The following is a 44,089-nucleotide window of genomic DNA, read 5'->3' as shown; positions in this document are numbered from 1 at the left end:
CGCGCCGCGCCGTCGCAAAGCAACTTGACCACGGCCTCAGTCTCGTGCCGCACCTCGCGGTTCGCCAATCATTCTGCTAGAAAACACGCTCTGGAGTTCTGCCGCGCAGACTCCTAGCCCAGCGTCGCGGTCGCGAGCTTGGCGCCGAAGCCGATGAAGACCCCGCCCACCCCCGCGGTCGCCCCCGCAGCCATGCGGCGGTGGCGGCGGAACTGCGCAGCCAGGCGCGCGCCGGCGAAGATCAGCGTGGACAGGTAGAGCACGCTGCACACCTGCACGATCACACCCAGGATCACGAAGGACAGCGCCGGGTGTTCGTAGGCCGGATCGACGAACTGGATGAAGAAGGACACGAAGAACAGGATCGCCTTGGGGTTCATCAGGCTGATCAGCAGCGCGGTGCGGAAGGGGTGCGGCGTGCTGCGCAGCGGCGGATAGTCGGGCTTGCCGTCGCCGACCGCGTCCGCCGTCTCGTCCCCGCGCCGCCAAGTCGCCAGCGCGCCGCGCAGCAGGGCCAGCCCCACCCAGGCCAGGTAGGCCGCACCCGCGTACTTGATCACCATGAACAGCTCGGGCGTGGCCCGCAGCACCGAGGCCATGCCGGTCACCGCGAGCAGCATCAGGACGGTGTCGCCGACGAAGATCCCCGCCGCGCCCTGGTAGCCGGCGCGCACCCCCCAGCGCGAGGCCGCCGCCATCACGTAGAGCGAGTTGGGGCCGGGCAGCAGGACGATGAAGATGGTGCCGAGGACGAAGGTGAAGAGGTCGGTGATGCCGTACATGTTGGCGCGCGCGGGGTCGGGTTGGGAGTCGGAGCCGGCCCTTACTTTGCCACGCCCGGCCGGTCACGGCCAGCAAGCAGCGCATTCGCACCGACCGACATCCAGCCGCGCCGCTCGATCGCGACTCGCGTCGCTCCTACAGCACGCCTCCGGACGCGCGGCGCCTGGCGTGAGAGCGACGCAAGTCGCGATCGGCTGCGGCCCCGCAGGCGCGGTGCTTGCCGTGGGAGCGACGCAAGTCGCGATCGGATGCGGCCCCGAACGCGCGGTGCTTGGCGTGGGAGCGATGCAAGTCGCGATCGGCTGCAGCCCCGAACGCGCGGTGCTTGGCGTGGGAGCGACGCGAGTCGCGATCGCGTGCGGCTCCGGACGCGCGGTGCTTGCCGTGGGAGCGACGCGAGTCGCGATCGGATGCGGCTCCGGAAGCGCGGTGCTTGCCGTGGGAGCGACGCGAGTCGCGATCGGGCCGTGCAGCCCAGTGCTGAGCCGGCCTCATTGGCGCTGCGCGGTGAACTCCAGTGCTGCATCGACCGAATGGCTGCGGCGGATCTGCAGGCGCACGCGCAGCGTCTCGCCCTCGCGCCAGACCTCGTAGAGCTGGCCCATCTCGCGCGGCGGCTCGTTGCCGGACACGGTCTCGCTGCGGGTGAGGAAGCGCAGCCGCCCGTCCCCCCACGCCACCGCCTCCAGCGCGCGCGGCACGCCGAGGAAGCTCGCGCTGCCGCCGATGCGGCCGTCCTCCAGCGTGAACACGTAATGCTCGCGCAGCGTCAGGTTCCACGGATAGGCGACCTCGGCGCTCCATGCGCCGACGATCGCCTGCAGCCCGCCGTCGCCATCCCGCAGCCACCACCAGCCGCCGCCGAGTGCGAGGACCAGCGCCGCGATCGCGGCCGCGAGCGCCCGCCGTCCACGCACCGGTGCGGGCGACACGGGCGGCGCCACCCACTGCACAAGCGCCGCCTCCAGGCGGGCGAGATCCGCAACCCAGCCGGCATCGCCGAGCGCGAGCGCGTTGCGGTTGGCCAGCCCGCGCAGGGTCGCCGGCAGCGCCTCGGCCGCGGGCATCGTCGCCCCGCCGACCAGCACCGGAATCAAGGGTTTCCCCGAGGCGAGCGCGAGCTCGACCTCGCGGCGCACGTAGTCGCCGGGATCGTCGAGCCGACGCCCGCGCCCGTCGCGCGCGTCGAGCCAGCGCGTACCGATCACCACCAGCACCGCCTGCACCTGCCGCAGGGCCTGCTCGATGACCACACCGAAATCGGCCCCTGCGGCGATGTCGTCGACATCGCGGAACACGCTGTCGGCGCCGAAGCGGCGTTCGAGCGCGTCGGCGAGCCGCCCGGCGAAGCCGGCGCTGTCGTCGCGGCGGTAGGAGATGAAGACCTTGGACATGGGGCGGCAAAGCGCGGAGAGATCCTGCATTCAAGCACCCCCCCCGCCCCCCCGCCAGCACCGCCACCGAACCACACGACCGCGACTCGCGTCGCTCCCACAGAAACCAGCGTACCCGCAGCCGCACCGTAGGAGCGACGCAAGTCGCGATCGCGGCCTTCGAGCCACCACCGCCCACCGCCGCCGAACCGCCCGATCGCGACTCGCGTCGCTCCCACAGAAACCAGCGCGCACCCGCAGCCGCACCGTAGGAGCGACGCAAGTCGCGATCGCTGCGTGCGGGACGGCGAGGACGCGCGGCGGGGGGTCGCCGTCCCGCGTCGCTCCTGCGGAAACGTCGCACCGCGGGGCGGGGGCTCAGCTGGCGCGGGTGTATTGCTCGATGGCGGGGCCGATGGCCTGGAGCGCGAGGATGCGGGTGGCCGCACCGAGGCGGATGGCTTCCTTGGGCATGCCGAAGACCACGGAGCTGGCCTCGTCCTGGGCGATGGTCTGGGCGCCGGCGTCGAACATCTCGCGCAGGCCGCGGGCGCCGTCGTCGCCCATGCCGGTCATGATCACGCCAAGCGCGTTGCGCCCGGCGCAGCGGGCGACCGAGCGGAAGAGCACGTCGACCGAGGGGCGGTGGCGGTTCACCGGCGGGCCGTCGCGCACCTCGACGAGGTATTGCGCGCCGCTGCGCCGCACCGTCATGTGGCGCCCGCCGGGTGCGATGAGCACCCGTCCGGGGAGGACGCGCTGTCCGTCCCGGGCCTCGAGCACCTCGAGGGCGCACACCTGGTCGAGGCGCTGGGCGAACATCGCGGTGAACTTCTCCGGCATGTGCTGCACCACGACGATGCCGGGCACGGTGCGCGGCAGGCCGCGCAGCACCGCCTCGAGGGCCTGGGTGCCGCCGGTGGAGGTGCCGAGCGCGATGATGCGGTCGGTGGTCTCGGCCATGGCCTCGGCGCGCGCGGGCGCCACGGCGGCGGGCACGATCGCGGTCGCCGCGGCCGGGCGCGCGAGCGCGCCGCCGGGCGCGCCGTTCGATCCGCCGCGCGCGCCCGACCCGGCCGGTCCGGCGCCCGCTGCACCGCGCGCGGCCGCCACGCCGACGCCCGGAGCGGCAGCCACGCCCGCTCCGCCAGGCCCCGTTGCGGAGCCGATTTCCGCTCCGGACCCTGCTCGACCACCAACGCCGGGACCACCCCCGCCGACGCCCGCCCCCGCCCGTAGCGCGCGCAGGTTCGCACGCGCCGCGGCGCGCACGGCGGCGACGAGTTCCTGGGCGGAGTCGGTGAGGAAGCCCTTCAGGCCGAGCGTGGGCTTGGCGATGATGGAGACGGCGCCGGCGGCGAGCGCCTGCATGGTGGTCTCGGCGCCGCGCGAGGTGAGCGTGGAGCACACGATGACCGGGGTCGGGCGCTCGGCCATGAGCTGGCGCAGGAAGCTGATGCCGTCCATGCGCGGCATCTCCACGTCCAGGGTGATCACGTCGGGCCAGTCGCGGCGCATCTTGGCCATGGCGAAGAGCGGATCGGAGGCGGTGCCGACGACCTCGATGCCGGGTGCGGCGGAGAGGATCTCGCTCACCACCTGGCGCACCACGGCGGAGTCGTCGACGACGAGGACACGGATGGGGGCGTTCATGCGGCCTCGCTCGCGGATTCCGGGTGAACTCCGGGGTGGGCTTGGGAGGGGACTTCGGTGTGGATCACCGCGGCGCTCGCCGCCGCCGGAGCGACGTGGCGCAGCCAGACCTCGCCGCTGCCGATGTCGAAGATCAGATTGCGGTGGCCCTCGCCCTCGACGTGGGCGGCGCGCACGCGAAAGCCGTGCGTGCGCAGCAGCATGCGCGCGGCCTCGACGTTGCGCGTGCCGACGTCGAGCGCGGCGGGAGCGCCCGCGGCGTGGCGGCTGCGGAACATGCGTCCGCCGCCGAAGAGCTTGACCTGGTAATCCTGCGGCCGAGTGTGGGCGGCGCGCAGCTCGCGCAGGAAGAGCGCGATCGCGTCCCCGGCATAGCGCCCGTCCAGGCCATCGGCGCACGCACGCACGCCGCGCTCGGGGAGCATGAAGTGGCACATGCCGCCGATGCGCAGGCGCGGATGCCACATCGTGATCGACACGCAGGAGCCGAGCAGGGTGCGGATGCGCGTGTCGCGGTCGCCGAACCAGAACTCGCCGGGCTGCAGGAAGATCTCGATCGTGTTGCGCGAAGCCGGCCGCATGCTCACATTCGCCGGTAGATGGTGGGCCGCTCCTGGCGCAGGCCGAGGTCGAGGCCGTTGAGGCTCTCCGAGTGGCCGATGAACAGCCAGCCACCCGGCCGCATCTGGCGCACGATGCGTTCGACGATGCGGCGCTTGGTCGGCAGGTCGAAGTAGATCAGCACATTGCGCAGGAAGACGACGTCGAAGTCGCCGACACCGGCGAGGTTGCCGTTGAGATTGACCTGGGCGAAGCGCACCCGTCGGCGCAGCGCCGCGTCGACCTGCAGCGTACCGTCGCGGCTGCCTACGCCGCGCAGGCAGTAGCGCCGCAGGTAGTCGGGCGGGATGCCGTCGATGCGGTTCATCGCATAGACGCCGCCGCGCGCCTTCTCCACCACCTCGCGGCTGATGTCCGAGCCGAACACCTCCCAGGGCGCGTCGCCGCCGAGACGGTCGGCGAGCACCATCGCCAGGCTGTAGGCCTCCTCGCCGGACGAGCTCGCCGCGCTCCAGAAGCGCGGCGTGCGCGTGCGCCCGAGCGCGGGCAGCACGCTTTCGGCGAGGAAGTCGAAGTGCTTGGGTTCGCGGAAGAAATAGGTCTCGTGGGTGGTGAGCAGGTCGACCATGCGCTCGAACTCGTCGTGCGCGCCGGCGCTCGACACCAGGCGATGGTAGTCGCCGAAGCTGGCGAGCCCGAGCGCGCGCAGCCGCCGCGCCAGGCGGCCGCTGACCAGGCTGATCTTCTGCGGCGGCAGGTCGACGCCGGCGGCCCGATGCATGAGCGCGCGGAACTGCTCGAACTCGGCCTGGGTGATGCTGATCTCGGACATGCGTGGCCTCCCGGAGGACCGGCTCAGTGCTCGGCGGCGCCGGCGAGCGCGCCGATGCCGGCGAGTTCGTCGATCGAGAACACCCGCCCGACCTCGAGCAGGATCACGAAGCGCCCTTCGCGGCGCGCCATGCCGGCGATGAAGTCGGTGCGGATGCGGGCCCCGAAGGACGGCGCCGGCTCGATGTCGGCGGCGGCGATGTCGATGACCTCGCTGACGCCGTCGACCATCACGCCCAGCGTCTGCGTGCCGGCCTCGCCATCCACCTCGACGATGACGATGCAGCTGCGCCGCCCGCTGCGAATGCGCTCGCGGCCGAAGCGCGCAGCAAGATCGATCACCGGCACCACCGCGCCACGCAGGTTGATCACTCCGCGCACGGTGGGCGGCGTCATCGGCACCTCGGTGAGCTCGCCGAATTCGATGATCTCACGGATCTGCAGGATGTCGATGGCGAAGACCTCGCCGCCGAGCGTGAACACCAGGTACTGGCCGCCCGCGGCCGCGGCGGCACGCAGGCTGGCAGTGGCGGGGACGACCGGCTGAAGACTGGATTGCGACATGGCGCTCCCCGCTCAGAAGCGCACGTATTCCGGGTCCGCGGCGGCGGACGCGAAAGCCGGCTGCGCGTTGCCGAGGCCGATGCGGCGCGGCTCGCGCGTGCTGCGCGCAGGCGCCGGCTGGCCGCGGGTGGTGCGCGCGGCGCCGCCATCGCCGCCGGCGAGCTGCGCCTGCGGGTCGAGGCGGAACTGCGCCACCAGGCGCTGCAGCTGCTCGGCCTGGCTGTTCATCTCCTCGGCGGTCGCCGACAGCTCCTCCGAAGCCGAGGCGTTCTGCTGCGTGGTCTGGCTGATCTGGCTCATGGCGATGTTGATCTGCCCCGCGCCGGCCGACTGCTCCTCGGACGAGGCGGTGATCTCCTGCACCAGCTCGGCGGTCTTGCGGATCGAGGGCACGATCTGCTCGAGCAGCGCACCCGCGCGCTCGGCGGTCTTCACGCTGGAGCCGGCCAGTTCGCCGATCTCCTGCGCCGCGACCTGGCTGCGCTCGGCGAGCTTGCGCACCTCGGCCGCCACCACCGCGAAACCCTTGCCGTGCTCGCCGGCACGCGCCGCCTCGATCGCGGCGTTGAGCGCGAGCAGGTTGGTCTGGTAGGCGATGTCGTCGACGATGCCGATCTTGTCGGCGATCGAACGCATCGCTTCCACCGTCGCGCGCACCGCATCGCCGCCCTCGTCGGCGTCGGCGGCGGACTTGCTCGCCATGCCGTCGGTGACGCGGGCGTTCTCGGTGTTCTGGCCGATCGAGGCCGACATCTGCTCGATCGAGGCCGAGGTCTCCTCCAGACTGGCGGCCTGCTCGGACGAGCCCTGCGCCAGCGACTGCGAGGTCGCGCTCACCTGCTCGGAGGCCGCCGACAGGGCGTCGGCCGCGCCGCGCACCTCGCCCAGGGTGTGCGACAGGCTGCCCACCATGCGTTGCATGGCCGCCAGCACGCTGGCGCTGTCGCCGGCGCGCAACTGCACGTCCACCGTGAGGTCGCCGGCGGCGACCTTGCGCGCGATCTCCGCGGCGTAGTCGGGCTCGCCGCCGAGCTGGCGCAGCAGGCCGCGGGTGATCAGGATCGCCACCGCCACGCCCACCAGCAGGGCGATGCCGCCCAGCACCGACATGGTCAGCGTGGCCGCGGCGACGGTCGCGGCGGTCGCGCTGCCGGTACCGGAGAGCAGTTCGCCCTGGTAGGCGGTGAGCGCGTTCACGCGCTGGCGGTACTGCACCGCGATGGCGTCGTAGTCGCCGCGCAGGAAGGCGCGCGCCTCGTCGGCACGGCCCTGCTCGACGAGCTCGATGAGGCGGTTCTGCGCCGGGATGAAGCGCTGGCGGCTGTCGAGCACCTCGGCGAAGAGCTCCTTGCCGCGCGGCTGCACCAGCATCGGCGCGAGCGCGTCCCAGGCCTTGCCGATGCGCTCGCGCCCGCCGAGCATGCGGTCCTTGGCACGGCCGATCTGCTCGCCGTTCTCGGCGATGACCAGCTCGCGCCCGCCGAGGGCGATCTCGTTGACCCCGACCAGTCCGTCCTGCAGCAGCTGCGTCTTGGGCCACAGCTCGTCCACCACCACGTCGACATCGTGCTTGATGTCGGTCAGGCGCAGGATGCCCACCGCGAGCAGCGTCCCCAGCAGCACCAGCACGAGGCCGAAGCCCAGCCCCAGCTTCATACCCACCTTCATGTTCCTGAACATTCGCTTTCCCCTGTTTCCGGTTTCTTCTGCAGCATTCATGCAGCAAGGAAGCGCGCCCGCGGCGCACCCCCGGTGTCGCGGCCCTCGTGCGCGATCGCACGCTGGACCAGTTGTGGCACGTCCAGGATCAGCGCCACCTCGCCGCTGCCCAGGATGGTGGAGCCGGCGATGCCGGCGACGCGCTCGAAGAGCGGCCCGAGCGGCTTGATCACCGCCTGGCATTCGCCGAGCAGATGGTCCACCGCGATCCCCGCCTGGCGCCCGCCGAAGCGCACCACGACCACGTTCTGCCGCGGCGGCGGTGCGCCCTCGAGCGCGAACAGGGCGCGCAGGCGCAGGAAGGGCAGGACCTGGCCGCGCAGGTCGAGGTAGCCGGCGGCGCCGGCGTCGGCCGGCAGCTCGATGCACTCGACCACCGCGTCGAGCGGCAGGATGAAGGTGGCGCCGGCGACACCGACCTGGAAGCCGTCGATGATCGCCAGCGTGAGCGGCAGGCACAGCCGCATCGTGGTGCCGCAGCCCGGCGCGCTGTGGATGTCGAGGGTGCCGCGCAGCGCATCGACGCTGCTCTTGACCACGTCCATGCCGACGCCGCGGCCGGACAGGCTGGTGAGTTCGGCCGCGGTGGAGAAGCCCGGCGCCAGGACGAGGCGGTGGATCTCGGCCTCGGAGAGCACGGCGTCCGCCGCGACCAGGCCGCGCTCGACGGCCTTGGCGAGGATGCGCCGCGCGTCCAGCCCGCCGCCGTCGTCGGCGACCTCGATGACGATGCTGCCCGACTCGTGGAAGGCGCGCAGCTCGACCCGGCCGCGCGCCGGCTTGCCCGCCGCGGCGCGGCGTTCGGGCGATTCGATGCCGTGGTCGAGGGCGTTGCGCACGAGGTGCATGAGCGGGTCGCCGATCTTCTCGACCATGGACTTGTCGAGCTCGGCCTCGGCGCCGCGGATCACCAGCTCGATGTCCTTGCCGAGCTCGCGCGCGAGGTCGCGCACCACGCGCGGGAAGCGGTTGAAGACCTCGCCGATCGGGGTCATGCGCAGGCGCAGCGCGGCGTCGCGCACGTCCTCGACCAGGCGCAGCAGGTTGGCGGCGGTCTCCTGCAGCGCGCGGCTGCCGGCCTGCTGCGCCTGCAGCTGGGTGGCGGCGCCGGCGATGACGAGCTCGCCGACCTGGTCGATGAGCGCGTCGAGCCGGTCGGCGGGCACCTTGACGCTGCGCGTCTCGCTGGCGCGGCGCTCCTCGGCGGCCTTCTGCTTGCCGAGCGCGGCCTGCACCACCTGGGCGGGCACACCGGCGTGCTCGACCAGTAGCTCGCCCACGCGCGGCGCCTCGGCCTGCACGTGCTGGGCGGCGAGCGCGGCCTCGAGCTCGCGCGCGGTGACCGAGCCGCAGGTCACGAGGATCTCGCCGAGTCGGCGCGGGTCCTCGTCGAGCGCCTCGATGAGGGCGAGGTACTCCTCGACGCGCGCCGCCGGCGGCACCAGCACGATGCGCGCGCTGTCCTGCACGAACTCGAACACCGCCTCGATCTCGGCGCGGGGGGCCGTGCTGCGCAGCGCGATCTCGAAGCCGAGGTAGCAGTTTTCCGGGTCGCCGGCGGCGAGCTCGGGCAGGGTGTCGGCGATGGTCTCGACGTGCACGAGCTCGCCGAGGGTGCGCAGGTAGTGGATGAAGGCGAGCGGGTCCATGCCGTTGCGGAGCACCTCGGGCGCGAAGCGCAGCGACAGGTGCCAGTGCTCGGCGCCCAGCGCCACGCTGCCGCCGACTTCGAGCGCGGGCGCGGCCTCGGTCGCGGAGCAGACGACCGGGTCCCCCTCCGCCACGGTCGCCGGCAGTGCGGCGGGGGTGGCGGGCGTCGTGGCGCAGAAGGCTTCGAGGCGGGCGCGCAGCGGCGCGCCCTCGAACTCGGGCGGAGGAAGTTCGGCGGCGACCGCGGCGACGAGGCTGGCGATGTGGTCCTGCGACTCGAGCAGCAGGTTGATCAGGGCGTCGGAGAGTTCGAGCTCGCCGTTGCGCATGCGGTCGAGCACGCTCTCGACGGCGTGGGTGAAGTGCACCACCGCGTCCAGCCCGAACAGGCCGGCCGAGCCCTTGATGGTGTGGGCACAACGGAACAGCGCGTGCAGCTCGTCGGTCGGCAGCGCGGCGGTCTCGGCGCGCAGGAGGATCTCCTCCATCTGCGCGAGCAGCTCGCGGCTCTCGTCGAGGAAGGTGGCCTGGGCCTGGGAGAGGTCCATCAGCGTGCCTCCTGCGTGGCCGGCGCGGCGTCCTCGAGCAGCGGGTCGCCGAGCGCGCCGCCGAGGCGGGCGAGGTCGAGCAGGCGCAGCACCGCGGCGGAGTGGTTGACGAAGCGCACGCTGCGCCCGACGCTGCGCTTGGCCATCAGCATGAGCTGCAGGCCGGCGGTGTCGATCTCGTCGATGCGGCCGAGGTCGATCTCTAGCGCTTCGTGGGTGGCGAGCGCCTGCAGCCAGGCCTCGCGCAGCGCGGCCACGGTGTAGATGCCGAGTTCGCCCTCGGGGGCGAGGCGGGCGACGCCGGCCGCGGGGGTGTCGAGTGCAGGGGTGTCCATGGTCGGCGCGCTCACATCACCAGCTTGGACACCGCCGCCAGCATCTGCTGCGGCTGGAAGGGCTTGACCACCCAGGCGCGCGCGCCGGCTTCCTGGCCGAGGCGCTTCTTCTCCTCGGCGGCCTCGGTGGTGAGCATGATCACCGGGGTGAACTTGTAGCTCGGGTTCTTCTTGACCTCGCGCACGAAGGCGATGCCGTCCATGTTGGGCATGTTCACGTCGGAGATGATGAGATGAACCTTCTGGCCGCCGAGCTTGCCGAGGGCGTCGCGGCCGTCGCAGGCCTCGATCACCTGGTAGCCGGCGCCCTTGAGCGACAGGCTCACCACCTGGCGCAGCGAGGCGGAGTCGTCGACGATCAGCACGGTCTTGGACATGGGGGAGTACTCCTGCTCAAAAGAAGGTGATGTCGCCGCCAGCCGGGGCGGGGTTCGCGTCGGCGCGGCGGGCGTGTTGTTCGAGGGTGGTGTAGGTGCGCTCGAGCGCGGCGATCCAGGCGGCGACGTCGATCGGCGCCGGCACCCGCCCGCCGGCGAGGCGGGCCTCGTCTTCGGCGACCTGGGCGGCGAGGCGCGCCATGTCGGCGCGCACCGCCTCGAGGATCTGGCTGACGCGGTCCTGGAACTGGAGCTGCACCAGCACGCCCTCGATGCGGGACTGCACCGCGGTGCTGTCTTCCTCGAGCGCGCGCGCGGCCTGCGCCATGGCGTTGCCGACCTGGTCGAAGCGGCCGACCACGCTGCCGATCGCCGCCTCGGAGTCGCGCACCAGGACGGCGTCGCCGCGGGCCATGTGCTCGGCCGCTGCGAGCGCCTCGGCCATCGCGGCGTGGGCGCTCTCGACCTTGGCGCGGATACGCTCGCCGGTGGCGCCGGAGAGGTCGGAGAGCTTGCGCACCTCGTCGGCGACCACCGCGAAGCCGCGCCCCAACTCGCCGGCGCGGGCGGCCTCGATCGCCGCGTTGAGCGCGAGCAGGTTGGTCTGCTTGGCGATCTCGCCGACCTCGCTCGCCATGCGCATCAGCTCCTCGGTGACCTGGGCGAGGCGGGCGACCGCCTGCGACAGGCTCTGCTTCTCGGCGAGCGCGGCGTTGAGCCCGGCGAGCACGCGGTCGAGCTCGCCGCGGGCATGGCCGATCACCCCGACCACGCTGTCCTCGCCGCGGTCGGCGGTGGACTGGCGCGAGCGCAGCAGCGCGTCCTGCAGGCGCTCGAGGATGTGCGCGAACTCGCCGGCGAGCGCGCCCACGGCGGTCTCGGTCTGGCTGCGCGAGATGCCCACGTGGTCGTGCCAGCGCGCCAGCGCGGCCTGCGCCAACTGCTGCAGGCTGGCGAGGTAGGCCTCGCGCTCGGCCAGGCGCGCACGCTCCGCCGTGGCCACGCGCGCCGCGACGTCAGCCTGGCGGGCGCGCTCGCGACGCAGTATCCACCATGGCAGGGCGAGGCCGGCGACGCCGACGACGCCCGCCGCGACGACGCCCGCCGCGCCCGGCACGAGCGCGCCGAGCAGCAGCGCCCCCGCCAACCCGGGCGCGGCGAGCGCAGCCAGGGGCAGGAGCTGCGAATCCTTCGAGGCGGGAGCCTGGGGGGCTTGGGACACTTGAGGCTTCTCCACTTGTGCCGCACCCGCCTTGTGGCGCTGCGACGATTCCTGTTCCGTGCGGACTTCGCTCACGGAGCGCTCCGCGCGAAGATGGAACCCATCCGGGGAGTGCCGTTAAACTCCGCATCCGCCCGGGGTTTGCCGGCGGCATGCATTTCCGTCGCCTGCATGTTCCCGCTCCGGGGCGTCTAGGGACAATCGGTAAAATTCCGTGCATGCCCCTAGGGGATTGGACTAGTCGGAAAGCAGGAGCAGGCTCATCGAGACGGAGGGATTCGCGTGCTGATCCGCAGGCAGCAATGGGCGATCGCGATCGCGTCGCTGATCACCGTCGTGGTCGCCACGGGGCTGTGGATCGCGAACAACCTGGCCTTGCGCGCCGAACTGGAGCGCGGCCGCATGTCGGCGCAGATCGGGCCGGTGGGCGCCGCGCAGATGCGCTCGCGCATCTTCGAGTTCCTCGCCGAGCCCTCGCCGGCCGCGCGCGCGCGCTGGTACGAGAGCCACCAGGCGCTCGGCGCGCTGCTCGCGCCCGCGCTGATGGACGGCACCCCCGGCGAGCCGATCATCGCGGGCCTGCGCGCACGCCACGCGGAACTGCCGGCGCTGTTCGAGGCGCTCGCCGCCGATCGCCTGCGCGAGGCCGCGGGCAGCACGCCGACGCCCGAGTTGCTCGACGCGCAGCGCATGGCCTCGGTGCACTTCATGGAGGCGACGCAGCAGGTGGCCAGCGACACCTTGCGCCTGCTCGATCTCGGCCAGGCCCGGCTGGAACGGCTGCATGCCGATCAGGAGCGCCTGATCGCGGGCCTCATCCTCGCACTGGGCCTCGTGATCGGCCTGGAGCTCTTCCTGGTGCATCGCCGCATCCTCGATCCGCTGCAGGAACTGCACAAGGGCGCGCGGGCGATCGAGAAGGGTCACTACGAGCACCGCCTCGGCATGTCCGGCAAGGACGAGATCGCCCAGGTCGGTGCGCAGTTCGACCACATGGCCGACGCGCTCGGCGAGACCCTGCAGGCCCTGCACCAGCAGCGCAGCCAGCTCGAACTCGCCAACCGCGAGCTGGAGAGCTTCAGCTACTCGGTGTCGCACGACCTGCGCGCACCGCTGCGCGGCATCGGCGGCTGGGCGCAGGCGCTCGAGGAGGATCACGGCGCCGCCCTGCCCGTGGAAGCGCAGGAATACCTCGCACGCATCCGCGGCGAATGCGCGCGCATGAACCTGCTCATCGAGGACCTGCTGCAGCTGGCCCGCGTCACCCGCAGCGAGCCGTCCTTCGAGTGGCTGGAGCTCGACCTGCTCGCCCGCGAGGTGGCCGAGCGCGTGCGCGAGAGCTGGCCGGGGCGCGACATCGAGTTCGTGATCGCCCCCGGGCTGACGGTCTGGGGCGACCGCCGCCTGCTCGGGATCGCGCTCGCCAACCTGTGCGACAACGCCTGCAAGTTCACCGCGCGCGTGCCGCGGGCGCGCGTCGAACTCGGCTGCCGGGAAATCGTCGATCCCCTCGGCACGCGCGTGCTGCGGCAGTATTTCGTGCGCGACAACGGCGCGGGCTTCGACATGAAGCACGCCGCCCGGCTGTTCGTGCCCTTCCAGCGCATGCACTCGCAGCGCGAGTTTCCCGGCACGGGCATCGGGCTGGCGATCGTGCAGCGTATCATCCAGCGTCACGGTGGCACCCTGGAGGCCGAGGCGAGCCCTGGCGAGGGCGCCTGCTTCCGCTTCACCCTGCCGCTGCTGCCCGGGCCGCCGGCCCCTGCACGCAACGGAACGCCTGCCTGAGGCGAGCGCCTTGACCCCTCTCCCGAACTCCGCCTCCGCCCCCTCCCCGAGCTCGCCTGCGGAGTCTCGCACCGCTCCCGCGCCGCGCGCGCTCGCCGTGCTGATGGTGGAAGACTCCGAGAGCGATGCGCTGCTGGTGTTGCGCGCGCTGCGCCGAGCGGGCTTCGCGCCGCGCCATCGCCGCATCGAGGACGGCGCCGGAATGCGTGCGGCGCTCGTCGAGGAGACCTGGGACGTGGTGCTCTCCGACTTCAACCTGCCGGGGTTCGACGCGCGCAGCGCGCTCGCCGAGCTGCACGCGAGCGGGCTCGACCTGCCCTTCATCGTGGTCTCGGGCACCATCGGCGACGAGACCGCGATCGAACTGATGCGCCGCGGCGCCCACGACTACCTGATGAAGGACAACCTCGCCCGCCTCGCCCCCGCGATCGAGCGCGAGCTCGGCGAGGCGCGCGTCCGCGCCGAGCGCCGACGCGCGCTCGCCGCCCTGCACGACAGCGAGGCGGTGCTGCGCGAGGCGCAGCGCATCGGCGGGGTCGGGCAGTGGCGCAGGGACCTGCCGGGCGGCGCGCCATGGTGCTCGGACACCTTGTTCGCGCTCTTCGGCATGGCCCCGGTGGCGGGCGAGGATGCGCTCGACGCCCTGCTCACCCGCGTGCACCCGGACGACCTCGGCCGCCTGCTGCAGGCGCATCGCGAGCTCGCGGCCGGCAGCGAGCGCGTGGAACTGGAGTACCGCATCGTCCATGCCGACGGCAGCCTGCGCTACGTGCTCGAGTGCGCCGCCCGCAGCCGCGGCGTCGAGGCTGCGACGCCGCGCCTGATCGGCACGGTGCACGATGTCACCGCGCAGCGCGCCGCGGCCGAGGCCTTGCGCACCGCCAACGCGCGCCTGCGCCAGATGTCGCTGCGCGTGCTCGACGCCCAGGAGGCCGAGCGCCGTGCGGTGGCCTACGAGCTGCACGACCAGATCGGCCAGGCGCTGACCGCGGTCAAGCTCGACCTGCAGGCGATGACCCCGCATCTGGACGCCGGCCCGGCGGTGGCGCGCCTGGCCGCGGCCATCCACACCACCGAGGAGGCGCTCGCGCAGGTGCGCGGCCTGTCCCTGAACCTGCGCCCGCCGCAGCTCGACTACATGGGCCTGGAAGCCTCGCTGCGCTGGCACGCCGAGCGCGAATGCGCGCGCGCCGGGCTGGCGCTCGACTTCGCCGGCAGCGTGGGCGAGTTCAAGGCGGAAGAGCGCTGCGCGATCGTGTGCTTCCGCCTGCTGCAGGAGGCGCTCACCAACGTCGTCCGCCATGCGGCGGCGAAGCGGGTGCGCATCGCCCTGTCGGCCGCGGACGGCCGCCTGGACCTGGAGATCGCCGACGACGGCCGCGGCTTCGACCTCGCGCGCGCGCGCCGGCGCATGCTGGAGGGCGCCAGCGTGGGCCTGCTCGGCATGGAGGAGCGCGCCGCGCTCATCGGCGGCGAGGTCCACATCGACGCGGCGCCCGGCGCGGGCACCCGCATCCGGGTCAGCCTGCCCTGTACCGCACACGCCGCCGCGGCGTAGGATTCGGCCATGGAAGGAATGCGAGTTCTGCTGGTGGACGATCACAGCCTGGTGCGCGCGGGCATCCGCGCGCTGCTCGGCTCCATCGCGGGCGTGGCCGGCATCGAGGAGGCGAGCAGCGGCCGTCAGGCGGTCGAGCTGGCGGCGACGATGCAGCCCGACCTGGTGCTGATGGACATCGCGATGGACGACATGGACGGCCTCGCCGCCACACGCACGATCGCCGCGGCGCATCCGCACATCAAGGTGGTGATCCTGTCGATGCACGACACCGGCGACTTCTTCGAGCAGGCGCTGCGCTGCGGCGCGCGCGGCTACCTGCTCAAGGACGCCGCGGTGGCCGAGCTCGAGATGGCGATCGCGGCGGTGATGCGCGGCGACGTCTATCTGAGCCCGGCGGTGTCGCGCCACCTGGTGGGCAACATGCTCGCCCGTCCGCCCGAGGACGAACGCGCGGCGAGCGTGCTGACCCCGCGCCAGACCGAGATCCTCGAGCTCATCGGCAGCGGCCTCGGCACCAAGGAGATCGCCCGCCGGCTCGACCTCAGCGTCAAGACCGTGGAGGCGCACCGCGCGCAGATCATGGAGCGCCTGGGCGTGCGCGACATCGCCAACCTGCTGCTCGAGGCCGCGCGCCGCGGCCTCATCACGCTCGGCAAGCGCTCCACAACCCTAGACGCGCCTCGGTAATCCAAGGGATTGCCGCCACGGCCCGCCGGCTTATCATCGCCGCATGGACCGGAGTGCCGGAGTGCGCTTGCGGCCGCACCCCGCAATGGAAGGGCAAGCATGGGCGAGACCGTCAACCTGCTGATCGTCGAGGACAACGAATCCGATGCCGCGCTGGTCGTGCGCCAGCTCGAGCGCGCCGGCTACACGGTGGCGACGGCGCGCCGCGTCGATCGCGCCGCGGAACTCGGCGCCGCGCTCGAGGCCTGCGCGTGGTCCGCGGTGCTGTGCGACTACGCCCTGCCCGGGTTCAGCCCCGAGGAGGCCCTCGCCCAGGTGCAGGCGAGCGGCCTCGACCTGCCCTTCGTGGTCGTCTCGGCCTCGCTCGCCGACGAGGAGGCCGGCCGCCTGATGGCGCTCGGCGCACACGACTACGTGCACAAGCACGATCTCGCGCGCCTCGCCCCGGCGCTGGCGCGCGGCCTGGCCGAGGCGCGCGGGCGCCGGGCCCGCCGCCACGCCGAGGACGGCCTGCGTGCCCGCGAGGCCCACCTGCGCATCTGGGGCGAGGTCGTCGAGGGCCTGCACGAAGGCATCGTGGTGACCAACCTCGCCGGCGACATCCTCGACTGCAACCCGGCCTTCGAGCGCATCACCGGCCATGCGCGCGCCGAGGTGCTCGGGCTCAATCCGCGCGTGCTCAAATCCGGCCGCCACGACGCCGCCTTCTACGCCGGCATGTGGGACGCGCTGGTCACGCGCGGCTCGTGGGTCGGCGAGGTGTGGAACCGGCGCAAGAGCGGCGAGATCTACCCCGAGCGCCTGGCATTGCGTGCGGTGCGCGGCGCCGACGGCCTGCCCACGCACTACGTGGGCATGTTCAGCGACATCAGCCGCGAGAAGCGGGACCAGGCCCGGCTCGACTACCTGACCCACCACGATCCCCTCACCGGCTTCGCCAACCGCCAGCTCTTCATGGAGCGGCTGCAGCAGGCGGTGGAGCGCGCCTCCGCCGGCGAGGGCAAGGCCGCGGTGCTGCTGCTCGACCTCGACCGCTTCCGGCGGGTGAACGAGAGCCTCGGTCAGGACGCCGGCGACCGCCTGCTGCAAGTGATGGCCGAGCGCATCGCGGGCTGCCTGAAGCGGCGCAGCAGCCTCGCCCGCCTGGGCAGTGACGAGTTCCTCGTGCTGATCACCGAGTTCACCGATGCCGACGCGCTGGCCGCGCTCGCGCGACGCATCCTCGACGAGATCGCCCGCCCGGTGACGGTCAACGGCCAGCTCCTGCACATGAGCGCGAGCCTGGGCATCAGCGTCCATCCTCAGGACGGCGCCGACGCCGAGCACCTGCTGCAGGCGGCCGAGGCCGCGCGTGCGCAGATCCGCCACGGCCTGGGCAACCGCCTGCACTTCTTCACCGCCGGCATGGACACCCGGGCACGGCGCTGGATCGAGGTCGAGAGCGAGCTGCGCCATGCGCTCGCGCGCGGCGAGCTGCAGCTCTACTACCAGCCGATCGTGTGCGTGCGCGATGGCCGCGTACGCACCGTGGAGGCGCTGCTGCGCTGGAACAGCCCCGCGCTGGGCTGGGTGTCGCCGGCGGAGTTCATCCCGGTGGCCGAGGAGAGCGAGCTGATCGTCGCGATCGGCGACTGGGCGCTCGAGACCGCCTGCCGCCAGGTCCGCCATTGGCAGGACACCGGCCTGCCGGCGGTGCGCGTGGCGGTGAACGTCTCCGCGCACCAGCTCGCGGGCGGGCGCCTGCCCGAGCGCGTGCGCGAGGTGCTCGAGCGCACCGGCATCGACCCCGGCCAGCTCGAGCTCGAGCTCACCGAGAGCGCGATGATGAGCGACAGCGAGCACGGCGCGCGCCAGGTCGAGGCGATCAGCCGCATGGGGGTGAGCGTCGCGCTCGACGACTTCGGCACCGGCTACTCCTCGCTCGCCTACCTGAGCCGCTTCGCCCTCACCAAGCTGAAGATCGACCGCAGCTTCGTCGATGGCCTGAGCCGCGACCCGAAGAGCTCGATCATCGTGGATGCAACCCTGGGCCTGGCGCGCGGCCTGGGCCTGCGCGTGGTCGCCGAAGGCGTGGAAACGGAGGAGCAGCGCGCGCTGCTCGCCGCCGCCGGCTGCGACGCGCTGCAAGGCTATCTGTTCAGCCCGCCGGTGGCGCCCGCGGCCCTCGGCGCGCTGATCGACCGCTTCGCGCCCGCCGAGCGCTACGCAAAGCCGCGCGTGGTCGCGATCGGCGCCTGAGCGCGGCGCGCCCGCCGCTCAGCGCGGCGACGCGCGCCTGGCCTGGCGCAGCGACCACAGGCTCGTCAGCGCCAGCGCGCCGACGATCAGCGCCATGCCGGCGAATTCCACCGCGGTGGGGCGCTCGCCGAGCTCGATCCAGCCCGCGAGCGCACCCACCATCGGGATGCCGAGCGCGGACAGCCCCGCCACGCCGGCGGACAGCCTCTGCAGCACGAACAGCCACAGCAGCCAGGCCAGCCCGGTGGCGAACACCGCGTTGAACACCAGCGCGCCCCAGAAGTAAGGCGTCGGGTCGATCGGCCGCGAGGGGTGGAGCAGCGCCAGCACGCACAGCGCGACCGCGCCGAACAGCATCTGCCAGGCGGTGAGCGAGAGCAGGTCGAAGTCGTGCGCGCGGCGCATGCGCTTGGCCTGCACCGAGGCCGCCGCCCAGGTCACCCCGCCGGCGACCGCGAGCAGGTTGCTGAAGGCGCTGCCGCCCATCGCCCAGGGCTCGAGCACCAGCACGAGGCCGCAGCCGGCGATCGCATTGGCCACCCACTGCATGCCGCGCACGCGCTCGCCGAGGACGAACCAGGCCATCGGCACCACCCAGAACGGCATCGTATACACCAGCACCGCGGTCTTGCCCGCGCCGCCGGCCACCAGCGCCCACTGGATCAGCGCCGTGAAGGCGCCGGTCTGCAGCACGCCGAGCAGCGCCACCTCGCGCACCTGCTGCAGCCCCAGCGGGCGACGCAGTGCGATCAGCACCACGAAGAGCGTGGCGGCGCCGAGCGCGGTGCGGATCGCCGAGAAGTCGAAGGGATCGACGTACTGGATGACCTGCTTCATGACCACCCAGTTGTAGCCCCAGATCAGCGACAGGAGCGCGAGCGCGGACAGCGCCAGGCGCGGCGAGCCGGATGCGGACATCGGACCTCCAAAAGGAAAATGCCGCGGCGCCCCGGAAGGGAGCCGCGGCCGAAGGGATCCGCCGGGGAGACGGCGGCGAGCAACAGTGCGGGACGGATTATGCGCCAGCGCCGCCGGGGGTGTCATATCGCATCGGTGATGTAGCCCATCCGCGGGGAGCGGGCGATCGGCACGCGGCGTCGCGCGACGGGGAAGCGCGACGTGTGCGCGCCCTGATGCGCGGCATCAGCCTGCCGCACTGCGCGCGCGCGTCTCGGCCACCTACACTGCGCGGCCCCATCGTACGTCCCTGGAAAACCTCATGCTGCTCGGCCTGTCCCTGTTCTACGTCGGCGCGGTCCTGATCCTCAACGGCCTGTGGATGCTCGGCCGCATCGGCGACCGCGAGATCACCATCATCAACCTCTGCACCGGCGGACTCACCCTGCTGGTCTGCCTGCGCCTGGCCCTCGGCGCCGACGCCGACGCGGCGTCGATCCGCGCCGCGGCCTTCTCGCTGCTGTTCTCCTTCACCTACCTGTGGGTGGCCTGGAACCGCCTCACCGGCGCCGACGGGCGCGGGCTGGGCTGGTTCAGCCTGTTCGTGGCGATCACCGCGCTGCCGATCGCGGCCGACACCCTGCGCGCCGCCGACAGCACCTGGGACTGGTGGCTCGGCCTGTCGTGGGCGGCGTGGGCGGTGCTGTGGCTGATGTTCTTCCTGCTGCTCGCCGTGCACAGGCCAATCGCGCGCGCGACCGCGTGGATGGCGATCGTCCAGGGCATGGGCACCGCCTGGCTGCCCGGCTACCTGCTGCTGACCGGCGCACTGTACTGAATGCGCGCCGCCCGCGGATGCCGCTGCGAGCCCTTCACGCCACGTGATGCTGCACCGCAAAAATATAAAATTTTATATTCGAGGTATTCGCCAGACTCGCTCCCGCCGCGAAGGCGAATCCCTAGACTCCGGTTCAAGTCGGCAGCAGACCCTGGCCGCGCCCTCCGCCCCTCCCCGACGGCAGAGGGCGCACCACCACCCCGACCCCTGCACGGCGCCGCGATGACCCGGGACCACCCGGGCGGGACGGCGCGGAAGAGACACACAAAACATGAAGGAGACGAACATGTCCGACCTCGCACTGCAAGGCGGAAGCGACCCGGTCCATCCGGTCGACGAGAAACTGCCCGGCGGGCGGCTCGCCGCGTTGGGCATGCAGCACGTGCTGGTGATGTATGCCGGCGCGGTCGCGGTGCCCCTGATCGTGGGGCGCGCGCTCGGCTTCGGCCCCGAGCAGGTCGCCCTGCTCATCTCCGCCGACCTGTTCTGCTGCGGCCTGGTGACGCTGATCCAGTCGCTCGGCTTCGGCAAGTACTTCGGCATCAAGCTGCCGGTGATGATGGGCGTGACCTTCGCCGCGGTGGGGCCGATGGTGGCGATGGCCAACGTGCAGGGCGGCCCCGAGGGCGCGCGGGCGATCTTCGGCGCGATCATCGGCGCGGGCATCCTGTCGATCTTCATCGCCCCCTTCATGAGCCGGCTGCTGCGCTTCTTCCCGCCGGTGGTGACCGGCACCATCATCGCGATCATCGGCATCAGCCTGATGCGGGTGGGTGTGGGCTGGGCGCTGGGCGGGCCGGCCCACCTCGCGCAGGGCGTGGATGTGCCCAAGCTGGTGCAGATGGTCGACGGCGCCAAGGCCAGGGCCGCCGAGGCGGGCGTGGAGCTCGCCAAGCTGCCCGGCCCCATCCCGATGGTGGACAACGCGAGCTACGGCGCGCTCGACACCATGGCGGTGGCTGCCTTCGTCTTGGTGGTGATCCTGCTGCTGGTGCGCTACGGACGCGGCTTCGTGGCCAACATCGCGGTGCTGCTGGGCATCGTGGTGGGCTGCGTGGTGGCCGTGGTGATGGGCAAGATGCATTTCGACAAGGTCGCCAAGGCCGACTGGTTCGACGTGGTGACCCCCTTCGCCTTCGGCATGCCGACCTTCGACCCGGTGATGGTGCTGACCATGACCCTGGTGATGATCGTGGTGATGATCGAGTCGGTAGGCATGTTCCTCGCGCTCGGCGAGATCACCGACAAGCGCATCAGCCGCAGCGAGCTCGCCGCCGGCCTGCGCACCGACGGTCTCGGCACGCTGATCGGCGGCCTCTTCAACACCTTCCCCTACACCAGCTTCTCGCAGAACGTGGGCCTGGTGGGCGTGACCGGCGTGAAGAGCCGTTGGGTGTGCGTGGCTGCCGGCGTGATCATGATCGTGCTCGGCATGCTGCCCAAGATGGCGGCGCTGGTGGAGTCGGTGCCGACCTTCGTGCTCGGCGGCGCGGGCCTGGTGATGTTCGGCATGGTGGCGGCGACCGGCATCCGCATCCTCGCCAACGTCGATTTCCGCGCCAACCGCAACAACCTCTACATCGTCGCGCTGTCGATCGGCTTCGGCCTGGTGCCGCTGGTGGCGCCGCGCTGGATGCAGCACATGGCGCACAGCCTGCACCCGCTGCTCGAGTCGGGCATCCTGCTGACGGCGATCTCGGCGGTGGTGCTGAACCTGTACTTCAACGGCGGCCGTGAGGACCGCGCCGGGGCGATCGAGGCGGCGAAGGCGGCCGAGGCGCACTGAGCGAGAGGCCGCTGCCCAACACGGCGCACGCAGCATGAAGAACGGGGGCCGCTGGCCCCCGTTTGCGTTGCAGCGGACGACGCGAAGGCCGCTCAGGGCTTTGCCAGGAACTCGAGCGTCATCGCCGCCATCGCCTTCGCACCGGCCGGCATCGCCGCCTCGTCGAAGTCGAAGGCCGGGTTGTGGTTGGGCGCCGCGGTGGCCGGGGTCTTACCTTCGGGTGCGGCGCCCAGGATGATGTACAGGCCGGGCACCACCTTCTGGAACTCGGAGAAGTCCTCCGAGGCCATCAGGCGCGAGGTCTGCATCGCCTTGCCGCCGCTCACCTTCTTCAGCACCGGGGCCAGCATCTCGGTCAGCGCCTCGGGGTTGGTCGTCACCGGATAGGCGGACGGCCCGAAGCTGACCTCGGCGGTGGCGCCGCTGGCGGCCGCGATCGACTCCGCGGTGCGCGTGATGCGCTCCTTGGCGTCGGCGCGCATGGCCTCGTCGAAGGCGCGCAGCGTGCCCACCATCTCCACCGCCTCGGGGACGATGTTCTCGCGGTTGCCGCCGTTGATCTGGCCGATCGACAGCACCGCCGGCTCCTTGCTGATGTTGAGCTGGCGGCTGACGATGGTCTGCAGCGCGGTTACCACCTGCGCCGACACCACGATCGGATCGACACCGTTCCACGGGAAGCCGCCGTGGGTCTGCTTGCCCTTGATCTTGATGCGCACGGTGTCGCCGCTGGCGAACTGCGGGCCGCTGCGGTAGCCGATCATGCCCGAGGGCATGTTGGGGATGATGTGCAGCGCGAAGGCGACGTCGGGGCGCGGGTTGTCGAGCGCGCCCTCCTCCACCATGGCCTTGGCGCCCCAGCTCTTGCCGGCTACCGGCGCCGACGAGAGGCCTTCTTCAGAGGGCTGGAAGACGAACTTGACCGTGCCCGGGATCTGCTCGCGCATGCCGGCCAGCACCTCGGCCACCGCCATCAGCATCGCGGTGTGGCCGTCGTGGCCGCAGGCGTGCATGACCGGCGACTCGACGCCCATGTTCATCTGCTTGACCTGCGACGCGAAGGGCAGCCCGGTGACCTCGGCCACCGGCAGCGCGTCCATGTCGGCGCGCAGCGCGACGACCTTGCCCGGCTTCCCGCCCTGGAGCAGGCCGACCACGCCGTGGCCGCCCACGCCGGTGCGCACCTCCATGCCGAGCTTGCGCAGGTGCTCGGCGACCAGCGCCGCAGTGCGCACCTCCTGGCCGGACAGTTCGGGGTGCTGGTGGATGTCGCGCCGCCACTCGACCATGCGCGGCTGGATGGCGTCGAAGCGGGTGGCGAGCGCCTGCAGGGTGGCGTCGTCGAGCGCCTGGGCGGAGGCGGCAGCGCCCTGGCCGAGCAGGGCAAGGGCCGCGGCGAGGCGCAGCATCGTGAATGTTCGCCTGGATGTTTTCATTTTGGATTCTCTCTGAGCAAGGGGTGGGGAAGGCCGGCCACGATCACGCGCAGCGGGCGCGGCCGACCTGGAAAGCGTCGGTCGCGCCCGCTTTCAAACTATTTCATGAACGCCACCAGCGCCAGCGAGATCGACGGGAAGATCACCAGCAGCGCCAGCCGCACCAGGTCGATCGCGATGAAGGGCGTGAGGCCGCGGAAGATCGCGCCGAGCCGCACGTGGGGCAGCGTGGCCTTGAGCACGAACACGTTCATGCCGATCGGCGGCGTGATCAGCGCGATCTCGGTCACGACGACGACGATGATGCCGAACCACACCAGGTCGAAGCCGTGGGCGAGCAGGATGGGCACGAACAGGGGCACGCAGATCAGGATGATGGCCAGCGAATCCATCACGCAGCCCAGCAGCAGGAACACGACCAGGATCGCGACGATGGTGCCCCAGGGACCGAGGCCCGCCTGGTTGAAGAGCTCGAGGATGCCCTCGCCCAGGCCCGAGAACGAGATCAGCTTGGCGAACAGCAGCGCACCGAACAGCACCGAATACAGCATCACCGAGGTGGTCGCGGTCTCGATGAAGATATGGCGGAAGTCCTGCCAGCTCATGCGCCCCTGCACCATCGAGAGGATCAGCGCCAGGCCCGCACCCATGCCCGCCGCCTCGGTTGCAGTGAAGAGCTTGCCGTAGAGGCCGCCGATGATGAGCACGAAGAGCAGCGTGAAGGGCCACACCCCGCGCAGCGCGTGCAGCTTCTCGGCCATCGTGGTGCGCTCGCCGCGCGGCGCATCCTGCGGGCTGATGCGGGCGACCGCATAGATCACCAGGAGGTACATCAGCAGCCCGAGCAGCCCGGGGACCACGCCAGCGACGAACAGGTGGCCGATGTTGGTCTGGGTCAGGATGCCGTAGATCATCAGGATGATCGAGGGCGGGATGAGAATGCCGAGCGTGCCGCCGGCGGCGATGGTGGCCGAGGCGAGCGCGTCGGAATAGCCGTAGCGCTTCATGCTCGGGTAGGCGACCTTCGACATCGTGGCCGCGGTCGCCAGGCTGGAGCCGCACACCGCGCTGAAGCCGGCACAGGTGACCATGGTCGACAGCGCGAGCCCGCCTCGCACCGGCCCGAGGAAGGCGTTGGCAGCGCGGAAGAGGTCATCCGAAATCCCGGTACGGGCGAGGATGTTGCCCATCAGGATGAACATCGGCACCACGGCCAGCTCGTAGGAGAACACCGCCTCCGAGATCGTCATCGGCACCAGCGAACGCGCGACGTCCCAGCCCATGACCACACCGATGCCGCCGAGCGACACCGACAGCAGCGCGAAGGCGAGCGGCACGCGCAGGAATGCCAGCACCAGCACGGCCAGCAGGGAAAGAAGTCCGACGGTCATTTGGCACGCTCCTGGGTGGCGTGGGACTGGACGGTGACGGGATGCGAGGGCGGCGCGGCGAAACAGCCCAGCAACGCGGCCAGGGCCGACAGCAGCGAGGTGAAGGCGATGAAGCCATACATGCCGCCGCGCGGGATCGACAGCGACTGGCTGATCTCCTGGATCTTGCCGGCCTCGATGGCCGAGTTCAGGAACTCGTAGGCGATCAGCAGCAGCACCAGCGCCACCAGCGCCGACACCAGCCGGTGCCACCACACCCAGCCCGGGCGTAGCAGCCACTTGTCGAACAGATCGACGGTGAGGTGGCCGCGCGCCGCGGTAAGCAGCGGCAGGCCGCAGAACACCATGATCGCCATCAGATGCTCGGTGGCGTCGTGCGCGCCGTAGAGCGGCGCGCCGAACAGGCGGCGGCCGATGACGTCGATGAAGGTCAGCAGCACCATGCCCGCCAGGGTCAGGATGAGCAGCGCCTCGACGCCCTTGCGGATGCGGGACAGATACGCGTCCATGTGTCTCTCCATGTGGGAGTGGCCGGTCCGGGCCGGCCACCTCCGGGATCAAGCAGCGGTCACTTGCCGGCGTGGGCCTTGTAGCGCTGCTCGAAGAACTCGAGCATCTCCATCGGCTTGTCGACACCGAAGCTCGGGCCTTCGGCCGCCCAGTCGGCGAGCATGCGCTCGCGCACCGCGCCGATGCGCTCGAACAGCGCCTTCGAGGGCGCGTTGAAGACATGGCCCTCGGCGCGCAGCTTGGCCTCGCCGGCCTTGTTCTGCGCATCGAAGCGCTGGCCCCACAGGCGCGACAGCTTCTCGCCGGAGACGCTCATGATCGCCTTGCGGTCGGCCTCGGAGAGCTTGTTCCACTTGCCCTCGTTGATGACGACGAAGAAGCTCGCGTCGTAGAAGCCGCCCGGGACGATGGTGTGATGCTTGAGCTTGTCCTCGACGCGGAAGTTGATGACCGACTCGATGGTGTGAAGCGACGCATCGACCACCCCGCTCTCGAGCAGCTCGTAGGCCTTCGGGCCGGGGCCGGCGACCGCCACCGCGCCCAGATCCTCGAGCAGGCGCTTCTGGATCGGGCCGCCCATGCGCACCTTCTGGTTCTTGAGGTCGTCGGGCTCGACGATGTTCTTGCTGCCGTGGTGAATCTGGCCGCCGCCGAAGAGGCCGACGCCGAGCATGACCACGCCCTCGAAGGCCGGCTTGCCGGCGAGGTATTTCTCGTAGGTTTCCCACAGCGCCACCGAGGACGCCTCGGCTTTGGTGCCGATGAAGGGCATCTCCGAGAACCACACCGCCTTGAAGCGATCCGGCTCGTAGGTGAAGTTGCCCCAGGTGATGTCGGCCACGCCCTTGCGCGCCAGCTCCCAGTGCTGGGCAGGAGCGCCCACCGGCTTGGGCAGGATGCGGACGTCGACGCGGCCTTCGGTGACGCGCTTGACGTCCTCGATCCAGGGCTGGAAGACCTCGGGGGTGAGGAAGTGGGTGGGCGACACCCAGCTCGACATGGTCAGGGTGGTGGCGGCCTGGGCGGCGGGAAGACCGGCAGCGGTGGCGAGGACGAGTCCGGCGGACAGGGTGGCGAACAGCTTGCTGAGTTTCATGGTGTCTCCTTGCAGGATCTAGTTATGGAAGTACTGCTCGACCAGGCCGATCCACAGCCGGGCACCCACCGCGAGGCAGGCATCGTTGAAATCGTAGTGCGGGTTGTGGACCATGCATTCGCCCGACCACCGGCCCTCGGCGTGGCCGTTGTCGCCGTTGCCGACCAGCAGGTAGCAACCCGGCACCTGCTCGAGCAGGAAGGCGAAGTCCTCGCTGCCGGTGAGCGGCTGGGCATCGGCCACCACGTGCTCGGCGCCAAAGGTCTGGCGCGCGACCTCGACCGCAAAGGCGGTGGGCCGGGCGGCGTTGACCAGCACCGGGTAGCCGCGCTCGTAGCGGATCTCCGTCTTGCAGCCATAGGCACGCGCCTGGTTTTCGGCGAGCTCGCGGATGCGGCGCTCGACCAGGTCGCGGACCTCGGGATCGAGGGTGCGCACGCTCAACTCGAGCTCGGCGGATTCGGCGATGACGTTGTAGGCCGCGCCCGCCTGGAGGCGGCCGACGCTGATCACCGCGGCGAGGTTGGGATTGACGTTGCGCCCGACGATGGACTGCAGCCCGAGCACCGTCGCCGCCGCCGGCAGGGTCGGATCGACCGCCATGTGCGGCATGCCGCCGTGCCCGCCGCGGCCGATGAAGCGGATCAGCACCTTGTCGGACGAGGCCATGAAGGCGCCCGGGCGAACATGGACCTGGCCGACCGGGATGCCGGGAAAGTTGTGCATGCCGAAGATCGCATCGCAGGGGAAGCGTTCGAAGAGGCCGTCTTCGATCATGCGCCGCGCGCCGCCGCCGCCGCCGAGCTCCTCGGCCGGCTGGAAGATCAGCACCAGCGTGCCGTCACCCTGCAGTGCCCCGCCCTTCACCCGTGCGGCGAGCGCCCGCGCCGCGCCGAGCAGCATGGCGGTATGGCCGTCGTGGCCGCAGCCGTGCATCTTGCCCGGAACGATGCTGGCCCACGGCAGGCCGGTCATCTCCTGCACCGGGATGGCGTCCATGTCGGCACGCAGCCCGATCGTGCGCCCGCTTCCATCGCCCACCCGCAGCACCCCCACCACGCCGGTGACGGCGATGCCGGTGTGCACCTCGTAGCCCCAGGCGCGCAGCTGCTCGGCGACGAGCGCGCTGGTGGCGTGCTCCTCGAAGCCCAGCTCGGGGTTGCGATGGATGGCATGGCGCCACCGCTTCATCTGCTCCGCATCGATCTCGTGTGCGACTGCTTCCTGGGTGGTCATCCGGCTCACCATAGATTTAGCTCATGTCCAGATAATAGGAACTTGCACCGAACACCGTAAGGCGATATTTTTTCCTGGATGACAACTTTCAGAGGTCACATGAACCGTGAAGGACCACCAGCTCAAGGCACTCGTGCAGGTCGCCGAAAGCGGTTCGATCCGCGCCGCGGCCCGCGCCATGAACCTGAGCCAGAGCGCGCTGACCAAGGCGCTGCGCGAGCTCGAAGAGGACGTCGGTGCGGAGCTGCTGCAGCGCAGCTACAAGGGCATCGGCTTCACGCCGGAGGGCAGCGCGCTGCTCGTGCGCGCCCGCCTGGTGCTGGCGACGATCGACAAGGCGCGCGCGGAGATCCGCCAGATGCGGGGGGGTGCGGGCGCGCATGTAAAGGCGGCGATCACGCCGCTGCTGACGGCGACGGTGCTGCCGGCCGTGCTTTCCGCGTTCCGCAAGGCACAGCCGGACGCCGAGCTGACCTTCCACGAGGGCTTGCTGGTGCAGGCCTTGCCCGGGCTGATCGAGGGCAAGATCGACTTCGCGATCGCGCTCGCCTCTCCGCAGGACCTGCCCTACGAGATCGAGTTCGAACCCCTGGCCGACATCGACGCGGTGCCGATGGTGCGCGCCACGCACCCGCTGGCCGAAGCGCGCGACTGGAACGCGGTGGCCGACGCCGAATGGGTGCTCAACCTCTCCGCCGGCAGCCAGAGCATGAACCTGGTCGGGTGGCTGCGCGCCCGGGGTTTCCGGGCGCCGACCCGCATCCTGCACTGCTCCTCGCCCTACCTCATCCTCGACATGGTCCGCCGCAACGACCTCATCGGCTACGGCCCGAAGGTACTGGTGACCGATGCTCAGGTCGGCGTCGGCCTGCGCCCGCTCGCACTGCAGCCGCTGCCGCCCACCATGCCGCTCGGCCTGATGACCCTGCGTGGCGTGCCGCTCGGCAGCGCGGCGAAGATGCTCGCGAACCTGTGCCGCCGCGAGCTGCAGTCCTGCCTGCCGCGCCCCTGATTCCCTGCCTCACCCTTCCCCTCGTTCTTCCCCTCGTTCTTCCCCTCATTCTTCCCAATACCCCGGCCGGTTGTAGCTCGCCCTGAGGTGCTCGATGAAGCGCCGCACCTTCGCCGGCAGATGACGCTGCTGCGGATACACCGCCTGGATGTCGTAGCTCGGCACCGCGAACTCGTCGAGTACGGTGACCAGTTCGCCGCGCTTCAACTCGGCCTGGATCTCCCAGGTCGAGCGCCAGCCCACGCCCAGACCTTGCTTGACCCAGCCGTAGAGCAGCTCGCCATCGTTGCAGGCCAGGTCGCCCTCGACACGAACGGCGAACAACCTGCCGTCACGCAGGAAGGACCAGCCGCGCTGCTGCCCGCCGGCGAGGTTGAAGGCGAGGCAGTTGTGGCGGGCGAGGTCCTCGGGCTGGCGCGGGATGCCGTGGCGCTCGAAGTAGTCGGGCGTGCCGCACACCACGCGACGGTTGGGGAACAGGCGCACGGCGACGTAGTTGGGGTCGGTCACCTCGCCGATGCGGATCGCCATGTCGTAGCCCTCGCGCACGAGGTCGACCACGCTGTCGGTGAAGTTGAAGGACATGCGCAGCTCGGGGTGCAGGGCCTTGAAGGCGGTCGCGTGCGGGGCCACGTGGCGGCGGCCGAAGGCGGCGGGCGCGGACACCACCAGATGGCCGCGCACCAGGTCGCGCCCGGCGCCGACCGCGCGCTCGAGTTCGTCAAACTCGCGCAGCAGCGCGCGGCTCTGGTCGAGCAGTTGCTCGCCAAGCTCGGTCAGCGCCAGGCCCCGCGTCGAGCGGTGCATCAGCTTGACCCCGAGGCGTTTCTCCAGCGCGTCGAGCCGCCGCCCCATGACCACCGGGGTCACGCCCTCCACCAGCGCCGCGGCCGCGAAGCTGCCCTTCTCGGCCACCAGCACGAAGCTGCGCAGTTCGGTGTAGCGATCCATTTTCTTCTCCAGGGTCGAAGGGCGCCGGCTCGACCGCCGGATTGCGACTTGCGTCGCTCCCACAGCGCTGCGCCCGGGGGCCTTGCGCGCGGGCGGTAGGAGCGACGCAAGTCGCGATTCTCGGCGGCGACCCGTATCGGCCATATTTCCAGTACCGATACTGCACATAAGCGGGCGTGGATATCGGCCCGAGGAAGCCATCAAACCTGCAACTCGATACTTTAAGTATCTACAGAACCGACTGCCAGCCCAATTCAAGCCGCCCTTCCCGCTCCGTATGCTGCGTCCATCGGTTTCAAGGACATCCACCCCAAGGAGACAGAAGATGGCCCGCATGAGAGCAGTCGACGCCGCCGCCGCGGTGATGCGCAAGGAAGGCGTGAGCACCGTGTTCGGCGTGCCCGGCGCCGCGATCAACCCGCTGTACTCGGCGATGAAGAAGGACGGCGGCTTCAGGCACATCCTCGGTCGCCACGTCGAGGGCGCCTCGCACATGGCCGAAGGCTACACCCGCGCCAACCCGGGCAACATCGGCGTGTGCATCGGTACCTCGGGCCCGGCCGGCACGGACATGATCACCGGCCTGTATTCGGCCTCCGCCGACTCCGTCCCCATCCTGTGCATCACCGGGCAGGCGCCGCGCGCGCGCCTCCACAAGGAGGACTTCCAGGCCGTCGACATCGAGTCCATCGCCAAGCCGGTGACCAAGTGGGCGGTGACCGTGCGCGAGCCGGCGCTGGTGCCGCGCGTGTTCCAGCAGGCCTTCCACCTCATGCGCTCCGGCCGTCCCGGCCCGGTGCTGATCGACCTGCCCTTCGACGTGCAGATGGCCGAGATCGAGTTCGACATCGACACCTACGAATCGCTCGGCGCCTACAAGCCCGCCGCCACCCGCGCCCAGGCCGAGAAGGCGATGGCCATGCTGAATGCCGCCGAGCGCCCGCTGATCGTCGCCGGCGGCGGCGTGATCAACGCCGACGCCGCAGACAGATTGCAGGAATTCGCCGAGCTCGTCGGCGTGCCGGTGATCCCGACCCTGATGGGCTGGGGCGCGATCCCCGACGACCACCCGCTGATGGCCGGCATGGCGGGTCTGCAGACCTCGCACCGCTACGGCAACGCCACCATGCTGGCATCGGACTTCGTGTTCGGCATCGGCAACCGCTGGGCCAACCGCCACACCGGCTCGGTGGAGGTGTACACCAGGGGACGCAAGTTCGTGCATGTGGACATCGAGCCCACCCAGATCGGCCGCGTGTTCGGCCCGGACTACGGCATCGTCTCCGATGCGGGCGCGGCGCTCGACCGCCTGCTCGAGGTGGCGCACGGGATGAAGGCCGCAGGCACCCTGCCCGATCGCGGTGCCTGGGTCGCCGAGTGCCAGCAGCGCAAGCGCACGCTGCAGCGCAAGACGCACTTCGACCAAGTGCCGATGAAGCCCCAGCGGGTGTATGAGGAGATGAACCTCGCCTTCGGCAAGGACGCCTGCTACGTCAGCACGATCGGCCTGTCGCAGATCGCCGCCGCGCAGTTCCTGCATGTGTACAAGCCGCGCCACTGGATCAACTGCGGCCAGGCCGGCCCGCTCGGCTGGACCATCCCCGCGGCGCTGGGGGTGTGCGCGGCCGACCCGGGTCGCAAGGTGGTGGCGATCTCCGGCGACTACGACTTCCAGTTCATGATCGAGGAGCTGGCGGTGGGCGCGCAGTTCAAGCTGCCCTACCTCCACGTGCTGGTGAACAATGCCTACCTCGGCCTGATCCGCCAGTCGCAGCGCGGCTTCGACATGGATTTCTGCGTGCAGCTCGCGTTCGAGAACATCAACGCCCCGGAGACCGAAGGCTACGGCGTCGATCACGTCGGCGTGGTCGAGGGCCTGGGCTGCAAGGCGATCCGCGTGCGCACGCCGGAAGAGATCCAGCCCGCCTTCGCACAGGCGAAGCAGTGGATGGAAGAATTCCGCGTGCCGGTGGTGGTCGAGATCATCCTCGAACGCGTGACCAACATCGCCATGGGGACCGAGATCGACGCCATCAACGAGTTCGAGGAACTCGCCGAACGTGGCGAGGACGCCCCGACCGCGATCTCGATGCTCGACTGAACGCACCGCCCCGAGGACGGGGCCGTCACGGCACAGGCAGGCCGCCCCGTCCGCAACCGACAACCGGAGACGAAGCAATGCCCAAGTTCAACGCCAACCTGACCATGCTCTTCAACGAAGTGCCCTTCCTCGACCGCTTCCAGGCGGCGGCCGAAGCCGGCTTCAAGGGCGTGGAGTTCCTCTTCCCCTACGCCTTCGACAAGGACGCGCTCGCCGAACGCCTGGCCAGGCACGGCCTCGTGCAGGTGCTGCACAACCTGCCGGCGGGCGACTGGGAGAGTGGGGAGCGCGGCATCGCCTGCCATCCTGACCGTGTCGGCGAGTTCCAGGACGGCGTCGGACGCGCGATCGAATACGCCACCGCGCTCGGCTGCAAGCAGCTCAACTGCCTCGCCGGCATCGCGCCGGCCGGCGTGGAGGCCGACAAGGTGCACGCGACCTTGGTCGCCAACCTGCGCTTCGCCGCCGCCAGGCTGGAGGAAGCCGGCATCCGCCTGCTGGTCGAGCCGATCAACACCTTCGACATCCCGGGCTTCTACCTCAACCGCACGGCACAGGCGATCGCGCTGATCGAGGAGATCGGCTCGCCCAACCTGTGGCTGCAGCACGACCTTTACCACATGCAGCGCATGGAGGGTGAGCTCGCCAACACCATCGCGAAGCACCTGCCGAAGATCGCCCACATGCAGATCGCCGACACCCCGGGCCGCCACGAGCCGGGCAGCGGCGAGATCAACTACGCCTGGCTGTTCCGCTTCATCGACCAGCTCGGCTACGAGGGCTGGATCGGCTGCGAATACAAGCCCGCCGCCGGCACCCGCGAAGGACTGGGCTGGATCCGGGCGCTCGCCGGCTGAGCGACCTTCGCGCCTTGCGGCGCTCCTACACGGACCGACACGGTCTTGCGAAAGCGCCGTAGGAGCGGCGCAAGCCGCGAACGGGCCGTCGGTCTGCGACGAGCGGCATCGCGGCTCGACCCGCCGCATTCGCGCCTTGCGGCGCTCCTACATGAAACGACACTGCTTCAAGCACATCCAGGAGACAACAACATGGCAAACATCGGATTCATCGGCCTCGGCATCATGGGCACCCCCATGGCAGGCAACCTGATCAAGGGCGGCCACACCGTCTTCACCCACACCCGCGGCGACACCCCGGCCGTGCTCGTCGAGGCCGGTGCCCGCCCCTGCGCGAGCGGCGCCGAGGTCGCGCGCCAGGCCGACATCGTCATCACCATGGTGCCCGACACCCCGCACGTCGAGGACGTGCTCTTCAGCCCCGGAGGCGTCGCCGCCGGCCTGTCGAAGGGCAAGATCGTGATCGACATGAGCTCGATCTCTCCGGTCGCCACCAAGGACTTCGCCGCCCGCATCAACGCGCTCGGCTGCGAATACCTCGACGCCCCGGTCTCGGGCGGCGAGGTCGGCGCCAAGGCGGCGACGCTCACCATCATGGTCGGCGGCAGCCAGGCCGCCTTCGACAAGGTGAAGCCGATCTTCGATCTGATGGGCAAGAACATCACCCTGGTCGGCGGCAACGGCGACGGCCAGATCACCAAGGTCGCCAACCAGATCATCGTCGCGCTCAACATCGAGGCGGTGGGCGAGGCCCTGCTGCTCGCCGCCAAGGCCGGCGCCGATCCGGCCAAGGTGCGCCAGGCGCTGATGGGCGGCTTCGCCAACTCGCGCATCCTCGAGGTGCACGGCGAGCGCATGGTCAAGCGCACCTTCGACCCCGGCTTCCGCATCGAGCTGCACCAGAAGGACCTCAACCTCGCGCTGACCACCGCGCGCCAGCTCGGCGTGTCGCTGCCCAACACCGCCACCGCGCAGGAGCTCTTCAACGCCTGCAGCGCGCACGGCGGCGCGAAGTGGGACCACTCGGCGATGGTGCGCGCGCTGGAGAAGATGGCCAACTTCGAGATCGGCCAGTAAGGAGGACGCCATGCGCCATCTCGCCATCGACGTCGGCCCCTTCCGCTTCGTCGCCCGCATGGAGGAGGCTGCCGCACCCAAGACCTGCGCCGCCTTCCTCGAGCTGCTGCCCTTCTCCAACCAGGTGATCCACTCGCGCTGGAGCGGCGAGGCGGTGTGGGTGCCGCTCGGCGAGTTCGACACCGGCCTGGGGTTCGAGAACCACACCAGCCACCCCTCGCGCGGCGACATCCTGCTCTACCCGGGCGGCCTCTCGGAGACCGAGATCCTCTTCGCCTACGGCAGCAGCTGCTTCGCCAGCAAGATGGGCCAGCTCGCCGGCAACCACTTCCTGTCCGTGGTCGAGGGCGCCGAACAGCTCCACGAGATGGGCCGCACGGTGCTGTGGAAGGGCGCGCAGTGGATCCGCTTCACCGACCTTGGCGAGCGCTGAGCGCGCCCTTCGCCCACCCCACAAGAACGATGGAAAGACGGAGACCGCAGATGATCCCCACCCACGCACTCACCCTGGCCGACGCCCGCGTCGCCGCCGCGGCCGCCGAGGCCGAGGCGCGCACCAACGGCTGGGCGGTCAGCATCGCGATCTGCGATGCGGGCGGCCACGCCCTGTGGCTGCAGCGCATGGACGGCGCACCCCTGATGAGCGCCATCGTCGCCCCCGAGAAGGCGCGCACCTGCGTGCTCAGCGGCAAGCCGAGCAAGGCCTTCGAGGACATGGTCAACAGCGGCCGCTTCGCCGCGCTGGCGATGCCGGTGGTGCCGCTCGAAGGCGGCGAGCCGGTGGTGGTCGATGGCCGCGTGCTCGGTGCGGTGGGCGTCTCCGGCGTGAAGGCCGGCGAGGACGCCCGCGTCGCCCGCGCCGGGGTCGACGCCCTGCTCGCACACGCCCTCCCCCACCCCCGATCCGCCGCCTGAACCGCCGAGGACCCGACATGAAACGCGAACGCAGCGCCCGCATCCTCGCCACCCTCGGGCCGGCGAGTTCCACCCGCGAACGCATCCGCGCCCTGGCCGAGGCCGGGGCGGACGTGTTCCGGCTCAACTTCAGCCACGGCAGCCACGAGGACCACGCCGAACGCTACCGCCTGATCCGCGCGGTCGAGGCCGAGATCGGCCGCCCGATCGGCGTGCTGATGGACCTGCAGGGGCCCAAGCTGCGCGTCGGCCGCTTCGCCGAGGGCAAGGTCGCCCTGGTGCCCGGCGCACGCTTCCGCCTCGACCTCGACCCCACGGCCGGCGACGCCAAGCGCGCCAACCTGCCCCACCCCGAGATCTTCGCCGCGCTGGAGGCCGGCACCGAGCTGCTGCTCGACGACGGCAAGCTGCGCCTGCGGGTGGACGCCTGCGGCGCCGACTTCGCCGACACCACCGTGCTGGTGGGCGGGACGCTGTCCGACCGCAAGGGCGTGAACGTGCCCGGCGTGGTGCTGCCGATCTCGCCGCTCACCGCCAAGGACCGCGCCGACCTCGACTTCGGCCTGGCGCTGGGCGTGGACTGGGTGGCGCTGTCCTTCGTGCAGCGCCCCGAGGATCTGCGCGAGGCGCGCGAACTCATCGGCGACCGCGCCTGGATCATGGCCAAGCTCGAGAAGCCAGCGGCGATCGACGCGCTCGACGCGATCATCGCGCTCGCCGACGGCGTCATGGTCGCGCGCGGCGACCTCGGCGTGGAGCTGCCACCGCAGCAGGTGCCGGTGCTGCAGCGCCGCATCGTGCGGGCCGCACGCGCAGCCGGCCGTCCGGTGGTGGTGGCGACGCAGATGCTGGAGTCGATGATCTCCTCGCCTGTGCCCACCCGCGCCGAGGCCTCGGACGTGGCCACCGCGATCTACGACGGCGCCGACGCGGTGATGCTGTCGGCCGAGTCGGCCTCGGGCCAGTACCCGGTGGAGGCGGTGGCCATCATGCACGGCATCGTCTGCGAGGTGGAGCGCGACCCCGCCTGGCGCGCCGGACTGGAAGCCAGCCACACGGCGGCCGCGGCGAACACCCCGGACGCGATCTGCTGCGCGCTGCGCCGCGTCGCCGGCCTGCTCGAACCGGCGGCCACGGTGGCCTACACCAGCTCGGGCTTCAGCGCCCTGCGCGCGAGCCGCGAGCGTCCGGTGGCGCCCATCCTGGCGCTGACGCCGCAGCCAGCCACCGCACGCCGGCTGGCGCTGGTGTGGGGCGTGCATGCGGTGCCCTTCGAGGAGGTGCATGACGTCGCCGAGATGGTCGAGCACGCCGCACGCGCGGCGTCGACCCTGGGCTTCGGCTGCGCCGGCGACGCGGTGGTGGTGATCGCCGGCCTGCCCTTCGGCCAACGCGGCAGCACCAACCTGCTGCACGTGGCGAGAATTCCGGGCTGAGTCGCGGGCTGAGGCGGTCGTTTGGCGCAAACCGTGTTCGCGCGTCGGAGATGCCGGCGACCCACCCGTCGCGGCGTGGAGCATGGAAACGCGGTCGGAGACGCGATCGCTCCGTCCGCGCCGCCGCTCAGCCCCCCGCCTTCGCGGGTGCGGCGGGGCCGAAGAAGCGATCGGTGAGCTTCACATACCAGGCCGCGGACTGCACCTGCAGGATGTAGGCGAGCGCGATCACCAGCGCCGCACCCGAGCTCGAGGCGCCGAACACGTTCATCGCCAGCGCGAGCGCGATCGACAGGTTGCGCATGACCGTGCCGAACACCAGCGCGATCGCGTCGCCGCGGGGCAGCAGGCTACGCGCCACCACGGTACTCACCACGTAGTTGATCGCATACAGGCACAGCAGCGGTATCAGCACCACGATCAGTTCGCCCGGCTGGGCCACGAGGTCCTTCGCCTTGAGGGCGAGCGCGACGAAGACGATGCCGAGCACGCCCAGCGTGGAGAAGGGCGGGAAGCGCGGCCCCCACTCTTTATGGTATGCGGCCTGGCCGTGGCGCGCCACCAGCCATTTCTGCGTGTAGTGCCCCGCCAGCATGGGCAGGAAGACGATGACGACGATCTGCATGAACACCGCGCCCATATCGACCGGCACCTCGGCGCCCATCAGCCAGCGCACGTAAAGCGGCGTGGCGAGCGCGCCGAGGACGAGCCCGAGCACCGTCATCTTGACCGCGGCGCCGAGGTTGCCCTTGGCAAAGCCGGTCCACGAGATCGTCATGCCGCTGGTGGGCAGCAGCGCGGCGAGCAGCAGGCCGAGCGCGTAGGCCGGCTGCTCGGGGAAGAAGGCCTTGCCGAGCGCGTAAGCGACGAAGGGGATGAGGGCGAAATTGATCGCCTGCGCGAGCGCCTGCGCCTTGAGGTCGCCGCCTTCGAGGACCTTGGAGAGCTTCAGGTTGACCATCATCGGATAGACCATCAGGAAGGTCAGCGGCACGATCAGCGACTTCAGCCAGCCGACCGGCGCGAACAGCCCGAAGCCGAAGCCGAGCACCATCGCCACCGGGATGGCGAGGATCAGGTTCTTGTTGATCTTCATCAGCAGCGCAAGCATGGATCCCCCGATTTCTTCATTCGCACGCGCCCTGCCAGGACGCGGCCCTCCGATGACGATAGCAAGCACGATGCCAGGTCACGGCGCGTGTGGGCGTCTCCGCTCGGCCTCCTGGGGGCACGTCTGACGGCGCGCCTCTATCCCGCGCCCGGGGCACGCCGGTTTCCGTAGGAGCGGCGCAAGCCGCGAACAGGGCCACGCAGGGACCGACGCGGGCGCCCCCCCGGATCACCGCCGCATTCGCGGCTTGCGCCACTCCTGCACGAGACCTCGCAGGTGGCAGCCGCTGTAGGAGAAGCGCAGGCCGCGAACCCGGCCCCTGCCCCGCGACTCGGCTGCCACATCAGCCCCCATGGCCGACAAGGCACTGCCAATCCCGTCAGTGTCACGTCAGCCGCGCCGTAAACGGCCGGGGCCCACGCATGCGTGGGCCCCGGGTCATCCGGAAACGTGCGTTCCCGGGATTACTTCTTGGCAGCCGCCAAGCCGTTCACGATCTCGGCCTTGGCATCCTCGACCGTGCCCCAGCCCAGGACCTTGACCCATTTGCCGGGCTCGAGGTCCTTGTAATGCTCGAAGAAATGCACCGTCTGCTTCATCAGCAGCTCGGGCAGGTCGTCGGTGGTCTGCACCTTGTCGTACAGCGGGGTCAGTTTCGACACCGGCACGGCAACGACCTTGGCGTCGACACCGCCGTCGTCTTCCATCTTCAGCACGCCGACCGGACGGCAGCGGATGACCACGCCCGGCTGCAGCGGGAACGGGGTCACGACCAGCACGTCGACCGGATCGCCATCGCCGGCGATGGTGTGCGGGACGTAGCCGTAGTTCAGCGGGTAGCGCATCGAGGTGCCCATGAAGCGGTCGACGAAGACGGCGCCGCTGTCCTTGTCCACCTCGAACTTGATCGGATCGCCCTGGGCGGAGATCTCGATGATGACGTTGATGTCGTTCGGCACGTCCTTGCCGGCGCTGACCTGTTCGAAGCCCATACATCCCTCCCGTGGAAAAATTGTGCGCGGATTATAGGGGGAAACCACAATGTCTTGCACTGCGACGATGCCCCCGGCGAAGGCTGCCGATCAGGCCGGGGAATCGAAGCCCGCGCCCTCGACCGCGGCGCGCAACGCGTCGATCGACACCTTGGCCGGATCGTGGCGCACGGTGGCGGATGCGCCTTCCAGCGACACCCGCACGTCCTCCACGCCGGGCAGCGCCTTCAGCACGCCGGTGACGTTCTTCACGCAGCCGCCGCAGCTCATGCCTTCGACCTTGATCGTCGTTTCGTTCATTTATCCAGGACTCCCGATGGGTTGAAAGGGGCGTGCCGTCGCACCGTCAGGTCACGCACACCACGCCGCGCCACAGGTCGCCACCGAGCGAGGGGGCGTGGTACAGCCCGAACAGGCCGAAGCCGAGCACGAGGAGCCCGGAGGCCAGGCGCACCCTGGGGTGGCGGGTGATGTCGCGGAAGCGTTTGAAGAGCATGCCTGCCAGCAGCAGGTTGGGCAGCGTGCCCAGCCCGAAGGCCAGCATCAGGCCGGCACCGCGCGCACCCGATCCGGTGACGAGCGCAGTGGCGAGGATGGAATAGGTGAGCCCGCAGGGGATGAAGCCCCACAGCATGCCGAGCGGCAGCGCCTGCCCGACCGAGCGCGCCGGCAGGAAGCGCCGGGTGGCGGGCTGGATGCGCCGCCACAGCAGGTGACCGACGCGCTCGATGGGCGCGAGCAGTCGGGTGAAGCCGGTGAGGTAGAGCCCGAGCGCCACCAGCATCAGGTTGGCGAGCACGTACAGCGTCATCTGCACCGGCAGCATGCCCTCGTAGAGCAGGCCGACCGAGCCGAGCAGGCCGACACCGGCACCGAGCAAGGTGTAGGTGCCGATGCGCCCGAGGTTGTAGGCCAGGTGCAGCGGCCACTGCGGCCGGCTGCCGGGCACCTGCACCTGCATGCTGAGCGCGCCGACGATGCCGCCGCACATCGACACGCAGTGGGTGCCGCCGAGCAGGCCGATCAGGAAGACGGCGAGATAACCGGTTTCGGGCATGAAGAAGAAAAGGGCCCCGCGGGAAATGCGAGGCCCTCATTCTACGCTGCGGTGCGCAATCCGTGCGGCGTTCAGATCACCCGCGAGTAGCGCTGGCGCTCGCGGTCGGCGCGCAGATAGCGGTCGAACACCATCGCGATGCCGCGCACCAGCAGGCGGCCGCCGGGCTGCACGCTGATCCAGTCGCCGTCGATCTTGACCAGCCCGGCCTTCTCCATTTCCTGCAGATCGGCGAGTTCCTCGGCGAAGTACTCGCGGAAGTTGACCAGGTAGGCGATCTCGATCGACTGCATCGAGAGCTCGAAGTGGCACATCAGCGCCTGGATGATCGCGCGCCGCAGCAGGTCGTCGGCGGTGAGCTCGATGCCGCGCAGCACCGGCAGCTCGTCGCGGTCGAGCGCGTCGTAGTACTCGTCGAGCGTCTTCACGTTCTGCGCGTACACCGGACCGATCTTGCCGATCGCCGACACCCCGAAGGCGAGCAGGTCGCATTCGGCGTGGGTGGAATAGCCCTGGAAGTTGCGGTGCAGGCGGCCCTGGCGCTGGGCGATGGTGAGCTCGTCGTCGGGCTTGGCGAAGTGGTCCATGCCGATATACACGTAGCCCGCCTCGGTGAGCCGGCGGATGCCGAGCTGCAGTAGCGCGAGCTTGGTGTCGGCCGTGGGCATGTCGCCGCTGTTGATGCGGCGCTGCGGCTTGAACAGGCCCGGCAGGTGAGCGTAGCTGTACAGCGAGATGCGGTCGGGCGAGATCTCCAGCACCTGGTCGAGCGTGCGGTCGAAGCTGGTCGGGTTCTGCCGGGGCAGGCCGTAGATCAGGTCCATGCTCACCGATTTGAAGCCGTTGGCGCGCGCGGCGTCGATGACCAGCTTGGTCTCGTCGAAGCTCTGGATACGATTGACCGCCTGCTGCACGTCCTCGGCGAAATCCTGCACGCCCACGCTCATGCGGTTGAAGCCGAGCTCGGCGAGCAGCTTCACGGTGTCGAAATCGACCTTGCGCGGGTCGACCTCGATCGAGTATTCGCCGTTGGGCACCAGCGTGAAGTGCTCGCGCACCGCCGCCATGAGCTCGCGCATCTCGTCGTGCGACAAAAAGGTCGGCGTGCCCCCGCCGAGGTGGAGCTGGGTGACCTGGCGGCTCCCCTCCAGGCAAGCGGCCTGCATCTCGATTTCTTTCGCGAGATATTTCAGGTACTTGGCCGAGCGCCCATGATCCTTGGTAATGATCTTGTTGCAGGCGCAGTAGTAGCAGATCGTGTTGCAGAAGGGGATGTGGAAGTATAATGAGAGCGGTTTGCTTACGCCGCCCACCGCCCGCTTGGCCAGCCAGGCCCGCAGCGCCTCTGCATTGAAGGCTTCGACGAAGCGGTCCGCCGTGGGATAGGACGTGTAGCGCGGCCCGTTGATGTCGAATTTGCGGATCAGTTGCGGGTCGAAGATGAGGTCGGTCTGGCTTTTCATGATCTTGCTGGCGGGCTGTCTGCCGAACAATGGCAGAAGCCTCCGTAATGTTGGTTGACTTGGGTCAACGGGTGTGATTAGCAATCCCGCCACTCCAGCGCAGGCGTCTCTAATGTCAGGAAAGCAGGATTATCGTGCAGATGAGGGCTAGCGTGCCAATTACCGTGGATGGGCTCAAATCGGCCTGTTCGCAGTGCAACCTCGTCGAGTTGTGCCTCCCCTTCGGAATGTCCGATCGTGAGCTGAGCCGGCTCGACGAACTGGTGGGCGCGCGCCGCAAGGTCAAGCGCCAGCACAATCTGTACCGCGCCGGTGACTCCTTCGAGGCGATCTACGCGATCCGCGCGGGCTCGTTCAAGACCGACGTGCTGCTCGAGGACGGTCGCGAACAGGTGACCGGCTTCCAGATGACCGGCGAGATCCTCGGTCTCGACGGCATCAGCACCGAGGCCCACAGCTGCAACGCGGTGGCGCTCGAGGACAGCGAGGTGTGCGTGATCGCCTACGACAAGCTCGAGCAGATGTCGCATGAGATCGAGGGCTTGCAACTTCAGTTCCACAAGGTCATGAGCCGCGAGATCGTGCGCGATCACGGCGTGATGATGCTGCTCGGCTCGATGCGCGCCGAAGAGCGCCTGGCCGCCTTCCTGCTGAACATGTCGCAGCGCTTCACGGCGCGCGGTTTCTCGCCGAGCGAGTTCAACCTGCGCATGACGCGCGAGGAGATCGGCTCCTACCTCGGACTCAAGCTCGAGACGGTGTCGCGCGCCTTCTCGCGCTTCCAGGAGGACGGGCTGATCGCGGTGCAGCAGAAGCACGTACACCTGCTCGACCTCGCCGGCCTCAAGCGCCTGATTCAGCACCAGCACGGCGCGCGCTGAGCACGCCGTGGCCGGGACGACCCGGGGCTCGACGGCTCAGGCGAGGTAGCCGGCGACGTTCTTGCTCAGCGCCACCGACACGATCCACGCATAGACCAGGATCGCACCGGCGAAGGCGGCGAGCCGCACGCCACGGGTACGTCCGCGCTTGAGCGCCAACGTGCCGAGCAGGATGTAGGCGAGCAGGCCGATCACCTTCGCCGTGACCCAGCCGGCGCTGAAGGGGTATTGCCCGATCATTACCGCCAGCGTGATCGCAGACAGCAGCAGCGTGCTGTCGACGAGGTGCGGCAGGAGCCGCGTCAGGCGGTGCTGCAGCAGGGCGTTGCCGGTGAGCATCCAGGTGCCGCGCAGCAGGAAGCCGGCGGCGCTCAGCACGACGCAGGTCACATGCAGGTTCTTGATCAGGTAGTACATCCACGATCCTAACGAAAGCCGGTCAGGGCGCCGCTCGACAACCGGCCGAATTGAAATTGCGTCCCCAGACGGAGAGTTCCAGATGCCCAACACGACCCCGCTCGACATCCCCTCCCTGCTGCGCCGCATCCCGCTGTTCAGCGAACTGTCGGAGGCGGACATCCAGCTGGTCGCGCGCTACACCCGCGAGCGCCAGGTCGCCCGCGGCGAAGTGCTGTTCCAGCGCGGCGACTTGCCGCACGGCTTTTACTTCGTGGTCTCCGGCCAGGTCAAGCTCGCCTTCTCGTCCTCGCAAGGCACCGAGAAGGTGGTCGAGATCATCGGCCCGATGCAGAGCTTCGGCGAGGCCGTGATGTTCATGAACCACCCCTACCCGGTCTTCGCCGAGGCCCTGAGCGAGACCGTGCTGGTGCACGTCGGCCAGGCGGTGGTGAGCGAACTCATCGACCAGGACTCCACCTTCGCACGCAAGCTGCTCGCCGGCATGGCGATCCGCCTGCACGGGCTGATCCAGGACGTGGAGACCTACTCCTTGCGCTCGAGCACCCAGCGCGTGATCGGCTACCTGCTGCAGGTGGCCGATAACGACGCACCCTGCGAGATCGCGCTGCCGACGAGCAAGCAGGTGATCGCCTCGCGCCTCAACCTGACGCCCGAGACCCTGTCGCGCATCTTCCACGACCTCAGCGACGCCGGCCTGATCACCGTGCAAGGCAAGCGTGTGAGTCTGCACGATCCGGTACGGCTGTCGCGCTACAACGCCTGAGCGGCCCTCGCCGCCCTCTCGGTCCGCTTGCGCGCGGACGCTCACTCGAGCACGACCGGCACGCCGGGCCGCGCCGCCTCGACCCTGCTCCAGCCCAGTTCGCGCTCGACCGCCTCGACGAAGGCGGCGGAGGCAGCCGGCTCGCCGTGCGCCACGAAGGTGCGCCGCGGCGCCTCGCCGAAGCCGCGCAGCCAGTCGAGGAGTGCGGGCTGGTCGGCGTGGGCGGAGAGCCCGCCGATGGTATGGATGCGCGCACGTACCGGGATACGTTCGCCGAACAGGGTGACCTGGTGCGCACCGTCGACCAGCCGGCGGCCGAGCGTGCCGGCAGCCTGGAAGCCTGCGATGACCACTGCGCACTCGCGCCGGCCGAGGTTGTGGCGCAGGTGGTGCTTGATCCGACCGGCATCGCACATGCCGCTTGCCGAGATCACGACCAGCCCGCCCGGCACCGCATTGAGCGCCTTCGATTCCTCGACGTCCTGCACGAACCGCACACGGAAGCGTCCCGAGTTGGCCTCGGCCCAGGCGTAGAGCGCACGCGTCTCATCGTCCCAGAGGGCGGTGTGGCGCACGGTGAGCGCGGTGACCGCAGAGGCCATCGGCGAGTCGACCACGACGTCGAGCCGGGCGATGCGTCCGGCGCGCACCAGGTCGGCGAGCACGAACAGCACTTCCTGGGTACGCCCGACCGCGAACGCCGGGATGATCACGTTGCCGCCATCGACCTCGAGCGTGCGCCGCAAGGCGAGCGCGAGCTCGTCGCAGGTGGCGGCGAAGGAGCGGTGGGCGCGGTTGCCGTAGGTCGACTCGACGCACAGGTAGTCGGCCCGGGCGATCCGCACCGGGTCCCGCAGCACCGGGCGCATCGGCTGGCCAATGTCGCCCGAGGCGACCAGCCGGCGGGTGTGGCCGCGCTCGCCGACGTCGATCTCGAGGATCGCCGAACCGAGGATGTGCCCGGCGTCACGGAAGCGGCAGCGCACGCCCGGGCCGGGCTCGATCCAGTCGTCGTAGTCGGTGGGGACGAAACGGCCCAGACTGGTACGCGCCTGCTCCACGGTGTAGAGCGGGGCCACCTCCGCCCGGCGTGCCATCTTGCGCGAGCGCGTGTCGCGCAGCGCCCACTCGGCCTCCTTCTCCTGGATATGGGCGGAATCCATCAACATCACGCCGAGCAGATCGACAGTGGCCGTGGTGGCGAAGATGCGCCCTCGATATCCCAGTGCCACGAGGCGCGGCAGCAGGCCGGAGTGATCGAGATGGGCGTGGGTGAGGAGCACGAAATCGATGTCGCGCAGCTCGAAATCGAGGGCGTCGCGGTTCTTGCGGTCGGCTTCGCGCCCGCCCTGGAAAAGGCCGCAATCCACCAGAAATGCACCGCGCTCGTGATCGACCCGCAGGCAGGAGCCGGTGACCTCGCCCGCAGCGCCAAGGAAGGTGAGCATCATCGCTGGCCTCGCCGATCTTTCAGGGGTTCCCACTGTGCCCTTAGTGATCGCTCGACGGCTTGATCATGATCAATCATGGCGGACCCCATCCGCTCGCTATAATCGAAGCACGACACACCACAGGGAGCGTACGTCATGTTCAAGCACATCCTGGTACCGACCGACGGCTCGGCACTCTCGGACAGCACGGTCGCCCGTGCCGTCTCCTTCGCGAAGGAGACCGGCGCGCGCATCACCTTCTTCTATTCGCAGCCGGACTTCCCGATGCCGATCTACGGCGAGGGCGCGCTGATCGATCCGACCACGCCCGAGCAGTTCGCGAAATCGGCTGCATCCGAAGCCGAGGCGATCCTTTCAAAGGCGCGCGGTGCGGCGGAAGCGGCGGGCGTGGCCTGCGACAGCGACACCGCGGTCAATGAGGTGCCCTACGAGGCGATCATCGACGCCGCCGACCGCCATGGCTGCGACCTCATCTTCATGGCCTCGCACGGCCGTCGCGGCATCGCAGGCCTGCTGCTCGGC

Annotated in this window: 41 protein-coding genes (1 of these 41 only partly in view); 16 read left to right on the top strand and 25 right to left on the bottom strand. The window is 70.2% G+C overall.

The genetic code is table 11. From position 1 onward, the window contains the following. Positions 1 to 113 precede the first annotated feature (113 nt). From leuE to PO78_RS23495, 11 genes are all read right to left on the bottom strand, one after another. Positions 114 to 782: a leucine efflux protein LeuE gene (gene leuE / locus PO78_RS02780; protein ID WP_004309129.1), complete on the bottom strand. Its 669-nt coding sequence runs from the start codon at positions 780 to 782 to the stop codon at positions 114 to 116. 492 nt (positions 783 to 1,274) lie between these two features. After that, the gene (locus PO78_RS02775) at positions 1,275 to 2,177 is read right to left on the bottom strand and encodes a toll/interleukin-1 receptor domain-containing protein (protein WP_043741886.1); all 903 of its coding nucleotides are present in this window, start codon (positions 2,175 to 2,177) and stop codon (positions 1,275 to 1,277) included. Between the two features lie 357 nt (positions 2,178 to 2,534). Further along, positions 2,535 to 3,809, bottom strand: a complete 1,275-nt coding sequence (locus tag PO78_RS02770; protein ID WP_012584967.1) for a protein-glutamate methylesterase/protein-glutamine glutaminase — start codon at positions 3,807 to 3,809, stop codon at positions 2,535 to 2,537. After that, a complete protein-coding gene (locus PO78_RS02765) occupies positions 3,806 to 4,390 on the bottom strand; it encodes a chemotaxis protein CheD (RefSeq protein WP_004327600.1) in 585 nt (194 codons plus the stop codon). The genes PO78_RS02770 and PO78_RS02765 overlap by 4 nt, the downstream gene beginning before the upstream one ends. 2 nt (positions 4,391 to 4,392) lie before the next feature. Then, the gene (locus tag PO78_RS02760) at positions 4,393 to 5,202 is read right to left on the bottom strand and encodes a CheR family methyltransferase (RefSeq protein ID WP_004327599.1); all 810 of its coding nucleotides are present in this window, start codon (positions 5,200 to 5,202) and stop codon (positions 4,393 to 4,395) included. Positions 5,203 to 5,225: 23 nt separating this feature from the next. After that, positions 5,226 to 5,765 (bottom strand): chemotaxis protein CheW, encoded by a 540-nt coding sequence (locus PO78_RS02755; RefSeq protein WP_043741883.1) that lies wholly within the window; start codon positions 5,763 to 5,765, stop codon positions 5,226 to 5,228. A gap of 12 nt (positions 5,766 to 5,777) precedes the next feature. After that, positions 5,778 to 7,445: a methyl-accepting chemotaxis protein gene (locus PO78_RS02750; protein WP_043741881.1), complete on the bottom strand. Its 1,668-nt coding sequence runs from the start codon at positions 7,443 to 7,445 to the stop codon at positions 5,778 to 5,780. Between the two features lie 35 nt (positions 7,446 to 7,480). Beyond that, positions 7,481 to 9,682: a chemotaxis protein CheA gene (locus PO78_RS02745; protein WP_043741879.1), complete on the bottom strand. Its 2,202-nt coding sequence runs from the start codon at positions 9,680 to 9,682 to the stop codon at positions 7,481 to 7,483. Continuing rightward, positions 9,682 to 10,017, bottom strand: a complete 336-nt coding sequence (locus PO78_RS02740) for an STAS domain-containing protein (RefSeq protein WP_004325666.1) — start codon at positions 10,015 to 10,017, stop codon at positions 9,682 to 9,684. Before PO78_RS02740 ends, PO78_RS02745 begins: the two co-directional genes overlap by 1 nt. Before the next feature lie 11 nt (positions 10,018 to 10,028). Continuing rightward, positions 10,029 to 10,394 carry a response regulator gene (locus PO78_RS02735; protein ID WP_004325667.1) on the bottom strand — a complete coding sequence of 122 codons (366 nt, stop codon included), beginning with the start codon at positions 10,392 to 10,394 and terminating at the stop codon, positions 10,029 to 10,031. 16 nt (positions 10,395 to 10,410) lie between these two features. Next, complete coding sequence (locus PO78_RS23495; RefSeq protein ID WP_156147756.1) at positions 10,411 to 11,616, bottom strand: methyl-accepting chemotaxis protein; 1,206 nt, start codon at positions 11,614 to 11,616, stop codon at positions 10,411 to 10,413. 282 nt (positions 11,617 to 11,898) lie between these two features. On the opposite strand from PO78_RS23495, the gene PO78_RS02725 reads away from it, so the two are divergent. The 4 genes from PO78_RS02725 (at position 11,899) to PO78_RS02710 (ending at position 17,890) form a co-directional block, all read left to right on the top strand. Further along, positions 11,899 to 13,404 (top strand): sensor histidine kinase, encoded by a 1,506-nt coding sequence (locus tag PO78_RS02725; protein ID WP_004326303.1) that lies wholly within the window; start codon positions 11,899 to 11,901, stop codon positions 13,402 to 13,404. A gap of 10 nt (positions 13,405 to 13,414) precedes the next feature. Then, positions 13,415 to 14,962, top strand: coding sequence for a hybrid sensor histidine kinase/response regulator (locus PO78_RS02720; RefSeq protein WP_231570595.1), 1,548 nt, complete (start codon positions 13,415 to 13,417; stop codon positions 14,960 to 14,962). Between the two features lie 9 nt (positions 14,963 to 14,971). Then, a complete protein-coding gene (locus PO78_RS02715) occupies positions 14,972 to 15,652 on the top strand; it encodes a response regulator (RefSeq protein WP_012584960.1) in 681 nt (226 codons plus the stop codon). A 99-nt stretch (positions 15,653 to 15,751) separates the two neighbouring features. Further along, positions 15,752 to 17,890: a putative bifunctional diguanylate cyclase/phosphodiesterase gene (locus tag PO78_RS02710; protein ID WP_052484341.1), complete on the top strand. Its 2,139-nt coding sequence runs from the start codon at positions 15,752 to 15,754 to the stop codon at positions 17,888 to 17,890. 18 nt (positions 17,891 to 17,908) lie between these two features. Here the strand turns inward: PO78_RS02710 and PO78_RS02705 are convergent, their stop codons facing one another. Beyond that, positions 17,909 to 18,808: a DMT family transporter gene (locus PO78_RS02705; RefSeq protein WP_043741876.1), complete on the bottom strand. Its 900-nt coding sequence runs from the start codon at positions 18,806 to 18,808 to the stop codon at positions 17,909 to 17,911. Positions 18,809 to 19,109: 301 nt separating this feature from the next. Between PO78_RS02705 and PO78_RS02700 the strand changes: the two genes are divergently transcribed. Beyond that, the gene (locus PO78_RS02700) at positions 19,110 to 19,625 is read left to right on the top strand and encodes an AmiS/UreI family transporter (protein ID WP_043741874.1); all 516 of its coding nucleotides are present in this window, start codon (positions 19,110 to 19,112) and stop codon (positions 19,623 to 19,625) included. 286 nt (positions 19,626 to 19,911) lie between these two features. Continuing rightward, on the top strand, positions 19,912 to 21,411 hold the full coding sequence (locus tag PO78_RS02695; RefSeq protein WP_040828719.1) for a nucleobase:cation symporter-2 family protein: 1,500 nt from the start codon (positions 19,912 to 19,914) through the stop codon (positions 21,409 to 21,411). A gap of 92 nt (positions 21,412 to 21,503) precedes the next feature. On the opposite strand, the gene PO78_RS02690 is transcribed toward PO78_RS02695, so the two are convergent. From PO78_RS02690 to PO78_RS02670, 5 genes are all read right to left on the bottom strand, one after another. Beyond that, complete coding sequence (locus tag PO78_RS02690; RefSeq protein ID WP_004303791.1) at positions 21,504 to 22,820, bottom strand: amidohydrolase; 1,317 nt, start codon at positions 22,818 to 22,820, stop codon at positions 21,504 to 21,506. 125 nt (positions 22,821 to 22,945) lie between these two features. Then, a complete protein-coding gene (locus PO78_RS02685; RefSeq protein WP_004303790.1) occupies positions 22,946 to 24,238 on the bottom strand; it encodes a TRAP transporter large permease in 1,293 nt (430 codons plus the stop codon). Further along, a complete protein-coding gene (locus tag PO78_RS02680; RefSeq protein ID WP_004303787.1) occupies positions 24,235 to 24,747 on the bottom strand; it encodes a TRAP transporter small permease in 513 nt (170 codons plus the stop codon). The genes PO78_RS02685 and PO78_RS02680 overlap by 4 nt, the downstream gene beginning before the upstream one ends. Before the next feature lie 59 nt (positions 24,748 to 24,806). Next, complete coding sequence (locus PO78_RS02675) at positions 24,807 to 25,844, bottom strand: TRAP transporter substrate-binding protein (protein WP_004303785.1); 1,038 nt, start codon at positions 25,842 to 25,844, stop codon at positions 24,807 to 24,809. A gap of 18 nt (positions 25,845 to 25,862) precedes the next feature. After that, complete coding sequence (locus PO78_RS02670; protein WP_004303783.1) at positions 25,863 to 27,092, bottom strand: M20 aminoacylase family protein; 1,230 nt, start codon at positions 27,090 to 27,092, stop codon at positions 25,863 to 25,865. Between the two features lie 94 nt (positions 27,093 to 27,186). Between PO78_RS02670 and PO78_RS02665 the strand changes: the two genes are divergently transcribed. Next, entirely contained in the window at positions 27,187 to 28,092 is a 906-nt protein-coding gene (locus PO78_RS02665; RefSeq protein ID WP_004303781.1) for a LysR family transcriptional regulator, read from the top strand. Between the two features lie 45 nt (positions 28,093 to 28,137). Here the strand turns inward: PO78_RS02665 and PO78_RS02660 are convergent, their stop codons facing one another. Then, positions 28,138 to 29,043 carry a LysR family transcriptional regulator gene (locus PO78_RS02660; RefSeq protein ID WP_012584952.1) on the bottom strand — a complete coding sequence of 302 codons (906 nt, stop codon included), beginning with the start codon at positions 29,041 to 29,043 and terminating at the stop codon, positions 28,138 to 28,140. A 325-nt stretch (positions 29,044 to 29,368) separates the two neighbouring features. Between PO78_RS02660 and gcl the strand changes: the two genes are divergently transcribed. From gcl to pyk, 6 genes are all read left to right on the top strand, one after another. Beyond that, on the top strand, positions 29,369 to 31,144 hold the full coding sequence (gene gcl / locus PO78_RS02655; RefSeq protein ID WP_004303778.1) for a glyoxylate carboligase: 1,776 nt from the start codon (positions 29,369 to 29,371) through the stop codon (positions 31,142 to 31,144). Positions 31,145 to 31,221: 77 nt separating this feature from the next. Further along, the gene (gene hyi, locus PO78_RS02650) at positions 31,222 to 32,001 is read left to right on the top strand and encodes a hydroxypyruvate isomerase (RefSeq protein WP_043741871.1); all 780 of its coding nucleotides are present in this window, start codon (positions 31,222 to 31,224) and stop codon (positions 31,999 to 32,001) included. A 192-nt stretch (positions 32,002 to 32,193) separates the two neighbouring features. Next, positions 32,194 to 33,078, top strand: a complete 885-nt coding sequence (locus PO78_RS02645; RefSeq protein ID WP_043741869.1) for a 2-hydroxy-3-oxopropionate reductase — start codon at positions 32,194 to 32,196, stop codon at positions 33,076 to 33,078. A 10-nt stretch (positions 33,079 to 33,088) separates the two neighbouring features. Next, positions 33,089 to 33,511, top strand: a complete 423-nt coding sequence (locus tag PO78_RS02640) for a DUF3830 family protein (protein WP_004303772.1) — start codon at positions 33,089 to 33,091, stop codon at positions 33,509 to 33,511. 50 nt (positions 33,512 to 33,561) lie between these two features. Further along, on the top strand, positions 33,562 to 33,993 hold the full coding sequence (locus PO78_RS02635) for a GlcG/HbpS family heme-binding protein (RefSeq protein WP_043741867.1): 432 nt from the start codon (positions 33,562 to 33,564) through the stop codon (positions 33,991 to 33,993). Between the two features lie 17 nt (positions 33,994 to 34,010). Beyond that, complete coding sequence (gene pyk / locus PO78_RS02630) at positions 34,011 to 35,429, top strand: pyruvate kinase (protein ID WP_004303769.1); 1,419 nt, start codon at positions 34,011 to 34,013, stop codon at positions 35,427 to 35,429. 127 nt (positions 35,430 to 35,556) lie between these two features. On the opposite strand, the gene PO78_RS02625 is transcribed toward pyk, so the two are convergent. The 5 genes from PO78_RS02625 to hemN all read right to left on the bottom strand — a co-directional run bounded on the left by PO78_RS02625 (position 35,557) and on the right by hemN (position 40,052). Beyond that, positions 35,557 to 36,540, bottom strand: a complete 984-nt coding sequence (locus PO78_RS02625) for an arsenic resistance protein (RefSeq protein WP_043741865.1) — start codon at positions 36,538 to 36,540, stop codon at positions 35,557 to 35,559. Between the two features lie 464 nt (positions 36,541 to 37,004). Continuing rightward, complete coding sequence (gene ppa, locus PO78_RS02620) at positions 37,005 to 37,532, bottom strand: inorganic diphosphatase (protein ID WP_004303764.1); 528 nt, start codon at positions 37,530 to 37,532, stop codon at positions 37,005 to 37,007. Positions 37,533 to 37,622: 90 nt separating this feature from the next. Continuing rightward, entirely contained in the window at positions 37,623 to 37,832 is a 210-nt protein-coding gene (locus PO78_RS02615) for a heavy-metal-associated domain-containing protein (protein ID WP_004303763.1), read from the bottom strand. A 46-nt stretch (positions 37,833 to 37,878) separates the two neighbouring features. Then, complete coding sequence (locus PO78_RS02610; RefSeq protein WP_004303762.1) at positions 37,879 to 38,589, bottom strand: sulfite exporter TauE/SafE family protein; 711 nt, start codon at positions 38,587 to 38,589, stop codon at positions 37,879 to 37,881. 71 nt (positions 38,590 to 38,660) lie between these two features. Continuing rightward, positions 38,661 to 40,052, bottom strand: coding sequence for an oxygen-independent coproporphyrinogen III oxidase (gene hemN / locus PO78_RS02605; RefSeq protein ID WP_040828717.1), 1,392 nt, complete (start codon positions 40,050 to 40,052; stop codon positions 38,661 to 38,663). Positions 40,053 to 40,192: 140 nt separating this feature from the next. Between hemN and fnr the strand changes: the two genes are divergently transcribed. Continuing rightward, the gene (gene fnr / locus PO78_RS02600) at positions 40,193 to 40,933 is read left to right on the top strand and encodes a fumarate/nitrate reduction transcriptional regulator Fnr (protein ID WP_012584949.1); all 741 of its coding nucleotides are present in this window, start codon (positions 40,193 to 40,195) and stop codon (positions 40,931 to 40,933) included. A gap of 36 nt (positions 40,934 to 40,969) precedes the next feature. Here fnr and PO78_RS02595 read toward each other — a convergent pair whose 3' ends face one another. Then, positions 40,970 to 41,350 (bottom strand): SirB2 family protein, encoded by a 381-nt coding sequence (locus PO78_RS02595; RefSeq protein WP_004303759.1) that lies wholly within the window; start codon positions 41,348 to 41,350, stop codon positions 40,970 to 40,972. 82 nt (positions 41,351 to 41,432) lie between these two features. Between PO78_RS02595 and PO78_RS02590 the strand changes: the two genes are divergently transcribed. Continuing rightward, on the top strand, positions 41,433 to 42,116 hold the full coding sequence (locus PO78_RS02590; RefSeq protein WP_004303758.1) for a Crp/Fnr family transcriptional regulator: 684 nt from the start codon (positions 41,433 to 41,435) through the stop codon (positions 42,114 to 42,116). 41 nt (positions 42,117 to 42,157) lie between these two features. Here PO78_RS02590 and PO78_RS02585 read toward each other — a convergent pair whose 3' ends face one another. Next, positions 42,158 to 43,567 (bottom strand): MBL fold metallo-hydrolase RNA specificity domain-containing protein, encoded by a 1,410-nt coding sequence (locus PO78_RS02585; RefSeq protein ID WP_004303757.1) that lies wholly within the window; start codon positions 43,565 to 43,567, stop codon positions 42,158 to 42,160. Between the two features lie 135 nt (positions 43,568 to 43,702). On the opposite strand from PO78_RS02585, the gene PO78_RS02580 reads away from it, so the two are divergent. After that, positions 43,703 to 44,089 carry the 5' portion of a universal stress protein gene (locus PO78_RS02580; RefSeq protein ID WP_004303756.1) on the top strand. Its footprint extends 57 nt past the window's final position, so 387 of the gene's 444 nt are visible here — the first part of the coding sequence; the start codon lies at positions 43,703 to 43,705; its stop codon lies beyond the right edge, outside the window.

Source organism: Thauera sp. SWB20 (genome assembly GCF_000831325.1).
GTDB classification, from domain to species: Bacteria; Pseudomonadota; Gammaproteobacteria; order Burkholderiales; family Rhodocyclaceae; genus Thauera; species Thauera aminoaromatica.
Note: the sequence above shows the minus strand (reverse complement) of the source record. Positions and strands in the feature narration are given on the sequence as shown.

Excerpts from the sequence above, each read along its gene's own strand:
- PO78_RS02760 (WP_004327599.1), bottom strand. The coding sequence starts at position 5,202 with ATGTCCGAGATCAGCATCACCCAGGCCGAGTTCGAGCAGTTCCGCGCG.
- fnr (WP_012584949.1), top strand. The coding sequence starts at position 40,193 with ATGAGGGCTAGCGTGCCAATTACCGTGGATGGGCTCAAATCGGCCTGT.
- PO78_RS02680 (WP_004303787.1), bottom strand. The coding sequence starts at position 24,747 with ATGGACGCGTATCTGTCCCGCATCCGCAAGGGCGTCGAGGCGCTGCTC.
- PO78_RS02700 (WP_043741874.1), top strand. The coding sequence starts at position 19,110 with ATGCTGCTCGGCCTGTCCCTGTTCTACGTCGGCGCGGTCCTGATCCTC.
- PO78_RS02585 (WP_004303757.1), bottom strand. The coding sequence starts at position 43,567 with ATGATGCTCACCTTCCTTGGCGCTGCGGGCGAGGTCACCGGCTCCTGC.
- gcl (WP_004303778.1), top strand. The coding sequence starts at position 29,369 with ATGGCCCGCATGAGAGCAGTCGACGCCGCCGCCGCGGTGATGCGCAAG.
- pyk (WP_004303769.1), top strand. The coding sequence starts at position 34,011 with ATGAAACGCGAACGCAGCGCCCGCATCCTCGCCACCCTCGGGCCGGCG.
- PO78_RS02750 (WP_043741881.1), bottom strand. The coding sequence starts at position 7,445 with ATGTTCAGGAACATGAAGGTGGGTATGAAGCTGGGGCTGGGCTTCGGC.
- ppa (WP_004303764.1), bottom strand. The coding sequence starts at position 37,532 with ATGGGCTTCGAACAGGTCAGCGCCGGCAAGGACGTGCCGAACGACATC.
- PO78_RS02610 (WP_004303762.1), bottom strand. The coding sequence starts at position 38,589 with ATGCCCGAAACCGGTTATCTCGCCGTCTTCCTGATCGGCCTGCTCGGC.
- PO78_RS02765 (WP_004327600.1), bottom strand. The coding sequence starts at position 4,390 with ATGCGGCCGGCTTCGCGCAACACGATCGAGATCTTCCTGCAGCCCGGC.
- PO78_RS02770 (WP_012584967.1), bottom strand. The coding sequence starts at position 3,809 with ATGAACGCCCCCATCCGTGTCCTCGTCGTCGACGACTCCGCCGTGGTG.
- PO78_RS02660 (WP_012584952.1), bottom strand. The coding sequence starts at position 29,043 with ATGGATCGCTACACCGAACTGCGCAGCTTCGTGCTGGTGGCCGAGAAG.
- PO78_RS02745 (WP_043741879.1), bottom strand. The coding sequence starts at position 9,682 with ATGGACCTCTCCCAGGCCCAGGCCACCTTCCTCGACGAGAGCCGCGAG.
- PO78_RS02705 (WP_043741876.1), bottom strand. The coding sequence starts at position 18,808 with ATGTCCGCATCCGGCTCGCCGCGCCTGGCGCTGTCCGCGCTCGCGCTC.
- PO78_RS02640 (WP_004303772.1), top strand. The coding sequence starts at position 33,089 with ATGCGCCATCTCGCCATCGACGTCGGCCCCTTCCGCTTCGTCGCCCGC.
- PO78_RS02740 (WP_004325666.1), bottom strand. The coding sequence starts at position 10,017 with ATGGACACCCCTGCACTCGACACCCCCGCGGCCGGCGTCGCCCGCCTC.
- PO78_RS02645 (WP_043741869.1), top strand. The coding sequence starts at position 32,194 with ATGGCAAACATCGGATTCATCGGCCTCGGCATCATGGGCACCCCCATG.
- PO78_RS02670 (WP_004303783.1), bottom strand. The coding sequence starts at position 27,092 with ATGGTGAGCCGGATGACCACCCAGGAAGCAGTCGCACACGAGATCGAT.
- PO78_RS02590 (WP_004303758.1), top strand. The coding sequence starts at position 41,433 with ATGCCCAACACGACCCCGCTCGACATCCCCTCCCTGCTGCGCCGCATC.
- PO78_RS02595 (WP_004303759.1), bottom strand. The coding sequence starts at position 41,350 with ATGTACTACCTGATCAAGAACCTGCATGTGACCTGCGTCGTGCTGAGC.
- hemN (WP_040828717.1), bottom strand. The coding sequence starts at position 40,052 with ATGAAAAGCCAGACCGACCTCATCTTCGACCCGCAACTGATCCGCAAA.
- PO78_RS02675 (WP_004303785.1), bottom strand. The coding sequence starts at position 25,844 with ATGAAACTCAGCAAGCTGTTCGCCACCCTGTCCGCCGGACTCGTCCTC.
- PO78_RS02755 (WP_043741883.1), bottom strand. The coding sequence starts at position 5,765 with ATGTCGCAATCCAGTCTTCAGCCGGTCGTCCCCGCCACTGCCAGCCTG.
- hyi (WP_043741871.1), top strand. The coding sequence starts at position 31,222 with ATGCCCAAGTTCAACGCCAACCTGACCATGCTCTTCAACGAAGTGCCC.
- PO78_RS02715 (WP_012584960.1), top strand. The coding sequence starts at position 14,972 with ATGGAAGGAATGCGAGTTCTGCTGGTGGACGATCACAGCCTGGTGCGC.
- PO78_RS02775 (WP_043741886.1), bottom strand. The coding sequence starts at position 2,177 with ATGTCCAAGGTCTTCATCTCCTACCGCCGCGACGACAGCGCCGGCTTC.
- PO78_RS02735 (WP_004325667.1), bottom strand. The coding sequence starts at position 10,394 with ATGTCCAAGACCGTGCTGATCGTCGACGACTCCGCCTCGCTGCGCCAG.
- PO78_RS02635 (WP_043741867.1), top strand. The coding sequence starts at position 33,562 with ATGATCCCCACCCACGCACTCACCCTGGCCGACGCCCGCGTCGCCGCC.
- PO78_RS02685 (WP_004303790.1), bottom strand. The coding sequence starts at position 24,238 with ATGACCGTCGGACTTCTTTCCCTGCTGGCCGTGCTGGTGCTGGCATTC.
- PO78_RS02615 (WP_004303763.1), bottom strand. The coding sequence starts at position 37,832 with ATGAACGAAACGACGATCAAGGTCGAAGGCATGAGCTGCGGCGGCTGC.
- PO78_RS02695 (WP_040828719.1), top strand. The coding sequence starts at position 19,912 with ATGTCCGACCTCGCACTGCAAGGCGGAAGCGACCCGGTCCATCCGGTC.
- PO78_RS02625 (WP_043741865.1), bottom strand. The coding sequence starts at position 36,540 with ATGCTTGCGCTGCTGATGAAGATCAACAAGAACCTGATCCTCGCCATC.
- leuE (WP_004309129.1), bottom strand. The coding sequence starts at position 782 with ATGTACGGCATCACCGACCTCTTCACCTTCGTCCTCGGCACCATCTTC.
- PO78_RS02690 (WP_004303791.1), bottom strand. The coding sequence starts at position 22,820 with ATGCTGCGCCTCGCCGCGGCCCTTGCCCTGCTCGGCCAGGGCGCTGCC.
- PO78_RS02710 (WP_052484341.1), top strand. The coding sequence starts at position 15,752 with ATGGGCGAGACCGTCAACCTGCTGATCGTCGAGGACAACGAATCCGAT.